This is a genomic window from Rhizobium sp. RU35A, from assembly GCF_900156005.1.
Classification (GTDB): domain Bacteria; phylum Pseudomonadota; class Alphaproteobacteria; order Rhizobiales; family Rhizobiaceae; genus Neorhizobium; species Neorhizobium straminoryzae.
Genome location: NZ_FTMR01000010.1, coordinates 56626 through 113092, shown reverse-complemented (window position 1 = coordinate 113092; position 56467 = coordinate 56626). Strand labels below are relative to the sequence as shown.

The window sequence follows — 56467 nt, the reverse complement described above, 5'->3', positions numbered from 1 at the left end:
TGGCGAAATTTGCCGCCGCCCTGCAGTTTCCGATCATCCCCTGCGATCTCTGCGGTTCGCAGGACGGGCTGCAGCGCAATGCCATGAAGCAGATGTTGACGACGATGGAAACGCAGATGCCGGGCCGCAAGGACCGCATGCTGCGGGCGCTTGCCCACGTGAATCCGTCGCATCTACTCGATCCCAAGCTTTTCGATTTCGCTTCCCTTTCTCCCTCCCCGAAAGACTGAGGTTTTCCATGAGCATTGATGTGATGGCACTGGCGGACGTTCTCAGACGTGCTGCCAAGGCCGAAATCCTGCCGCGTTTTCGCAGGCTCTCCGATGGCGACGTGCGCGCCAAGAGTGAGGCGACCGATCTCGTCACCGAGGCTGATGTGAATGCCGAGCGGATGATCCGCGCGGAACTGGAGCAGCTCGCGCCGCAGGCGTTGTTCATCGGCGAAGAGTCGGTCGCGGCCGACCCGGCCTTGCTGTCAAAGCTGAAGGAAGCGGAACTGGCGGTCATTGTCGACCCCGTTGACGGTACATTCAACTTTGCCTCGGGCATTCCGGCCTTCGGCGTGATGGCCTCGGTGGTCTACCGCAACGAAACGGTCGCCGGCCTGATCTATGATCCGATGGGCGATGACTGGGTGATGGCGGAAAAGGGAAGTGGCGCCTATCTGCGCCGGCCGGATGGCGAGGCGATCCGCCTGTCGGTGGCGGCACCGAAGCCGCTGGGATCGATGATCGGCATGGCATCGGCTGGCTATTTCTTTGGCGAGCAGCGGGAGAAGATTCTTGGCAATCTCGCCAAGGTGCGCATGTTCGCCTGCTATCGCTGTGCGGCGCAGGAATATCGCACGCTTGCCGGTGGCCATGTGGATTTTGCCATGTACAACAAGCTGATGCCCTGGGATCATCTGGCGGGAACGCTGATCTCCCAGGAGGCCGGTGGCCATGCGGCGCGTTTTGACGGCAGTCCCTATCGCCCGACCGATCTGGAAGGCGGCCTGCTCGTTGCCACCAACCCGGACAGCTGGCGCGTGCTGCGCGACGAAATCATCGGCTGAGAGAGCCTTTGGCCCGCATTTGAAAGGCCCCGGCAACGAAAGTGATGCCGGGGCTTTTCTGTATTTTAAAACCGGAGCGCCGTCAGACGCGCGGATTGTGCGGCTGGAAGAGCTTGCCCTTTTCGGCAATCAGCACGAAGACGAGCCCGACGAGCGAGACGGAGAAGAAGCCCGCGACCATGGGCAGCGCCGTGCCGTTGAAGGCCTGCCCGATAAGGGCGCCGATTGCCGCCCCGCCAACCGTGCTCATGAAGCCGAGGACGGAGGAGGCCGTGCCTGCCACATGGCCGAGCGGTTCCATGGCCAGCGAATTGAAGTTGGCGCCGATCCAGCCGAACATGAACATCGCAAGCCCGAAGAAGCTGAGGAACAGCAGGAAGGGCATCGGCTGTGGGCCGACGAGCTGGACGAACAGCCAGAGCGCCGTGATGGCAATGAACGCCAGCAGGGAGCCATGCGACAGCCTGCGCATGCCGAAGCGCCCGACCAGGCGCGAGTTCAGGAAGGAAGAAAAGGACATGAAGGCGGCGACGGCAGCAAAGGCCACGGGGAACCAGTGCCCGAGACCGTAGATGCCGACATAGACCTGCTGCGCGGAGTTGATGAAACCGAAGAGCGCCCCGAAGATGAAGGTCGCGGAAATCGTGTAGCACAGCGCCATGCGGTTGGTCAGAACGATGCGAAAGCCGTCGATGATGGAGGACAGCGTCAGCGGACGGACATCCTCCGGCGCAAGGGTTTCCGGCAGCCGGAGCATCATCCAGACAAGGATGGCGATCGCCATGATGCCGATGAAGAGAAAAATCATGTGCCAGTTGCCGCCCAGCATGATCACCTGGCCAGTGCCCGGCGCAATGATCGGCACGATCATGAACACCATCATGATCAGCGACATGACCTCAGCCATCGCGCGGCCGCCGAACACGTCGCGCACGATCGACACGGTGACGACGCGCGTGGAAGCGGCGCCCGCTCCCTGGATGAAACGCAGGATCAGCAGGCCGGAGAAGGAGGGAACCGCGACAATGGCAAACGAACAGACGATATAGAGCGCCAGGCCGAAGATCATCGGCTTGCGGCGGCCGAAGCGGTCCGAAATCGGGCCGTAGAGCAGTTGTGCGAAACCGAAGCCGAACAGGTAGGAGGACACGATGAACTGGCGTTCGTTGACGTTCTCGACCCGGAGTGCCTCGCCAATCTGTTGCAGAGCCGGCAACATGATGTCGATGGCGAGCGCATTGAGCGCCATCAGCATGGCCATCATGCCAATGAATTCAGCCTTGCCCATGCCTTTCAGCCGGGCGGCCGCCACGTTGGTTACGGATGTCACGATCAATAATCCTGAAAATGCAAAGGCGCCGCGGGATGGCGGCGCCTCGATCTGAAATCGATGATGCCGGATCAGCCGGCAAGAGGCCCCTTAGGCAGCGCCGCGAACGGCGATACCCTGTTCCTGGAGGTGCGACTGCAATTCGCCGGACTGGAACATTTCGCGGACGATGTCGCAGCCGCCGACGAATTCGCCCTTGATGTAGAGCTGCGGAATCGTCGGCCAGTTCGAATAGTCCTTGATGCCCTGGCGGATTTCCTGGTCGGCGAGCACGTTGATGCCCTTGTAGTCGAGGCCGAGGTAATCGAGGATCTGCACCACCTGGCCGGAGAACCCGCACTGCGGGAACTGGGGGGTGCCCTTCATGAAGAGAACGACATCGTTGCCCTTCACTTCGCTGTCAATCAAGTCGTGAATTCCGCTCATGGTCCGTTCCTTTCCTGCCCGGGGTCAAGGTCCGGGCGCTGTCGGGCCTTTAAATAACACGGGATTACACAAATTCCAGCCATTGCGCGTGCTGGAACCCATCAAATCGCGTGATGCCAGCCAGCGTGATGAACGGGCCGCGTCACTCAGGCGCGGAGGTCTGCAGTGCCAGCGCATGCAGAACGCCGCCCATGTTGCCCTTCAGCGCCTCATAGACCATCTGGTGCTGCTGAACGCGGGTCTTGCCGCGGAAGGCTTCGGCCACGACTTCGGCCGCATAATGATCGCCGTCGCCGGCGAGGTCGCGAATCTTGACCTTGGCACCCGGGATCCCCGCCTTGATCATGTCTTCGATGTCACCGGGGCGCATGGGCATGGGTCATTCCTTTCAAGTCAGTCGCAACGCGCTTTTCAGCAAGAGTGCCAAAAAGCGCGCCATTGTCAAAGCGCTTCCTGATGCGCTTACGCCATAAAGCTGGGGAACCAGCTTTCATGGGCTTCCACGAGATCGGCAACCGCGACGTCGACGATCTCGTCGATGACGAGACGCTCGCCTCCCAGCGTTCCAAGCGTGCGGAAGGGCACCCGAGCCGATTCGGCGCTGGCGCGCACGAAGTTGGCAAGATCTGCCGGCACTGCGATGACGTAGCGGGCCTGATCTTCACCGAACAGCTGGGCATGCGGCAGGCCGCGCCCCTCGGCGAGAGACAGCTTCGCCCCCTGGCGGGCACCCATGCACATTTCGGCCAGTGCCACGCCAAGCCCACCCGAGGAAATATCGTGGCAGGCGGTCACCTGACCGTTGCGGATGATGCCGCGCACGAAATCGCCGTGACGACGCTCGGCGCCGAGATCGACCACCGGCGCCGGGCCCTCGGTGGAGCCCAGAATGTCGCGCAGATAGACGGACGAACCGAGATGGCTGCCATCGCCGCCGATCATGATCAGCACGTCGCCCGCCTTTGCAGAGCCGATCCGCGCCATCTTCGACCAGTCGGGCAGCAGGCCGACGCCGGCAATGGTGGGGGTCGGCAGGATCGCGATGCCGTTGGTCTCGTTGTAGAGCGAGACATTGCCCGAGACGATCGGGAAATCGAGCGCGCGGCATGCTTCACCGATGCCCTGGATGGCGCCGACAAACTGGCCCATGATCTCCGGCTTTTCGGGGTTGCCGAAATTCAGGTTATCGGTGGCGGCGAGCGGCTCTGCGCCGGTTGCGGTAATGTTGCGCCAGCATTCGGCAACCGCCTGCTTGCCGCCTTCGACCGGATCGGCCTCGACATAGCGCGGCGTGACATCGGAGGAGAAGGCGAGCGCCTTGGTCGGATGGCCTTCGACACGCACGACGCCGGCATCGCCGCCCGGAAGCTGCAGGGAATTGCCCTGGATCAGCGTGTCATATTGTTCGTAGACCCAGCGGCGGCTGGACTGGTTGGCGGAGCCGACCAGTTTCAGCAGGGCCTCATTGTAATCGGCGGGTGCTGCAACCTTTTCGACCGGCAGCGGCGCGCGGGCAGCGGAAGGCTGCCAGGGACGGTCGTATTCCGGGGCTTCGTCGCCGAGCTCCTTGATCGGCAGGTTGGCGACCTCCTCGCCCTGGTGGATGACGCGGAAACGCAGGTCGTCGGTGGTGTAGCCGACGATCGCGAAGTCCAGGCCCCACTTGACGAAGATCGCCTTGGCGACCTCTTCCTTGGAGGGTTCCAGCACCATGAGCATGCGCTCCTGGCTTTCCGACAGCATCATTTCGTAGGCCGTCATGCGCTCCTCGCGCACCGGCACCTTGTCGAGGTGCAGCTCGATGCCGAGGTCGCCCTTGGCGCCCATTTCGACCGCCGAGCAGGTGAGACCGGCCGCCCCCATATCCTGGATGGCGATCACGGCGCCGGTCTTCATCAGCTCAAGGCAGGCTTCCAGCAGGCACTTTTCGGTGAAGGGGTCGCCGACCTGAACGGTCGGGCGTTTCTCCTCGATCGACTCGTCGAATTCGGCCGAGGCCATGGTTGCGCCGCCGACGCCATCGCGGCCGGTCTTGGCACCGAGATAGACGACCGGCAGGCCAACGCCCTTGGCCTGCGACAGGAAGATGCCGTCGGACTTGGCAAGGCCGGCGGCAAACGCATTGACGAGAATGTTGCCGTTGTAGCGGGGGTCGAATTCGACTTCGCCGCCGACGGTCGGCACACCGAAGGAATTGCCGTAGCCTCCGACACCGGCAACGACGCCGGCCACAAGGTGCCTGGTCTTCGGATGATCGGGCGCGCCGAAGCGTAGCGCGTTCATCGCCGCGACCGGCCGGGCGCCCATGGTGAAGACATCGCGCAGAATGCCGCCAACGCCGGTTGCCGCACCCTGATAGGGCTCGATGTAGGAGGGGTGGTTGTGGCTCTCCATCTTGAACACCACGACATCGCCGTCATCGATATCGACCACACCGGCGTTTTCGCCCGGTCCCTGGATGACGCGCGGACCCTTGGTCGGCAGCGTTTTCAGCCACTTCTTGGATGACTTGTAGGAGCAGTGCTCGTTCCACATCGCCGAGAAGATGCCGAGTTCCGTAAAGGTCGGCTCGCGGCCGATCAGATCGAGAATCCGCTGGTATTCATCAGGCTTCAGGCCGTGGGCGGCAATGAGGTCGGGCGTGATCGCGATCGTGTTGGAAATGGTCATCGTCATCTCTAGTGGGCGGTCCAGACTGGCGTCTCTTTAGCCTAGATGACAGAAGGGCGCGACAGGAAATTTCCCGTCGCGCCCAGATGATTTGCGTCTGTCGCCGGTGAGGCGATGATCAGAACTTGTAGCCGACCATCAGGCCGGCACGCGTCAGGCCGCTGTTGTCGCTGCCGCAGAGGCCGGCATGCGAGGAATGCTCGGCCGTGCCGACGAGGCGCCAGTTCTTGTCGAGATTGATGCCGGCGGCGAGGTATTCGTGGAAGAGGGTATGGCAGCCGAGCGCCGGGCTGTTGCTGCCATCCGGATGCAGGTTGCCGTCGTTGACGCTGCCGCCGAAGCCTGCTTCGAGGAAGAAAGTGTCGTTCAGATGCGCCGTCCAGGAGAAGCCGGCATAAATCTGGTTGGTCTCCCCGGCCGTGCTGACATCACCGCCGATATGGATGCGGGGGCGGGTGAACTTGCTCCACCCGGTGGCATTGTCATGGTCCCAGGGATCGAAGAAAAGCATGCCGGTGATCAGCACGCCGCGTTCCGGATTGGCCTGGTCAACGCCCAGCACCGAACCGAAGCGCGCTTCATCGAAGATATTGTCCTGTGCAAGGCTGGGGCCGGCGGCAATCAGGAGACATGCGGATGCAAACAGGGATGCTGCCAGCTTGGAACATGCACGTTGGGACATCGTTCAGGTGAACTCCGATGGACGGGATCTGCTTCGACACCCGAAGCAGCGTGCCGGAGGTTGTCCCTGAATTGAGCAAGATACAAGGTGGTATCTCGGCAGTGCCAAATCATGACACGCAAAGACGCGGCATTGTTGCAGAAAAAGTACGCTCAGCGCGCCGGAGACTGCTGAAAATCCAGTCACGGGGAGGCATGGGGAGCCAGCCGGCGGCCATGAGATCCGCGAATCAGGAAGCCTGAAGGACGAGAGTCGCGTAAGCCGGCTAACCGGTTGAAACCACTAAGATCCCCGGCTCGGTCCGCGTGTTCAGCAGCCCTTGTCGCCGGCGGCCCAGCGCGTCACGTCCTTGCGGATGCGGGCCGCCTGACTGCCGTTCATCATCGGTCCGAAGGCGTCAAGCCGCGCCGGATTTCCCTCTGCCTGCACGACAAGCAAAGGACGCGATTCCGGGCTGTGGCGCGGGACCGCCAGGATGCGCGGACGCCCGGAGAAGGAATTGAGTTCCGGCGCCAGCCGGTAGGCGGCAAAGGCTGCATCGCCGGACTTGAACCAGCAGCTGTTTGCCGCGACCGCGATCCGCTCCATCATCGGCAGCGCCGCGCGATCCGGCGCCACGGCTGCGGGGCGCTCGCTCTTGCAGCCCTGCAGGCTGACGAGCGTGACGGCAAGGCAGGCGAGGGCGATCTTGTAGGTCATGGGCTCTGATCCGGACAAACGGCGGGAGGAAAAGAGGCTCCGCGTTGCCACGGAGCCTCGAGACATGGAGGGCTGACGGATGATTGCGGCAGGCGTATGGCTCAGGCCGCAATGACATCCAGGGCAGAGGCGAAGATGCCGCGCCCATCGGTGCCGCCATGGGCCGCCTCGATGAGGTTTTCCGGATGAGGCATCATGCCGAGCACATTGCCGGCCTCGTTGACGACGCCTGCGATGTCGAGCATCGAACCGTTCGGATTGGTGCCTTCCGCATAACGGAAGACCACCTGGCCCCTGTCCTGCATCGCCTTCAGGGTCTCGTCCTCGACAAAATAGTTGCCGTCGTGGTGGGCAACCGGGCAGCGGATGATCTGGCCCTCGGCATAGGCGCGGGTGAAATCCGTATCGGCGTTGACCACCTCGAGCTTCACTTCCTTGCAGACGAACTTCAGCGAGGCATTGCGCATCAGGGCGCCGGGCAGCATGCCGGCCTCGACCAGGATCTGGAAGCCGTTGCAGACGCCGAGAACCTTGACACCCTTGGCCGCCTTTTCGCGCACGGCCTGCATCACCGGCATGCGCGCGGCAATCGCGCCACAGCGCAGATAGTCACCATAGGAAAAGCCGCCGGGGATGACGATCAGGTCGACATCCGGGATTTCCGTTTCCGTCTGCCAGACGGTGACCGGGGCCTGCCCGGAAATGCGCGTAAGGGCGGCAATCATGTCCCGGTCGCGGTTGAGGCCGGGAAGCTGGAGGACGGCGGACTTCATGGATGGGGCTCAAACCTTGCTTGTGCTTCTGACAGTTCTCGGAGTTCGAGACGATTTTCGATGCGGTCAAGACGCAGCTCATGCCGCGCTAAAACGGAGTGAAGATTGTGAATGTCCTGATGAAGTGACACCATGGCACCCCGCATCGCATTCATCTCCGCCTTCAGTTCGCGCTGGCCCTGTTTCACATCGGCGACTTCCGCGTGAACCCGCTTCATAAGTTCATACAGAAGTTCACTGGTGACATCGGCCATGACACGTTCCGCAACCGTCAGATCAGAGCGATAGAATAGTTCTCGATCACGGTGTTGGCCAGCAGCTTTTCGCACATGGCTTTCAGTTCGTCCTCAGCCTTGGTGCGGTCTGAGGTGTCGAGTTCGAGATCGAAGACCTTGCCCTGGCGCACCTGATGGACGCCCTCGAAGCCGAGGCTTCCGAGCGCGCCTTCGATGGCCTTGCCCTGCGGGTCCAGAACGCCGTTCTTCAACGTGACGGTGACGCGTGCCTTGATCACTGAGTGCTCCTCGAAGCTTACTGGACCAGAACCGGGCCGGTGCCGCGGATCGGTTCGTTTTCGTTGATGATGCCGAGACGACGGGCAACTTCGGAATAGGCCTCCAGCAGGCCGCCGAGGTCGCGGCGGAAGCGGTCCTTATCCATCTTTTCCTTCGTCTCGATGTCCCACAGTCGGCAGCTGTCGGGCGAGATCTCGTCGGCGAGGATGATGCGCATCATGTCGCCTTCGAACAGGCGGCCGCATTCGATCTTGAAATCGATGAGCTGGATGCCGACGCCGAGGAAGAGGCCGGAAAGGAAGTCGTTGACGCGGATGGCGAGCGCCATGATGTCGTCAAGCTCGGCCGGATTGGCCCAGCCGAAGGCGGTGATGTGCTCTTCCGAGACCATCGGGTCGCCGAGCTGGTCGGACTTGTAGTAGAATTCGATGATCGAGCGCGGCAGAACCACGCCTTCCTCGATGCCAAGGCGCGTCGAGAGCGAACCGGCGGCGACATTGCGCACGACGATTTCCAGCGGGATCATTTCCACTTCCTTGATCAGCTGCTCGCGCATGTTCAGCCGGCGGATGAAATGCGTGGGGATGCCGATCTTGTTGAGGTGTGTGAAGATGTATTCGCTGATGCGGTTGTTGAGCACGCCCTTGCCGTCGATGACGTCATGCTTCTTCTTGTTGAAGGCAGTGGCATCATCCTTGAAGAACTGGATCAGCGTGCCAGGCTCAGGGCCTTCGTAAAGGATCTTGGCCTTGCCTTCGTAGATACGGCGGCGACGGTTCATGAGTTTCTGTCTCTTGTTGTTGGGCGCCGGTCGTGGCGCCGTGAAGGGTCTTTGAGCGGTCCCATAACGGAAAACCGTGCAATTCACAATGCGCGTTGGCAGAGCATGTGGTGGAGGACGGCACAGGCAAGAAGGATTCGTTCACCGTTGAGCTACACGGTTTGGCAAATCTTCTCCGGCAGTTTCCTTTGCATCGGTTCGTCGCGCCTGCGGGCGCATGGCATCGGGGACAGCCAATGATCACTCTGCATGACCGGGCGCTTGCGCTCGAAAACAGGTTTGCCTACGAGGAAGGCGAGCAGTTTCGCGCCACCGCGCGCCGCAACAAGCTGATCGGCCTTTGGGCCGGACAGCTGCTCGGCAAGTCCAATCCCATCGCCTATGCGGAGGAGTTTGCCGCCTGGGCGGTCGAGCACCATGACGACAAGGCGATGACCGCGAGGCTGCGTAGCGAATTTGCGGCCGCAGCCCTCGTTCTCGACGAGCAGGATCTGGCCACCCGCATGCGCGAGATGCTGCTGGAAACGCTGGCCGAGATGCGGGCGCCCTGATCCGCCGCCTCTCGCGATCGTAAGCGCCGGGCAAGGGTTCCCTAATCCGTCGTGCCTTTGCGCATGCCGAAAACAGGTTCACCCTGGATGGGAAGTATGCGTTTGGCGTGCGGGTGCGACGCGCGTCGCCGCCAAGCGTGGGGTGACTGGAACATTTCCGGTGAAAACCGGATCACCTGAAATGCTCTATCACTTTGTTTTCAGGCAGTCCGGACGCAAGACCGCTGACGCATTTTGGGCTCGGACATGCTCTAGCAGCATGTCTCGCGCCAGGCGCCCGAGAGCATGAAGGGCACCAGTTCGCCGAAGGCTAGCGGCTTTGCAAGCGCAAAGCCCTGCAGCACGTCGCATCCGAGATCGCGCAGGATGCGTGCGTGCTCCATGCTTTCGACCCCTTCGGCGGCGACACGCACATTCAGCGACTTGCCGATCTCGATGATCGACCCCACCAGCCTACGCTGTTCCGCCGATTGCGGCAGGAGACGGATCAGTTGTCGGTCGATCTTCAGCGTGTTGGGCGACAGACGCAGCAGGCTGACGATCGAGGCGTGGCCGCTGCCGAAATCATCGATCTCGATATCGATGCCGAGTCGCTTCAGCTGTGCCAGATTGCGCATGACCTCGTCGCCGCAATTGTCGAGAAAGGTCGATTCCAGAAGCTCGAAGGAGAGCATGCCAGGCGGCAGTGAAAGTTTCCGCACCTTGCGGATCAGGCCGGGATCGAGCAGGCGGCGATAGGAGACATTCGCCGAAAGCTTGGGCAAGGCCAGACCCATGTCGAGCAGCCGCGCCTGATCGGCGAGCGCCCTTTCCAGGATCAGGTCGTCGATGACCGACAGCGCGCCGATTTCCTCGGCAATCGACAGGAAGGTATCGGGTGCCAGCAATCCCTGGGTCGGATGCTGCCAGCGTGCCAGCGTTTCGGCGCCGCTGATTTCGAGGCTTCTGGCGTCGAACTGCAACTGGTAGACGGGAAAGAACTGGCCTGTTTCGATGCCGTGCAGGATGTCGTCTGCGGTCTGCTTGGCAATCAGGATCTGCTCGTGCGTTTCGGCCGAATAGAATTCGTGACGGTTCCGCCCGGCTTTCTTGGCCCGATAGAGCGCCATATCGGCATTCAGGAGCAGCTGGTGGGCATCGATGTCGCCGCCCTTCATCCAGGCGATGCCGATGCTGGCGCCGACGCGGCATTCGCGGCCTTCGTGCAGCACGGGTTCGCTGAGCAAGCGCACCAGCCGATCCGCCAGTGAGGCAAGCTTGCGGGCGGAGCCGTCAAAGGGTGCAAGCAGCACGAATTCATCGCCGCCGATGCGGGCAACGAACTGGCCCGGACGGGCGGATTTGCGCAGAACACCTGCCGCATGGCGCAGTATGGCGTCGCCGGCGCCATGCCCCAGCGTATCATTGATCTGCTTGAAGCGGTCGAGATCGATATGCAGAACGCCGAGAGCGGTCCCGTCGCGCCTTGCCTGCATCGCCTGTTCCGCCATGACCGTATCGAGATAGCGGCGGTTGGGCAGGTCGGTCAGGTAGTCATGCATCGCATTGTATTCGATGCTGCTGCGCGCTGCCTCGAGCTCGGCGTTGCGCGCCTCCGCAGTCCGCCGTGCACGGTCCAGTTCGCGCTGCAGCATGACGTCATCGGTGATGTCCCAATTGGCGCCGACCGTCTTCCTGTGGCCGTCCTGATCGACATAGCTCATGGTGCAGCTGCGGATTACCCGCTCGCTGCCGTCCCGCAGAACGATGCGATATTCTTCGGCAAAGGGGCGTCCTTCATCATGCTCGGCCGCAGCCGCAGCCAGGATGCGGGGGCGATCCTCGGGATGCAGGAAACTTTCCCAGGTCTCGCCCACCCGGATCTCCTCGCTTGGCAAGATGCCGTACATTTCATAGATGCGCTCGTCCCAGTGGACACGGCCAGTGACGAGATCGGCCTCGAAAACACCGACGCCGGACAGCGACAGCGCCATCTCCAGCCGGCGCGTCATCTGGGTCAGGCCATGTTCGGCCTCGATGCGGTCGGTGACGTCGGTGTCGGTGCCGATCACCCGCAGTGGTCGCCCGTCCGGCGCACGCTCGACGCAGTTGCCGCGGCATTCGATCCAGACCCAGCGACCGTCGGCATGCCGCTCCCGGTAAAGGAACACCTGATAGTCGGGATCGCCCGCCTCCTGCCGCTCCATGGCGTGCAGCGTAAAGTCCACATCATCCGGATGCAGGCGCTTCAGCCATTCCTCCTTGGTGGCGGGAAGCGGATCGCCTTCCTTGAGACCGCGCAACTGTCGCCAGGTGGGCGAGTAATATTTGACGCCGATCGCATAATGGTGGTCCCAGACGCCGGAGACCGAACTGATCAGGGCGCTGTTCCAGCGCAATTCGCGGGTCGCGATCTCGGCCTCGCGTTTTTTCTGTGCGGTGATGTCGGCAAACTGCAGGAGAAGACGCGGTGTCCCGTCCGCAAGGTCGTTCGGCCAGGGCGCACAATCGACAAGCGCCCATTTCTGGGCGCCTGATGCGAGCGGGACCCGGACGATGAGAGGCTCATCCGTCTCCGAAATGCGGTTGCCGGCGAGGAGCGCTTCCAGCGGGCCCCGATCTTCCGGATGAACAAGCGAGCCAAGCTCGAAGATGTGCGAGAATTTGGCGGGACGGCGCCAATCCTGTTCGAAGCGTTCCGTGGTTTCGACGATCCGCCCGTTGGGGGCTTCGACCAGAACGGTCGGGAAGGGCACGAAGGCAAGCGCTGCAGCCTCGGCGGCTGCCACACCGTAAACGGGCGTATTCGGAATTTGGCAATCCGGCAACACCAGCGACGCACTCCCCCAAGCTTGACATCACCTGATGCGCGACATTAGCCCGCTTCTTTTAACCAAAGTTAAATAATTCACCTAAGAAGGAAGGATTTCGCGCGGCAGGTCAAGGCTTCAATCCCGAGAGGAAGCGGGCGAACACCATGGTGCCTTCCGGCCAGGGGCCGTGACCCGAATCGGCATTGATATGGCCCGCCTCGCCGGCATCGATCAGCTGTGAGCCCCAGGCATTGGTGATGTCGTCGGCGTGTTCGTAGGTGCCGAAGGGGTCGTTGCGGCTGGCAATCGTCATCGACGGGAAGGGAAGCGGGTCGCGCGGATAGGGGCCAAACGTCATCAGATGCTTCGGCCGGATGTCCGGGTTGGCCACATCCGGCGGCGCGACGAAGAAGGCGCCGGCCACCTTGTTGCGGAAATGCGGAATGGCGTGGATGACGGTCGGAACGCCCAGCGAATGGGCGACCAGCACGACGGGCCGCGTGGAGGCGTTCACCTCTTCGGCGACACGCGCCACCCAGTCCTCGCGCACGGGCTTCGACCATTCGGCCTGTTCCACCCGCCGCGCGGTCTGCAACTTGGACTGCCAGCGCGTCTGCCAGTGGGCCGGTCCGGAATTGGTGTAGCCGGGAACGATGAGAATATCTGCGTCTGATGCCTTCATGGCCCTTATCTGCTGAGCCGGCCGCGTCGCGTCAAGAGAGAGCCATCACGGCTTTGTCAAAAAATAATATGCAACACATACTATATCGCCCGATGTCCCGATGCTAATCTCGCCTCCGGGTTGCCCAAGGGGAGTTGCCGGCAGCCCGATGGATTGGGAGGAATTCATGAGAAAAGCCCTTTTTCTGGGCGGGACGGCGCTGGTCGTCACGCTTGTGCCGCAGCTTGCGCTCGCGGCAGCTGATTGCGCCGGCCTGCTGCGCGATGGCCAGCATCCGGCCGGCCTTCAGGTCACGGAGGCGGTGGAAACGCCGGCAACCGACGACATTCCGGTTGCCCATTGCCTGGTGCGCGGCAAGACGCCGGACAGGGCCGGGGTCGACGGCAAGACCTATGCGATCCGCTTCGAACTGAGGCTGCCAAAGGACTGGAACGGCCGCTTCGTGCACCAGTTCAACGGCGGCAATGATGGCGTGGTGGTGCCGGCCCTCGGGCCGTTGCTCGGTGGTAACAAGAAGGATACGGCCCTTGGCCGCGGCTACGCCGTGGTCTCCAGCGATGCGGGCCATGATGGCAAGGCTGCGCCGGAAAAGGGCATTGCCGGCAGCGCTGCCTTCGGCCTCGATCCGCAGGCCAGGCGGGATTACGGTTATACCGCCGTTGCGACGCTGAACCCGCTCGCAAAGCAGCTGGTCGAGACCTATTACGGGAAAAAGATCGCCTTCACCTACGGCATCGGCAGCTCCAACGGCGGTCGCCATGCGCTGATGGCGGCAAGCCGCCTTGCCGGCGAATTCGACGGGCTTCTTGCTGGCTATCCCGGCCTCAACCTGCCGAAGGCCGCCATCCAGCATGCGCTCGATGTGCAGGCCTGGACGAAGGTCAATCCGGATATCGCCAAGGCCTTCAGCCGCGATGACATGGCCGTGCTGGCCAAGGGCATCCTGAAGGCTTGCGACAGTCTCGATGGTCTTGCCGACGGGGTGGTGGGCGATCCCGACGCCTGCCAGACGGCGTTCAAGCCGGAAACGCTGGAATGCACCAAGGCGGGCGATACCGGCTGCCTCTCCGCCGCGCAGATCACCGCGCTGAAGACCAGTCATGCCGGCCCCCGCAACAGCAAGGGCGAGCAGCTTTACAGCGAATGGGACTGGGATCCCGGCATGGCCTCTGCCAACTGGCGCGGCTGGAAGCTCGAAAGCGCCGTGGATGCCTGGGGCAGGAAGCCGATCATCGGCGTGATGGGCGCGGCTTCGCTGGCGCAGGTCTTCACAACGCCGCCGACGCCCGTGGGTGGCACGCCCGATGCATTGCAGGCCTATCTTCTCGGCTTCGATTTTGACCGGGATGCGCCCAAGGTGTTTGCGAAGGATGCGACCTTCACCGAATCCGCCGTGGATTTCATGATCCCGCCCAGAAGCGACAATCCGGACCTGAAGGCGTTCCGCGATGCCGGGCACAAGATGATCGTGTTCCACGGCAATGCCGACCCGGTGTTTTCGGTGCTCGACACCGTCAACTGGTACCGCAAGCTCGATGCCAACAATGGCGGCAAGGCCGGCGATTTCGTCAAACTCTACCGCATTCCGGGAATGCCGCATGGCGCGGGCGGACCGTCCTATGACGATTTCGACTTCCTCTCGCCGCTGGTCGCCTGGGTGGAACAGGGCAAGGCGCCCGGCGCCGTGGCGGCCGGCATCACGCCCGCCAACAAGGAGGCCGAGGGCCTCAACGGCAAGCGCACTCTCTATTGCCCCTATCCGCAGGTGGCCCGCTTCACCGGCGCTGCGGCGGATGACGAGAGCCGTTTTGCCTGCCGGTAAGTGGCGGCGATCCATTCGGGATGCCTGAAATGCAAATCAGCCGGGGCGGTTGGCCGCCCCGGCTGATTTTTTGATTCAGGATGAAGAGGTTAGCCGAACACGCGGCTGAAGATCGTGTCGACATGCTTGGTGTGGTAGCCAAGGTCGAATTTCTCGCGGATCTGCTCTTCCGAAAGGGCCGCGCGAACGTCCGAATCGGCCAGCAGTTCCTCGAGGAAATCCTTGCCGTCTTCCCAGACCTTCATGGCGTTGCGTTGCACGAGACGATAGGCATCCTCGCGCGAAACGCCGGCCTGGGTCAGCGCGAGAAGTACGCGCTGGGAATGAACAAGCCCGCGGAACTTGTTGAGATTCTTCATCATGTTGTCCGGGTAGATCACCAGCTTCTCGATGACGCCGGCAAGCCGGTTCAGCGCGAAGTCAAGCGTGATCGTCGTGTCCGGGCCGATGCCGCGCTCGACGGAGGAATGCGAGATATCGCGTTCGTGCCAGAGCGCCACATTTTCGAGCGCCGGCACCACCGCCATGCGCACCAGACGCGCAAGACCGGTCAGGTTCTCGGTGAGAACAGGATTGCGCTTGTGCGGCATGGCCGACGAGCCCTTCTGACCGGGCGAGAAGAATTCCTCTGCTTCCAGCACTTCGGTGCGCTGCATGTGGCGGATCTCGATCGCCACATTCTCGATCGAGGAGGCGATTACGCCAAGCGTCGCGAAGAACATCGCGTGGCGGTCGCGCGGGATGACCTGTGTCGAGACCGGCTCCGGCACCAGACCGAGCTTGGCGCAGACATGTTCCTCGACGCGCGGATCGATGTTGGCGAAGGTGCCGACGGCGCCGGAAATCGCACCCGTGGCGATTTCGGCGCGCGCATGGACCAGGCGGGCGCGGTTGCGCGCCATCTCGGCATAGAAGCGTGCGAAGGTGAGGCCCATCGTGGTCGGCTCGGCATGGATGCCGTGGCTGCGGCCGATGCGGATCGTGTCCTTGTGCTCGAAGGCGCGGGTTTTCAGCGCCGCCAGCACGCGGTCCATGTCGGCGATCAGGATGTCGGCGGCGCGTACCAGCTGGATGTTGAGCGTCGTGTCGAGCACGTCCGACGATGTCATGCCCTGATGCACGAAGCGGGAATCGGGGCCGACGAATTCGGCCAGATGGGTGAGGAAGGCGATGACGTCATGCTTGGTGACGGCCTCGATCTCGTCGATGCGGGCCACGTCGAACTCTGCCGCACCGCCCTTTTCCCAGATGGTCCGCGCGGCATCCTGCGGGATCACGCCGATGTCGGCCAGAGCGTCGCAGGCATGGGCCTCGATCTCGAACCAGATGCGGAACTTGGTCTCGGGCGACCAGATGGCGACCATTTCGGGCCGGGAATAGCGGGGGATCATCGGTGGGTCCTTGGCGGTTTCGGAAATTGGCCCCGCTTTAGCAAGAAGCGCCGCCAAGCTCAACGTGGGCGGCGCGACAGGATGGCGGGGCGGAAGGATCGTCGGTGCCGCGCCTGTCAGCCGCGGGCGGACTCGGCGGCGGTGCGCAGGGCAGCGACATTGGCGCGATAGGCCTCGATGCTGCCACCCTTGTAGACGGCGGAGCCCGCCACGAACACGTTGGCGCCGGCGGCCGTTGCAGCGCCGATGGTATCGGCCGTGATGCCGCCATCCACCTGCAACTCGATGGGGCGGGCGCCGATCATCGCCTTGGCGGCGCGGATCTTCTCCACCATCGCGGGGATGAATTTCTGGCCACCGAAGCCCGGATTGACGCTCATGATCAGGATCAGGTCGATATCATCAAGCACGTTTTCCAGCACGGAAAGCGGGGTTGCCGGGTTCAGCGTCACGCCGACCTTCTTGCCGAGCGCACGGATGGTCTGCAGCGAGCGGTGCAGGTGCGGGCCTGCCTCGGCATGCACGGTGATGCTGTCGCAGCCGGCCTTGGCGAAGGCCTCCAGATAGGGATCGGCCGGTGCGATCATCAGGTGGCAGTCGAAGAAGGCGGTGGTGTGCGGGCGCAGCGCCTTGATGACGTCCGGCCCGAAGGAGATGTTCGGCACGAAATGCCCGTCCATCACGTCAAGATGCACCCAGTCGGCGCCGGCCTCCACGACATCACGCACCTCCTGGCCGAGCTTTGAAAAATCGGCGGCGAGAATGGACGGGGCGATGCGGATGGGCAGGGTCATGACGGGTTCCTCCGGCGGCTGTTGGATCGCGAGGTCCGCTTAACATCGCTGGCACGGCGGCACAATCCGCGAGGCCCATGCTATTGCGTCGGGGGACCCAGCACCTCGAAGCCGCTGCCGGTCCACTGTTGCAGCAGGAAGGGATTGCGGGTCAGTTCATGGTCTGCGCGGAACTGCACCTCGCCGATCACCGTCTGCACAGAAAGCCCGGGCAGAACAGCGGCCACCGAGCCCTTGCCGTCCGCAGCCTTCACCGCAGCGCTGGCCACCTGCAGGGCGGCATAGGCGGGCAGCGTATAGCCGTCCGGCTCGAAACCGGTGGCACGCAGAGCGGCGGCTGCGGCCTCGGCCTGCGGCAGGTTCGCATAATCCGGCAGCGCGACGGCGAGCACACCCTCGCGCAGCGGGATCGGCCGGTCGGCGGCGCGCATCACGTCGCCGCCGATGAAGAACAGGCCCGCGCCATCGTTTGCCGCATCGCGGGCCAGGATGGCGACGTCGCCACGGTCGCCGCCGACCACCACATGCGTGGCACCGGCTTTCACCAGCCGGCGCACCAGCGCCAGCTGCTGCTCCTGCCCGGGACGGAAGACATCGGTGAAGACCGGCTTGATACCGCCGGCCTCCAGCTTCTGGCGCACGGCGCTCGTCAGCTCGCGGCCATAGATGGTGCCGTCGTCGACGAGCGCGATCGGCCGGTTCTGATAGCGGGTGAGGATGGTTTCGGCGAGCGTGTTGGCCTCGTCGCCATCGACGGGACCGAGCCGGAAAAGGGGCCAGCCATAGCGCGCCGCATCCTCCATCAGGATGCGCGAGCGCACAGAAACGGTGATCGCTGCGATGCCGGCATCCTTGAGCTTAGGCAACGCAGCGGACAGGGTCTCCACGCAGAGAAAGCCGATGGCAACCGTGACCTTCGCCTGGCGCAGCTTGTCCGCCACCGCCTGGCCGCTGCCCTGTTCGCAGCTTTCGGCGACGGGCACCAGCGTATCGCCGGCCGACACGGCGGCGCGGGCGCCGCGCAGGATCTGCTGGCCGAGCAGCGCATAGGGGCCATCCTGCGGCGCGACCACGCCGATGCTGGCCGCCGCCGCCGGCTGGGCGACCGCCAGGAGGACAGCGAGCAGGGCAGTCGCCCCGGTCTTTCGCAGAAGAGATGTGTCAACGTCGCGCATGCTTCACCTCTAGCCGGACGGCGTGCCGCTGCAAAGCGGAATTCGTGGCCTCCTCGGCATGCCCCGCGCAAATCCGGCGCGGGCGTGGACAAGGGCCGGAAACCTTCCCATATGATAGCGTGTGGTCGCGGCGGGGAGGATGCCAAGCGTGACGATTTCCGAAAAGGCCGAACCGAGGCTGATCGAACCTGCGGTCTACCGCAACGGCATGGCGCGCTATGCCGGCCATGTGCAGGCGGTGACGACCGAGTGGCAGGGCCTGCGGCGCGGCGTGACGGTGACGGCCGCCTGTTCTGTATCCGACGATCCCGCAACCGTTCTCGCCTGCCTCAATGCCGGCAATGAAAGCAATGCCATTTTCGAGGCCAGCGGCCGCTTTGCACTGAACACGCTCGCCGCCCATCACCAGGCGCTTGCCCGGGCGCTGGCCGGTTTCGACCGCCTGCCGGTCGAGGAGCGTTTTGCGCTCGCCGAATGGACGATGTTGTCGACCGGCGCGCCGATCCTTTCCGATGCGCTGGTCGCCTTCGACTGCCGGCTGATCGACATCCGCCGCATGTCCACCCATATCGTGCTGTTCGGGCAGGTGGTGGATCTGCATTTCGGGCCGGTCAATCCGGCGCTGGTCTATCTGGACCGCACCTTTCACGCGCTGTAGGCTTGCTGGCTGACGGGAGAAACGATCATGTCCTCAGACATCCAGCACCTGCTGCCGGCCTCCATCGATGAGACGCTTGCCCTGCTGGAGGGGCAGGATTACCTGGCCGGCCGAGGCCTTGCGACGGTGATCTTTCTCGCGCTGCGGATGAAGCGACCGCTGTTTCTGGAAGGCGAGGCCGGTGTCGGCAAGACCGAGATCGCCAAGGCCCTGTCGCGCGGGCTAAACCGTCCGCTGATCCGCCTGCAGTGCTACGAGGGGCTGGATGTCGCCTCGGCCGTCTACGAATGGAATTTCCCGGCGCAGATGCTGGATATCCGGCTTGCGGAAGCCGCAGGCCTTGCCGACCGCGACCGCCTGGAAACCAGCCTTTATTCGGAGCGTCACCTGATCCGCCGCCCGGTGCTGCAGGCGCTTGCCGCCGCCGGAGAGGCAGCCCCCGTCTTCCTGATCGACGAACTCGACCGCACCGACGAGGCGTTCGAAGCTTTCCTGCTGGAAGTGCTTTCGGATTTTCAGGTGACGATCCCCGAACTCGGCACGATCCGCGCGGCCGAGCCGCCGATCGTCATCATCACCACCAACCGCACGCGCGAGATCCACGATGCGCTGAAGCGCCGCTGCCTGTACCACTGGGTGGATTATCCGGATGCCGCGCAGGAACTGGCGATCCTGAAACGCAAGGTGCCGGGTGCGGCGACTGCGCTCTCGCAGCAGGTGGTGGCCTATGTGCAGCGGCTGCGCACCATTGATCTTTTCAAGAATCCGGGCGTCGCCGAAACCATCGACTGGGCAACCGCGCTCACCGAACTCGACCGGCTGGCGCTCGATCCCGAAACGATTTCGGACACGCTCGGCACGCTGCTGAAATACCAGGAAGACATTGCCCGCATCCGCGGCGGCGAGGGCGAGGCCATCCTGTCGGACATCCGCGCCGAACTTCTGGCGGCGGGCTGAGCCATGGTGCACTCCTCCACGGGCGATGGTGCCATTCTGCCGCCGGTTCAGGTGGGCGAGGGAAAGCTTGCGGACAACATCCTGCATTTCTCCCGGGTGCTGCGCCGCGCCGGTCTAAAAACCTCGCCGCAGGCGACGCTGGACGCCATGGCGGCGGTCGAGGCCGTGGGCATCGGCGCGCGCGAGGAGTTTCATGCGGCACTCGCCGCCGTCTTCGTCAAGCGGCGCGAGGACATGGCGGTGTTCGACGAGGCCTTTCGCCTGTTCTGGCGCAAGCGCGACCTCGTGGAAAAGATGATCCAGATGATGTCGCCAAAAGTGGCCGATGGCCGCGACAGGGAAAAGCCGAAGCCGGCCGCCGCCCGCGTCAGCGATTCGCTGCTGGGACACCAGCAGAGGGCGCCCAAGCGGGAAGCGCCACCCCAGGTGGAGACGGATGCCCGCTTCACGGCCTCCGGCTCCGACGTGCTGCGGCAGACCGATTTCGCGCAGATGACGGCCGCAGAGCTTGGCGAAGCGCGCCGGGCGATTGCGCGTCTGGTGCTGCCGCTTGCGGAGGTGGCGACGCGCCGCTACCAGCCATCGACCCGCCCGGCCAGGATCGATCCGCGTGGCACGTTGCGCCAGGCGATGCGCAGCGGCGGCGCGATGATGCTGCCGAAGTTTCGCAGCGTGCGCCGCCGTCCGCCGCCTCTCGTGGTGCTCGCCGATATTTCCGGCTCGATGAGCCAGTACAGCCGCATTTTCCTGCATTTCGCGCATGCGCTGATGGAAAAGCGCCGTCGCACGCATGTCTTCCTGTTCGGCACACGGCTGACCAACGTGACCCGCCAGTTGCGCCAGCGCGATCCGGATGCGGCGCTGGATGCCTGCACGGCCTCTGTCCGCGACTGGTCGGGTGGAACCCGGATCGGCGAGACGCTGAAGGACTTCAACCGGCTGTGGGGGCGTCGCGTGCTGGGTGGCGGCGCGGTGGTTCTTTTGATCACCGACGGGCTGGAGCGCGACGGGGTGGACGTGCTGGAAACCGAGATCGACCGGCTGCACCGCAGCTGCCGCCGGCTGATCTGGCTCAATCCGCTGCTGCGGTTCGAGGGCTTTGCCGCGCGCGCCCGGGGCGTGCGGGCCATGCTGCCGCATGTGGACGAATTCCGACCCGTCCACAATCTGGATTCTCTTGGCGCACTGGCTGCCGCACTGAGCGGCGAGACAGGCCGCGCTGCCGATCCGCGCCGATTTCTGCAAAGGAGTGCCGCATGAGCAATGGTCTTGACCCGCTTCTGACGGCGGAGGGCTGGGCGGCCGAGGGGCGTGCCGTTGCCATCGCCACCGTGATGGAAACCTGGGGATCGGCGCCGCGTCCGGTGGGCAGCCATCTGGTGATCGATGGCGAGGGCAATTTCGAGGGCTCCGTCTCCGGCGGCTGCGTCGAGGGTGCGGTGATCACCGAGGCGCTCGAGGTGCTGCAAGGCGGTCAACCGAAGATGCTGGATTTCGGGGTTGCCGACGAGACCGCCTGGCGCGTCGGCCTCTCCTGCGGCGGCCGCATCCGGGTGTATGTGGAAAGGCTCGGCTGATGGATCTTGCCTCTCTTCGCCGGCTGAATGCCGCGCGTTCCGCCCGCCGCGCCGCCGTGCTGGTGACCGACATCGCAGGCGGCCGGAGCGAGGTGCTGGAGGAGGGCGGTACCCTGCCGCCACATCTGGCGGATGCGGTGAGGGCAGCATTCCTCTCCGGCAAGTCCGGTCTCGTCGAGACGGAAAAAGGCAGCCTGTTTCTCAACGTGCACCTGCCCCCGCCGCGCATCGTGGCAATCGGGGCCGTCCATATTACCCAGGTGCTGGCGCGGCTGGCCGGCGTGGTCGGCTTCGATCTGACCATCATCGATCCGCGCACCGCCTTTGCAACGGCCGAGCGCTTCGAGGGTGTCGATCTGGTGGCCGACTGGCCGGAGGACGTGCTTTCGACGCGGCCGCTCGATTCCTACACCGCGCTGGCCGCCGTGACACATGATCCGAAGATCGACGATTTCGCGCTCGCGGAAGCGCTGCGGCGCGGCTGCTTCTATGTCGGTGCGCTCGGCAGCCGAAAGACCAATGCGAAGCGGGTGGAACGTCTTGCTGCAGTGGGTCTCTCGACCGACGAGATCGCGCGCATCCGCGCGCCGATCGGGCTCGATATCGGGGCGTCAAGCCCGCAGGAAATCGCGCTTGCCATCCTGGCTGAGATCGTTGAGGCCTTCCGTCGTCGCAGCCTGTCCGGGGCGGCCGCATGATCTTTTCGACAGTGCCGCTGGACAGGGCAGAGGGCGCGATTTTGGCACATGGCGTCAGCGTCGAGGGAGGGCGTATCGCCAAGGGTACCATTCTCTCGGCGGGCGATGTGGAACGGCTGGCGGCTGCAGGCGTGACGGAAGTCGCCGTCGCCGTTCTCGATCCTGACGATCTGACCGAGGATGCGGCGGCCGAGCGGCTGGCATCGGCGCTCGCGGGACCCGGCCTTCGGCTGTCCCCGGCATCGACGGGCCGCGTCAATATTCACGCCACCGAAAACGGCCTCTTCCGTGCCGATCGCACGCTGGTCGATCGCTTCAACCGCGTCGATCCGGCCATCACGCTTGCCTGTCTCAACGACCGCGCCGATGTGCCGGCCGGGGCCATGGTGGCGACCGTCAAGATTATTCCGCTCGCCGTACCGGGGGCCGCGGTGGAGCGGGCGGGCGCCGTGCTGGCCGAAGGTGAGGCGATTGCGCTGAAGGCCTATCGTTCCTTTGCCGTGACGCTGATCCAGACCGAGTTGCCGGTGCTGAAATCCTCCGTGCTGGACAAGACGGCGGATCTTCTGCGCCGCCGGCTCCGTCCATCCGGCAGCCGGCTGGTTTCGGAGCACCGGGTGCCCCACCGCGCCGATGCGGTGGCCGGCGCGATTGAAGCGGCACTGCGCGCGCCGGAGACCGGCCTGCCTCGCCTCGTCATCCTCTTCGGAGCATCGGCCGTGGTCGATGCCGGCGATGTGCTGCCGGAGGCCATGCGGCTTTCCGGCGGATGGGTGGAGCAGGTGGGCCTGCCGGTCGATCCCGGCAATCTTCTGGTGCTCGGCTATCACGGTGCCGTGCCGATGATCGGCGCGCCGGGCTGTGCGCGCTCGCCAAAGGAAAACGGTTTTGACTGGGTGCTGCACCGTCTGCTGGCCGGTGAACGCCCGGTGGCCGACGATCTTTCCGCACTGGGCGTGGGGGGCCTTCTCATGGAAATTCCGACACGTCCACAGCCGCGCGAGCGTCTCTCCCGACCGAACGCACCGCTCGTCATCGGAGGCCTGCTGCTGGCGGCGGGCCGCGCAAGCCGCATGGGCGAGGCCGGCCACAAGCTTCTGGCCGAGTTCGACGGCATGCCGCTGGTGCGCCGCGTGGCCTCTCGCGCCCTCTCGGTGCTCGACGGTCCGCTGGTGGCGGTCACCGGCCATCGCAGCGGGGAGATCCGTACAGCGCTTGACGGTCTCGATCTTGTCCTTGCCGACAATCCGGATCATGCAAGCGGCATGGCGAGCTCCATCCGCACCGGGCTTCGCCAGCCGGCACTTGCCGAAGTGGCGTGCGTGATGGTGCTGCTGGCGGACATGCCGGGCCTCACGGAAGAGGATCTCTCACGCCTTTGCGCGGCCTTTCGCGCAGCCGACGGCAATGCCATCGTGCGGGCGGTCAGTGGCGGCAAGCGCGGCAATCCGGTGATCCTGCCACGCGCCACCTTCGATGCGCTGATGCGGCTGGAAGGCGATGTCGGCGCCCGCCACGTCATCGAGACCTGCGGCCTGCCGATCGTCGATGTGGAACTGGGAGACGCCGCACAACTCGATGTGGACACGCCGGATGCGGTGACCGCCGCCGGCGGCCTGTTGCGGGGATAAGAGGCATGGACAACGAGGCGATCGAGGAACTGTTCGAGCCGCTGGGGCGGGTTACCATCAAACGCATGTTCGGCGGCAAGGGCATCTATCATCACGGCGTGATCTTTGCCCTCGAACTCCGTGACGAGCTGATGCTGAAGGCCGATGCGCAAACGGCGCTGCTGTTTGCAGAAGCCGGCGCCCGTCAATGGTCCTACGAAGGCAAGACCGGCAAGCCCGTGCTGATGCCCTACTGGAGCGTGCCCGACGAGGCGCTCGATGATCCGGACGTGATGGGGAAATGGGCGCGGCTGGCCTATGAGGCTGGCGTGCGCACGGCCACGAAATAAGGCGCGTCAGACCTTGCCGAGATGCGCAACGGCGTCGCGGGTGAAGCGGGAGAGCGGTTCTGGCAGCGTATCCGGCGAGAACCAGCCGAGTTCCGAAAGTTTGTCGGGTTCGGTAAGGCGCGGCGTGCCTGTAAAGTCGCGGGTCCGGTAGATCACCGAAACCCAGTGCTGGCCATCCGCTTCGATGATCTGTTCCGACAGACACAGGAATTCAACGGAACCGATGGAAAGACCGGTTTCCTCTTCCGCCTCGCGGCATGCAGCCGCGGCGGAATGCTCCATAGGATCCACCTTGCCACCGACAATGTTCCAGTGGCCCGCTTCCGGCGCCTTCACGCGCCGGTACAGCAGGATGTGACCGTCGGCGCGCTCGATGACGAGGCCGCAACCGACGCCCGGAAAATCAATCCCTGGCCTGGCGGACATGGGCTGCAATCAGCCCTTGGCGTTGGCAACGATCAGCATGAAGGCCGGAATATCGTCGCCGAAACCGACCGGCGTCGGGCCGTCATCGTCGTCACGGCGGCGGCGGCGCTCGCGGTGATCGTCATTGGCCGGATTGGGGCGACCATGGTTGCGGCCACCGTGCTGCTGCCTGCGATGATCCGCCTTCTGGTGTTCTGCTGCCACGCTTTCCGTCCTCGTTTCGATGATCTTCTCTTCGACATCCGCAACCGGTTCTGCGGCACGGGTATCAGGCTTGCGGCCGCGCTTGTCACGGCCCCGGTCGCGATCGCGCTCGCGGCCCTTGCCACCCCGGCCACGACCGCTGTCGTGGCTTTCCATGGGTTCCGGCAGGGCGGAGAGATCGCCGTTCAGCCATTCGATCTTCTGGGTGATCAGCTTTTCGATGGCATCGAGGAATTTGGTATCGCTGCGTGTCACCAGTGTGAAGGCAGCGCCGGAACGTCCCGCCCGGCCGGTGCGGCCGATGCGGTGGACATAGTCTTCCGCATGGATCGGAACGTCGAAATTGAAGACGTGGCTGACATCGGGAATGTCGAGGCCGCGGGCCGCGACGTCCGAGGCCACCAGCAGCGTGATGTTGTTGCTCTTGAAGTTGGCGAGCATCGTCGTGCGCGAGCGCTGGTCCATGTCTCCGTGCAGCGCGCCGACGGAGAAGCCGTGGCGGTCGAGCGAACGGAACAGGTCGGCGACATCCTTCTTGCGGTTGCAGAAGATGATCGCGTTCTTGAGATCGTCCTGGGCGCGGATGAGATCGCGGAGTGCTGCGCGCTTCTCGTAATCCTTGTTGTGGCAGGCGACCAGCCGCTGCGTCACGGTCTTGGCGGTGGAGGAGGGCGGCGCCACCTCGATGCGTTCCGGGTTCTGCAGGAAGGCATCGGCCAGTTTCTGGATTTCCGGCGGCATGGTGGCCGAGAAGAACAGGGTCTGGCGGGTGAACGGGATCATCTTGGCGATGCGCTCGATGTCCGGAATGAAGCCCATGTCGAGCATGCGGTCGGCTTCATCGATGACGAGGATTTCGACGCCCGTCATCAAAAGCTTGCCGCGCTCGCAGTGGTCGAGCAGGCGGCCGGGCGTGCAGATCAGAACGTCGGCGCCGCGTTCCAGCTTGCGGTCCTGCTCGTCGAAGGACACGCCGCCGATCAGAAGCGCGACGTTGAGCTTGTGGTTCTTGCCGTACTTTTCGAAATTTTCCGCAACCTGGGCCGCCAGTTCGCGGGTGGGTTCCAGAATGAGCGTGCGCGGCATGCGCGCCCGGGCCCGGCCCTTTTCGAGAAGCGTCAGCATCGGCAGCACGAAGGAAGCGGTCTTGCCGGTGCCCGTCTGGGCGATGCCGCAAATATCGCGGCGCTGGAGGGCGGGCGGAATCGCACCGGCCTGGATCGGCGTGGGCGTCGTGTAGCCCGCGTCGGTCACTGCGGAAAGGACTTTCTGGCTCAGGCCAAGATCAGCAAATGTCGTCAAAGAGAAAACTATTTCCGTTCCGGTTCTTGAAGAACGCTGTGAGTCGGAACCGCTTACGCGTCCGACGATGGCCGCGACATAAGGGCTGCGCTCTGCAAAGTCAAGAAAACTGCACGTTTGCGGTCGCGAATGGCGAATCCGTCGCAGTAAAACGGCTGTTTGGGTCAATACGACGTTACTGAAGGTAGGCTTTCAGCTTCAGACCGGCATTGAGGAAGGTGGCCGGATCGATCGGCTCACCGTCCTGGTGCACCTCGTAATGCAGATGCGGGGCGGTGGAGCGGCCGGTCGAGCCGGCAAGGCCGATCACGTCGCCGGCAGCCACGGCATCGCCCTCGCGCACGAGAATGCGGGAGAGGTGACCATAGCGCGTGACGAGGCCCTGACCGTGGTCGATATCCACCATGTTGCCATAGCCGCCGCTTTCGCCGGCGGCTACGATGCGTCCGGCACCGGTGCTGCGCACGCGCTGGCCGGTCTCGGCCTGGAAATCCACGCCCGCATGCAGGGCAAGGCGGCCGAGGAAGGGATCGATGCGGTTGCCGAAACCGCTGGTGATCTCGCGACCGGGGGCCGGATTGCCGTAGGGCAGGGTGGTTGCCGCGCGACGCACCGCTTCAAGCCGTGTCAGCGCAACGTCGAGCGCGCTCGCAGCAGCGTCGAAGCTGTCATCCATCATCCCGTCCTTCAGGGGAGGTACGAACGGGCCGCCAACGCCCTTGTCCCTCTGGCTGCGTCCGTCCGCCGCAAGGCCGACTGAAACGCCGGTCCGCCGCATGATGGTGGCGATGGCATCCGCCGTGCGGTCGGCCTGTCGGGTCAGGCTGAAGACGCGCGCCTGCTGCTGCTGGTCGAGTGCATCGAGCGAAAGAGACACGCGCGACAGCGTGGCGCTTGCTGCATCCTTTGCCGGTTGCGCGGAGGATCCGGTAGCGGATGGGGCGTGATCGCCAAGGCGCAGGTCCGGTTTGAGAAGCCTGTCGATCGCCCGGATCCCCTCGCTTGCGGCACGCCCGGTCCGATCCGCCGCACCGGCAGGGGCAAAGGCAGACGCGCTCAAGGGCTGCGCCCGCTCATCGGCCGTCTCCGGGACCGAGAGGCCCGAGGCTTCGGCGCGTTGCACCAGGCCTTCCAGCTTGTCGTGACGCAAGACAAGCGCAGTCTGCTGCCGGAGCAACTGGTCCATGCGGGCCTGCACGGTGCGCTGCTCGATCATCTGCCGCGAGGTGATCCGTTCGATTTCGGCGCGAAGCGTCGTGATGCGATCCTCATAGTCCTGCTGCAGGCGCGCCTGGCGCTCGGAGGCGGCCCCCAGCAGATCGTCACGCCACGCAAGGTAGGCGGCGGAACCGATAGAGCCGACGGTCAGGAGCGTGAAGAGGCCGGCCGCCGCGATCGTCATCACGGGCCGGATGGTCATGTGGCGGATACGCTCGCCGGATGCGAGAATCAGCACTGGCCTGGACGGACCTGCGTCGAAGATGTGATTTTTTTTCGGCTTGGCCACGCTCATCTCCCGGAAAGGCTTGCTGATGCCTCATCCGCCCCGGGGAGTAGAAACCGTTAAGGTTAATGTCGCGTTAAATCAGGTAGTGCTTATGGACCTCCCATCCCGGTGCGCTCAGGCATTGCTGGTCGACGTCAGCGAGCGGTAGAAGGATGGCGTCAGCCCCGCTTCGGCGCGGGCGAGATCGTTGAACGGCGGCTTCAGTGCGCCGCGAAAATTGGCCCGTACCAGATCCTTGAAGGTGGCGGCGGGATCCTTGCGCTCGCGGGCGCAGAGGAAGCGAAACCATTTCGCGCCGATCGCCACATGCCCCTTCTCGTCGTTGTAGATCACGTCCAGCACGGCCGCTGTTTCGTGATCGCCGGTTTCGCGCATCTTGGCCTGCAGCGAGGGCGTCACGTCGAGGCCGCGCGCCTCCAGAATGAGCGGTACGACGGCCAGCCGGGCCGTCAGGTCGTTGCGGGTGGCATGCGCTGCCTGCCACAGGCCGTCATGGGCGGGCATGTCGCCATAATCGGCGCCAAGATCGTTAAGACGGGTCCTGACCATTCGAAAATGCTTGGCCTCCTCGAAGGCCACCTGCATCCAGCCGTCGAAGAAGGAATGGGGCACCGGTTCGGTGGCGTAACGGGCAACGATGTCGAGCGCGAGATCGACCGCATTGAGTTCGATATGGGCGATCGCATGCAGGATGGCGATGCGGCCCTTGACGGTATGCAGGGAACGCTTCTCCACCAATTTCGGCGGCACGAGTTCCGGTTTGTCGGGCCGCCCTGGCCGATCCGGCAGTGGCGGATCGAGAGGCGAGCGCAGAGACAGGCGCCGCGCGAACCACCGCATGGCGGTCTCCTGGGCGAGCGCCGTCTTCAGTGTCAGATCCTGAGAAGAAATGGCATCGATCGCGCCGCCGCGCAGCGACGCGATGTGAGGAAGCGCCACGGGGGCAGTCGCGGTGGAAGGGGCCTCGGTCATGGCCCCGTCCTTTGTCACAGGGCCTGTGCTGCCGCAAGCACTTCCTCGGCATGGCCTTCGACCTTCACCTTGGGCCAGACGCGCGCGATGCTGCCATCGGCGGCGATCAGGAAGGTGGAGCGTTCGATGCCCATGTACTTCTTGCCGTACATGCTCTTTTCCTTCCAGACGCCATAAGCGTTGGCAGCCACCTGTTCCTCGTCGGCAGCAAGCGCGACCGTCAGGTTGTGCTTCTTGATGAACTTGTCATGCTTGGCCGCAGAATCGGGCGAAATGCCGATGACGGTGGTACCGGCCTTTTCGAATTCACCGGAAAGTGCGGTGAACTGCAAAGCCTCGGTGGTGCAGCCGCTGGTGTCGTCCTTCGGGTAGAAATAGACCACCACCGGCTTGCCGCGGAGGTCGGAGAGCGTGATGGTGCCGCCACCGTCGCGCGGGAGGGTAAAATCCGGGGCGGGCATGCCGCTTACGAGCTCGGACATGGTTTTCCTTTCTTTCGCCTGCATGTTGGGAAATTGTCGCCGCAATGCGTATATACTGGCGCGGAATTGGTCCAGATCACCCGAATCGGGTGTGATGCCGAGAATGGGAGAGCATGGCGGAAATAAGAGGGGAAAAGGTCACGTTCCGCCAGAAGGATCTGGTGGCGCTGCACGAATTGCCGTCCGCCCAGGCGCATGATCCGCTGATCGTGCACTGCCCGGCGCCGTCGACGCGCGCCGGAACAATCATGCGTTTCTTCCTCATCTTCCTCGCCATCTGCGGCCTTGCGGCCGGCGCGGGCTTCTTCGCCATCGAAACGGGCACCATCGACAGCACGTTGAACGCACGGGCCCAGTCGGCCCTCAACGACGCGATCGGGCCCCGCTACCGGGCAACGGTCGGCTCCACCGTACTTCGGTTTTCCAGTGATTTTCGCCTGGCGCTCGAAGCACGCGACGTCAACGTGGTGGAAGTGGCAAGCGGCGCGCATCTGACGCGCACGGGTGCGGTGCGCCTGGCGATCGATCCGCTGGCGCTTGCCAGTGGTCGCGTGTCGATCCGGCGCATTTCCGCCCATGACATTTCGCTGGATACCGCGCTCTTGCCGGCCAGCGACCCGATGGATCTGTCCAAGACCCGGATCGACAGTCTGCCCTTTGCCCTGGAACAGGCATTCCAGCGCCTGGACGAGGCGCGCGGCCTGATCGAACGCACCGGCACGGGGCTTGTGCGCCTCTCCGGCATCGAGATCCGCTTTCCACCGGACCATACCGGCCATGTGGCGCGGCTGATGATTGATGACCTCAGGCTCTCCCTCACCGACAAGGGGCAGGTGGCGCTTGACGGGGTGATGGAACTGGAGGGTCATCGCGCGGCGCTCAGTGTCCAGTCGAACGCCATCAACGGCGTCACTCGTGCGCTGGCTGCCCGTCTCTCCGGCCTCGACCTGACCCCGTTCCTGCTGCAAAAGGACGACAATGGCGAGCCGCGCGAGGGGCTGCAGGGCGCCATCGACATGGATCTCAACGCGACCCGCGACACCACGGAGGCGGATCCCGCCATCAAGGCGACGATCCATCACACGCCGGGCACCGTCTATTTCGATGGCGTCGGGCAGGAATTGTCAGGCGCCGAAGTGAGCGCCACCTATGATTTTGCCAAGAATTCCATCGAGATCCTGCCCTCTCGCCTGCGTTTTGGGCCGACGGTGGTGCCGGTCTCCGGTGCCATCATCGATCTCGACCGGCTGAACCCGGCGGAGAAGCGCCCCGGCTATGGCCTCGACCTCCTGGTCAGCGGCGGTCATGCGCAGGCGGCCAGCGGCGGCGAACAGCCGACCCTGTTCGACCTGCAGGCCAGCGGGCGCTATCTGACCGCAGCGCGCGAACTGCAGTTCGATTCCATGCAGGTGTCCAGCCCGTCCGGACAGATGGCGGGTTCTCTGAAGATACGGTTTCCCGGCAAGGTTTCGCCGGAGATTTCGTTCGGTGCGCAACTGCCACGCATGGAGGTGGCGGCGGTCAAGCAACTGTGGCCGTTCTGGATGGCCCGCAAGGCGCGCGACTGGGCTGTCTCCAGCCTGTTTGGCGGCGAGGTGACGGATGGATCGATCGCGGTCTTCATTCCGGCCGGGCGCATGCACGGACCGGGCATCCCGATGGAACTCGATGCCAACGAGCTGCGCATCGCCTTCGATATTGCCGATACCCGCCTTAACCTGCCGGGCGACATGCCGCCGGTCCGCAATCTGGCGGGCCACTTTGATCTGCATGGCGCACAACTGACCGTCGCCATCAAGGATGCCAACTCCTATTTCCCGTCCGGTCGCAGTGTGACGGCCACCGGCGGCACCTTCTCCATAGCCTCCACCTATGCCAAGCCTCTGATGGCCGATCTGGCGCTGGATGTGACGGGGGCTGCCGATGCGCTGGCAGAGCTTTCCACCTTCAAGCCGATTGACGCGCTGAAGGACACGGATTTCGTCGCCAAGGATTTCCGTGGCGAAGCGGAAGCCTCGGTGAAGGCGCGCTTTGGCCTGATCAAGGCGCACAATCCGCCGCCGCCGCAGTTTTCCGCCAGTATCGACCTCAACGGCGTCAGCATCGGCAAGCCGCTGGCCGGTCGTACGGTGGCTGATCTGAAGGGCACCCTCGATGTCGACGGGACAGCCGCACGCCTGCAGGCAAACGGCACGATCGATACGGTTCCGGCGGACATCATGCTGGTGGAGCCCTTCAACAAGGCGAAGACTGCCGACCGGCAGCTTGTGGTGAAGGCGACGCTGTCGAACGAGCAGCGCAACAAGCTGGCGCCCGGGCTCTCCGATGTGGTGGATGGACCGGTTGCCGCGGAAGTGACGCGCCTGGATGGTGACCGGCAGGGTATCAAGCTCGATCTCACCAAGGCAAGCCTGTCGCTGCCCGTCGTCGGCTGGAGCAAGGGCGCCGGCATTCCGGCAACAGCCACCTTCGAGCTGACCGAGAAGGACAAGGGCGCCGATGTGCACAAGCTGCAGCTGACCGGCGACGGATTCGGCCTGCGCGGCGATCTGCGCATGGACGATGCGGGGCTTGCAACGGCGGATTTCTCGCAGATGCAACTGTCGCCCGGGGATGACTTCGCGCTGTCGCTCAAGCGTGGCAAGGGGCGCATCTACGACGTCACGCTCTCCGGCGCCTCGGCTGACCTGCGTCCGGTTCTGGCCAAGCTTCGCGCGGAGGGCGATGGGCCGGTCGGCGACGGCAAGTCCGGCGCGGACGGCGGTGCGCGGGTGCGCGGCAAGATTGACCGGCTGGTCGGCTTCAACGACGAAAAGCTTGCCAGCGCCAATGTCTCGCTCTTCGTCAACAACGGGCACCTGCGGGAGCTGGACCTGACCGGCGTGACCGGCAGCGGCCAGGCGGTGGTCGGCAAGACGAGCAAGGCGGATCGCGGTGAGACGATCACGCTGACGAGCGGTGATGCCGGCGCTGTCGCCCGCTTCACCAATCTCTATGACCATATGCGCGGGGGCCTGCTGAACATCCGCATCGACAACGGCCCGGATGGCAACTGGAGCGGCTTCGTGGATCTGCGCAGCTTCTCGCTTGTCAATGAAAGCCGGCTGCAATCGATGGTCTCGACGCCGGTGGGCGAGGATGGGCGCAGCCTGAACTCGGCCGTGAAACGCGATATCGACGTCAGCACGCAGAAATTCCAGCGCGGCTTTGCCCGCGTCGTCTATCGCGACCGGTCGCTCTCGGTGGAAAACGGCGTGGTGCGGGGCGAGGAAATCGGCGCGACCTTCCAGGGCATGCTGCGTGATGCGCGGGGCAACATGGACATGACCGGCACGTTCATGCCGGCCTATGGTCTCAATCGCCTGTTTGCCGAATTGCCCATCGTCGGCGCCATCCTTGGCAACGGCCGCGACCGCGGCCTGCTCGGCATCACCTTCAAGCTGACCGGGCCTTTCGCGCAGCCGAAGCTGGCAATCAATCCGCTATCGATCATCGCGCCCGGCGTCTTCCGTCAGATCTTCGAGTTCCAATGAAAAACCCGGCGCAACGGCCGGGTTTTATCACTCGCTCGGGAAAGACGCTCGTCAGACCGGACGCACCAGAATGTGCTTCTTCTTGCCGAGTGACAGCTTGACGATACCATCGGCGGTGATCTGGGCGCGGCCGATCGCCATGCGCTCGTCCGACACTGCCTCGTCGTTGATGCGCACGGCGCCACCCTGCACGTGACGGCGGGCTTCGCCGTTCGATGCAGCAAGGCCAGCCCGCACCATCAGCGCAAGAAGGCCGATACCGGTCGACAGTTCGTCACCCGGCACCTCGACGGAGGGCAGATTTTCCGACAGCGCGCCTTCCTCGAAGGTCTTGCGGGCGGTTTCGGCGGCTTCGTCGGCGGCCCGGCGTCCATGCAGGATGGCCGTCACTTCTGTCGCCAGAATCTTCTTTGCCTCGTTGATCTCGGAGCCGTCCAGGGCCGCAAGACGGGCGATCTCGTCCATCGGCAGCGTGGTGAACAGCTTCAGGAAGCGCTCGACATCGGCGTCTTCCGTGTTGCGCCAGTACTGCCAGAAGTCATAGACGGGCATCAGCTCGGCGTTCAGCCAGACGGCACCCGAGGCGGACTTGCCCATCTTGGCGCCGGATGCGGTGGTCAGCAGCGGCGAGGTCAGCGCGTAAAGCTGTTCGGTGCCCATGCGGTGGCCAAGATCGATGCCATTGACGATATTGCCCCACTGGTCCGAACCGCCCATCTGCAGCCGGCAGCCATAGCGGCGCGACAGCTCCACGAAGTCGTAGGCCTGAAGGATCATGTAGTTGAATTCCAGGAACGACAGGGACTGCTCGCGGTCGAGGCGGGTCTTGACGCTGTCGAAGGACAGCATGCGGTTGACCGAGAAATGCCGGCCGACATCGCGCAGGAATTCGAGATAGTTCAGCGGGCGCAGCCATTCGGCATTGTTGATCATCAGCGCGGCGGCGCCGGCGCGGTCGTAATCGAGGTAGTTGGCGAAGACACGCTTGATCGAGGCGATGTTCTCCTCGATCATCTCGACTGTCATCAGTTTGCGCGCTTCCTCCTTGAAGGACGGATCGCCCACCATCCCGGTGCCGCCGCCCATCAGCGAGATTGGCCGGTGGCCGGTCGCCTGGAACCAGTGCAGCATCATGATCTGCGTCAGGTGTCCGACATGCAGGCTGGAAGCGGTCGGATCATAGCCGATGTAAGCCGTCACGGTTTCCTTGGTCAGCAGTTCATCCAGCCCGGTTTCATCGGAGACCTGGTGAATGAAGCCGCGTTCGTCGAGCGTGCGGAGGAAATCGGACTTGAACCTGGACATGATCTATCTCTGGCAAGAGGTTGCTTTTGATGTGCAGCGCGCCTCTAACACTGTTTTCCGGCGGAATCACTCCAAAAGTGCGCCATCGCTGTCTTGTGGCCGCCATGGCCTGCGTTTATGTTGCATTTCGTATTGTGATTTAAGATGAAATTAATGTTTAAATCTTTTCTTGTCCGTGATGGCCGCAAAGCGCCGAACGGAGGGCGGGAACTGCAGTCCCGTGATGCTCTATGAATGGAGCAAATTTTTTTCTGATCATGAACCTGCTGATCGGCCTGTCGTTCTGCGTCGTTTTCCTGATCGTCTCCACACGCAGCCGCTCGGCAGCCGCCGCGCGCTGGATTGCTTCTGCCTATGCGATCGCCTCGCTCTCCACCATTGCCGAACTGCTGGTGGCCTACACAGACTGGCCTAAGCTGTTTGCCCTGATGGCCTTCTCCTCGGTGCTGGGCGGCATGGTCCTGATCCGCATCGGTATTGGCAAACTTTATGGCGTACCGGCCAGTCCGGTCTTCCTTGGCGTCTTCTTCGCTGCCTCGATCCTTCTTGACCTCGTGATCTACCCGCTGCCGCGCGGCACCTTCATGCATTCGATCAGCTATCAGGTGCCGTTTGCGCTGATCATGGCACACAGCGCGATTGCCATCCTGCACTCGACACGGCGGATGATGATCGACCGCGTGATGCTGGTGCTGCTGGTGCTCGCCAGCCTGCAGTTCATCGGCAAGGGCGTGCTGGCCGTGCTGGTGGGGGCAGGGCAGACGGCACAGGATTACGTGCATTCCTACTATGCGCTGGTCTCGCAAAGCACGACCGGCGTCTTTGTCGTGATCATCGGCCTGATGCTGCTGTCGGTCTTCGTGCTGGAGATCATGGCCGACGAGCGCACCAATTCCGAGGTCGATTCGCTGTCCGGCGTCTATAACCGTCGCGGCTTCGACGTGCATTGCGACCTTGCGCTGCGGCGGCGTGCCATGGGGCCGCATGCGCTGATCCTTTGCGACCTCGATCACTTCAAGCGGGTCAACGACACCTATGGCCATTTCAGCGGCGATTCGGTGATCCGCCATTTTGGTGCCCTGCTGCTCGCCAGCATTCCCGATGATGCCGTGGTGGGCCGTATCGGCGGGGAAGAATTCTGCATCCTGCTGCCCGGGGTGCCGCTGGATGCGGCCGTCATGTTCGCTCAGGCGCTGCGCGGTTCCGTGGCGATGCAGACCGTGCCGGGCCTGCCGGCGGGCTTCCACATCACCGCCAGCTTCGGGGTTGCAGTCTTCCAGCATGCCCATGAACTCGGCATGGTGATGCGTCACGCCGACAAGGCGCTCTACGACGCCAAGGCTGCCGGCCGCAACTGCGTGCGCCAGTATCGCGCAGCTCCGGCCTTTTCCGTGGTGTCCAGCGGCGCCTGATCGACACTGCGGAAGTGTTTCCAACGAAAAACGGCCCCGAAGGGCCGTTTGGGTGTTCATGCGGAATGGACGGCGCGTTCAGCGGATGCGCTTCGCCGCCGGTTCCGGCACCAGCTCGCCGTTCAGGCGGCGGTCAAGGTAATCCTCACAGTCAGCCATCAGCGCTTCCACGCGACCGTTGAAGAAGTGGTTGGCGCCTTCGACGGTGCGGTGGGTGATCAGGATACCCTTCTGCGTCTTGAGCTTTTCCACCAGCGCATTCACATCCTTTTCCGGCGCAACCTTGTCGGAATCGCCATTGATGATCAGCCCGGACGAGGGGCAGGGCGCGAGGAAGGAGAAGTCGTAGATATTCGGCTGCGGTGCGATCGACAGGAAGCCTTCGATCTCCGGGCGGCGCATCAGGAGCTGCATGCCGATCCAGGCGCCGAAGGAATAGCCGGCGACCCAGCAGCTCTTCGAATCGGGGTGCAGCGCCTGCACCCAGTCAAGCGCGGCCGCCGCATCGGAAAGCTCGCCAGCGCCATGGTCGAATTCGCCCTGGCTGCGGCCGATGCCCCGGAAGTTGAAGCGCAGCGTCGTGAAGCCCCGCTTCTGGAACATGTAGAACAGCTGGTAGACGATCTGGTTGTTCATCGTGCCGCCGAACTGCGGGTGCGGGTGCAGGATGATCGCGATCGGGGCGTTTTTCTCCTTCGAGGGCTGATAGCGTCCTTCGAGGCGGCCGGCAGGGCCGTTGAAAATCACTTCGGGCATCGTTACTCCGGTCAGCTTTTTTGATGTTTCCAACCGTTTCACAACCGCTTTGACTTGACGAATGCGGTCATCTTTTCTAGAAACAGTTTAGAACCATTCGAAATTTGGGTCGGCGATGCCGCCCAGGTGGTCGTCTCTTACGGCATGCGTGGCGAAAATTTCAAGGGAAATGCGTCGTCATGCCGGATCTGGACCGGGAACCGCAGGCTGCAATGTCCAAGACACGCGCATATCTGGACTGGAACGCGACGGCGCCGCTTGGCGAAGCGGCACGGCGCGCCATGCTGGATGCCTATGATCTGCCGGGCAACGCCTCCTCGGTGCATGGCGAGGGACGCGCTGCACGCGCCGGCATAGACCGCGCACGCCGGCAGGTGGCGGCGCTTGTCGGAGCCGATCCACAGCATGTCACATTCACCAGCGGTGCAACCGAAGCTGCGAACCTCGTGCTGACACCCGCCTTCCGCATGGGGCGTGCGCCGCTTGTCATCGGCCATCTCTATGTCTCTGCCATCGAGCATCCGGCGCTGCGCGAAGGCGGACGTTTTGGTGCCGGGCAGGTGAGTGAGATCGCGGTGACGCCGCAGGGCGTGCTGGATCTGGCGGCACTTGCCGCCAAGCTCGATGCGCATGACGCCGCATCAGGCCTGCCGATGGTCGCCGTCATGCTGGTCAACAACGAGACGGGCATCATCCAGCCGGTGGCCGAAGCGGCTGCACTGGTGCATGGCAAGGGCGGCGTGCTGGTGGTGGATGCGGTGCAGGCGGTCGGGCGCATCCCGGTCGACATTGCCGCGCTGGACGCGGATTTTCTGATTGTCTCCTCCCACAAGATCGCCGGACCGAAGGGTGTCGGGGCGCTGATATCGCGCGGCGAGGTGATGATGCCACAGCCGCTGATCCGCGGCGGCGGGCAGGAGAAGGGCCATCGCTCCGGTACGGAGAACTTTCCGGGCATCCTCGGCTTCGGTGCCGCCGCGGAGGCAGCCCTTGCTGACATGGAGACACGCAATATCGCGATCGGCGCATTGCGCCAGCGGCTGGAAGAGGGCATGCGCGCCGCCGCCGCCGATGTGATCATTCATGGCGCCGGCGAGCAACGGGTGTCCAACACCACCTTCTTCACCCTGCCTGGGCTGAAGTCGGAGACCGGGCAGATCGCCTTCGATCTGGAAGGAATTGCGCTCTCGGCAGGATCCGCCTGCTCGTCGGGCAAGGTGGGGCAGAGCCACGTGCTGGCAGCCATGGGTTGCGATGCGGACATGGGGGCGCTGCGGATGTCGCTCGGCCCGCTGACGACAGAGGCGGAGATCGAGAAGGCGCTTGCCGCCTTCGCGAGAATTTCCGGGCGCCGGAAGGCTGCCGGACAGGCCGCGTGAGCCTGTTCTAAATTGCGGAAACGCAAAAATCTGCTTGCCAAAAGGTGGGAAAACCGCCTTCTGGCGCCTACATGAGGGCGGACTTCCGCCAAGAAATGACAAGCTGCCGGACCCTTGATTCCGGCAAGATTGGAGTATGACCATGGCTGCCGTGCAGGAGACCATCGATCAGGTCCGCCAGATCGACGTGGACCAGTACAAATATGGCTTCGAGACGGAAATCGAAGTCGAGAAGGCCCCGAAGGGCCTGTCCGAAGAGATCATCCGCTTCATTTCCGCCAAGAAGCAGGAGCCGGACTGGATGCTGGAATGGCGCCTCGACGCCTATCGCCGCTGGCTGACGATGGAAGAGCCGACCTGGGCCCGCGTCGACTATCCCAGGATCGACTTCAACGACATCTACTACTATGCCGCGCCGAAGACGACGTCCGGCCCGAAGTCGCTCGACGAGGTCGATCCGGAACTCCTCAAGGTCTATGAAAAGCTTGGTATTCCGCTCAAGGAACAGGAAATCCTCGCCGGCGTGGACAAGCCGCGCGTCGCGGTCGATGCCGTATTCGACAGCGTTTCGGTCGTCACCACCTTCAAGAAGGAACTGGCCAAGGCCGGCGTGATCTTCATGTCGATCTCCGAAGCCGTGCGCGAGCATCCGGAGCTGGTGAAGAAATATCTCGGTTCCGTCGTCCCGACCACCGACAACTACTATGCCACGCTGAATTCGGCGGTCTTCACCGACGGCTCCTTCGTCTATGTGCCGAAGGGCGTGCGGTGCCCGATGGAGCTTTCCACCTATTTCCGCATCAACGAGAAGAACACCGGCCAGTTCGAGCGCACGCTGATCATTGCCGACGAGGGGGCCTACGTCTCCTATCTCGAAGGCTGCACCGCGCCGCAGCGCGACGAGAACCAGCTGCATGCCGCCGTCGTCGAACTGGTGGCGCTCGATGATGCCGAGATCAAGTATTCGACGGTGCAGAACTGGTATCCCGGCGACAAGCAGGGCAAGGGTGGCATCTACAATTTCGTGACCAAGCGTGGCGATTGCCGCGGCGACCGCTCGAAGATCTCGTGGACGCAGGTGGAAACCGGCTCGGCCATCACCTGGAAATATCCGAGCTGCATCCTGCGTGGCGATGACAGCCGCGGCGAGTTCTACTCGATCGCGGTTTCCAACGGCCATCAGCAGATCGATTCGGGCACCAAGATGATCCATCTCGGCAAGAACACCTCGAGCCGCATCATCTCCAAGGGCATTGCCGCCGGTGTCTCGCAAAACACCTATCGCGGCCAGGTCTCGGCGCATCGCAAGGCGACCAATGCCCGCAACTTCACGCAGTGCGATTCGCTCCTCATCGGTGACCGCTGCGGCGCGCATACGGTGCCGTATATCGAGGCGAAGAATTCCTCCGCCCAGTTCGAACATGAGGCGACCACCTCGAAGATCTCCGAGGACCAGCTGTTCTATTGCCTGCAGCGCGGCATTCCGGAAGAGGCGGCGATCGCGCTGATCGTCAACGGCTTCGTCAAGGAGGTCATCCAGGAACTGCCGATGGAATTTGCGGTCGAAGCGCAGAAGCTGATCGGAATTTCGCTGGAAGGCAGCGTCGGGTGATGGGAGCGGCTGGCGTCCGCCAGTCCTTATCCTCGGGCCTGCCCCGAGGATATGCGGCGCGAAGTGACGCACAGAACGCGACTTGATGGATCCTCGGGCAAACCCGAGGATGACGGAACAAGGCGCCGGGACGGCGCAGACAAAGACAGGCGGCCCTTGAACCGCCCTATGAACAGGAACGTGAACATGCTTGAAATCAAGAACCTGCACGCCCGCATCGCCGAAGACGGCACCGAAATCATCCGCGGCCTGAACCTGACAGTGAAGGCTGGCGAAGTGGCGGCCATCATGGGCCCGAACGGCTCCGGCAAGTCGACGCTGTCCTACATCCTGTCGGGCCGCGAGGACTATGAGGTGACCGAAGGCGAGATCCTGTATAACGGCGAGAACATTCTCGAACTTGATCCGGCCGAGCGCGCCGCCAAGGGCATTTTCCTCGCCTTCCAGTATCCGGTCGAAATTCCGGGCGTGGCCACCATGCAGTTCCTGAAGGTCGCGATGAACGAGCAGCGCAAGGCGCGCGGCGAAGCGGAACTGACGACGCCGGACTTCATGCGCCGCGTCAAGGAAGCCGCCGCCGAGCTGAAGATCAACCCGGACATGCTGAAGCGGCCGCTGAACGTCGGCTTCTCCGGTGGCGAGAAGAAGCGCGCCGAAATCCTGCAGATGGCGCTGCTGGAGCCGAAGTTGTGCGTGCTCGATGAAACCGATTCCGGTCTCGACATCGATGCGCTGAAGATCGTTGCCGATGGCGTGAATGCGCTGAAATCTCCGGATCGCGCCACGATCGTCATCACCCACTACCAGCGCCTGCTGGACTACATCGTGCCGGACACGGTGCATGTTCTCTACAAGGGCCAGATCATCCGCACCGGCGACAAGTCGCTGGCACTCGAACTGGAAGCCAACGGCTATGCCGACATCATCGGTGAAGCCGCCTGAGGGCGACGGCGAAAGGAGTGTGGCATGAACATGCAGACAACAAGCCGGCAGACCGCTGCAGAAGCGGCCCTGATCGACGCCTTCAACCAGCATGTCGGCGACCTGCCGGGCAATGGCGCGGTGATCAGCGCGCGCGACCGGCTGGTGGACGATCTGAAGACCAATGGTCTTCCAACACGCCGGGTGGAGGCCTGGCACTATACTGACCTGAAGACGCTGCTGCGCGCACTTCCCGCGATGCAGCCGGCAGGCCTGGTTGCCGCGCCGGCCCCGCTGGTGGAAACCGCTTCCGTCATCGTGATGCAGGACGGGCATGCCGACGGCAAAGCCTCCGTCGAGGGCGTGGTCGTCGGCACCTTCGATGCGATGCTGCGCGAAGGCACCGCGGCTCCCGGCCTTTCGGTGATCGATGGTGACGATACCATCGGCAAGATCAATGGCAGCTTCGTGCGCGACGGCTATGTGCTGGAGTTTCCCGAAGGCGTCGAGATCGAGCAGCCGATCGAGATCCAGGCGCTGCACGGCGCCGGCCAGATCCACACCCGCTTTCCGGTGAGCTTCGGTGCGGCCTCGAAGGCGACCGTCATCGAGCGGCATGTGGCGACGACCGACGGTCAGGCCTTCGTCTCTTCCGTCAGCGACATCTCGCTGGAAGACGGCGCAGACGTGACCTGGATCGTGCTGCAGGAACAGGGTTCCTCCGACACGCATCTCGGCCAGGTGCGCATCCGCGTCGGTGCAGACGCCAAGCTGCGGCTTTTCGTGATCAATGCCGGCGGCAAGCTGGTGCGCCAGGAACTGCGCGTCGATGTGGCGGGCGAGGGGGCAGACCTGCAGCTGCGCGGCGTCAACCTGCTCGGCGGCGACACCCATACCGACGTGACGCTGGTTCTCGGCCACAATGTGCCAAACACCACCTCCACGGAAATTTTTCGCAATGTGGTGTTCGACCGCGCGCGGGGCGTGTTCCAGGGCATGATCAAGGTTGCGCTCGATGCGCAGAAGACCGATGCCCGCATGGCCTGCAACACGCTGTTGATGTCCGACGATGCCGAGTTCGCGGCCAAGCCGGAACTCGAAATCTTCGCCGACGACGTGCAGTGCGGCCATGGCGCCACGGTTGCCGATATCGACGACAACCATCTCTACTACCTGATGGCCCGCGGCATTCCGCGCAGCAAGGCCCGCGCCATGCTGGTCAATGCCTTCGTGGCGGAGATCGTCGAGGAGCTGGATGACGAGGCGCTGGTCGAGGCACTGGAGACGGTGATTTCCGGCTGGCTGGAACGGCATGCCTGATCCCCGCGTCAGCCTCGATCATTCGGTGATCCACGTCTCGGACTGGGAAACGGCCCGGGACTTCTACACACGGGTAATCGGGGCCGAGGCGATCCGCACGGCAAAGGGAGGCTATGTGTTTCGCCTCGGCGAACAGCAGCTCAACGTGCATGGACCGGGTGCCGTGGGCACGCCCGTTGCGCGCCACCCGGTGATGCCCGGAAACAGCGACCTTTGCTTCCGCTGGCACGGACCGATCGCGGAAGCGATGGGCCATCTTTCTGCAGAAGGCGTCGCCTTAGAGATTGGACCTGTTGAACGCTTCGGTGCGCAAGGCAAGGGACTGAGCGTCTATTTCCGCGATCCGGACGGGTCGCTCATGGAGTTCATCAGCTATGACGGCTAATTTCGCATCCGCCGGTGGCGCCTATGATGTCGAGGCAATCCGCCGGGATTTCCCGATCCTCTCCACCATGGTGCACGGCAAGCCGCTGGTCTATCTGGACAACGGCGCCTCCGCGCAAAAGCCGCAAAGCGTGATCGATGGCATCGCGCATGCCTATTCCGCCGAATATGCCAATGTGCATCGCGGTCTGCATTACCTTTCCAATGCCGCGACGGAGGCCTATGAGGCCGCACGCGAAAAGGTGCGCCGCTTCCTGAATGCACCCTCGGTGGACGACATCGTCTTCACCAAGAATTCGACCGAGGCGATCAACACGGTCGCCTATGGCTGGGCGATGCCGCACCTGAAGGAGGGCGACGAGATCGTGCTCACCATCATGGAGCACCATTCCAACATCGTGCCCTGGCATTTTCTGCGCGAACGGCAGGGCGTGAAGCTGGTCTGGGTACCGGTGGATGACGAGGGCGCCTTCCATCTGGACGATTTCGAAAAATGCCTGACCGACCGGACACGGCTGGTGGCGATCACCCACATGTCGAACGCACTCGGCACCGTGGTGCCGATCAAGGATGTCTGCCGTATCGCCCATGAGCGGGATATCCCGGTGCTGGTCGATGGCAGCCAGGGTGCCGTGCACATGCCGGTCGACGTGCGCGATCTCGACTGCGACTGGTATGTGATGACCGGCCACAAGCTCTACGGCCCCTCCGGCATCGGCGTGCTCTACGGCAAGAAGGAACGGCTGCTGTCCATGCGTCCCTTCCAGGGCGGCGGCGAAATGATCATCGATGTCGATCAGGATTTCGTCACCTACAACGACCCGCCACACCGTTTTGAGGCCGGTACGCCGCCGATCGTGCAGGCGATCGGCCTTGGCCATGCGCTGGACTATATGGAGAAGATCGGTCGCGCCGCGATTGCCGCGCATGAGGCGGACCTGACGGCTTATGCCACCGAACGCCTGACCGCGATCAATGCGCTGCGCATCATCGGCAATGCGCCGGGCAAGGGCGCGATCTTCTCCTTCGAACTTGCCGGCATCCATGCCCATGACGTCTCGATGGTGATCGACCGCAAGGGCGTGGCGGTGCGCGCCGGCACCCATTGCGCCATGCCCCTCTTGAAACGTTTCGGCGTGACCTCCACCTGCCGGGCATCCTTTGCGATGTACAACACGCGCGCCGAGGTGGATGCACTGGCCGATGCGCTGGACTATGCGCGAAACTTCTTTGCCTGAGGACGAAATCATGTCGACCGAAGAAACCATTCCGAAGTGGGATGCCCGCGAAGGCATCATCAGCTCGCCGATCCCGGCGGACGAACTCGCCCGCCTGTCCGACGACATCGTCGCGGCACTGAAGACAGTCTATGACCCGGAAATTCCGGCGGACATCTTTGAACTCGGCCTCGTCTACAAGATCGACATCGAGGACGACCGCATGGTGAAGATCGTCATGACGCTGACGGCACCCGGCTGCCCGGTGGCCGGCGAAATGCCGGGCTGGGTTGAAAATGCCGTCGGCGCCGTGGAGGGCGTGTCCGGTGTGGACGTGGAAATGACCTTCGATCCGCCGTGGACGCCGGAGCGCATGTCGGAAGAGGCGCAGGTGGCGGTCGGCTGGTATTGAACCGGCCGATGCGCCGGGCTCACACCCCATTCGCATCGAAGTCAGCGAGAACATGACGGACATCGTCGAGAGCACGCTCGAAAGCGGCGAATCGCCGTGCGCCGACGCGAGGGTGTCTGCCGCGCGCAATGCCTTCCGGGGGCAGCGACCGAACGGGATGCCGTAATCCAGGAAGGGATCGCCAGTGGCGAGCCGATCGATGGGGAAGAGGCATTCCGACAGATGGCGTTGACATCCGCCGCGTCCTGCATGCCTCCCGCGTCTTGATCCGGCGCGCGGCCGGTCCTACATTGCAGATGAAAACCGCCGGGCCTTGACCCCGGATGCGTGAAGGAGAATGAGCCGATGGGCTTTGCCGTGATGACCATGACCGATGCCGCCGCGGACCGCGTAAAGGCGATCATCGACAAATCCGGGCCGGATGCGAAGGGGCTTCGCATCGGCATCAAGAAGGGCGGTTGCGCCGGCATGGAATATACCGTCGATCTGGTGACGGAACCGAGCGCCAAAGACGACCTGATCGAGCATGCAGGTGCGAAGGTCTGGATCGAACCCTCCGCCGTGCTCTATCTGCTCGGCACGCGGATGGATTTCGAAGTAACGAAAATGCGCTCCGGCTTTACCTTCATCAATCCCAACCAGACCTCGGCCTGCGGCTGCGGCGAATCGGTCGAGCTGAAGCCGGCGGATCTGGCAGCCCTCGCCCGCGAAAGGGCGGGCGAAGCAAGCCCCGCCTGAGACCTATCTCTCAAGATCCGGCAAGGCATCGAGAAGTCGCCCGGTTGCGGCTGCCGCTTCAACACAATCCCCCGTCTGAATGGCGCGGATGACGGCCAGATGCAGGCCGACGGCCCGGTCCATGAGTTCGGTCGTCGCTGTGGCGCACCACAGGCGGCGCGCATGCGCCCTGAGCGGTGCAAGCGCGGCCGAGAGAAAACGATTGGGGCAGGCATGCTCCATGATGTCATCGAATCGCTTGTCGGCGGCGAGAAAGCCCACGGTATCTGCCATCACGGCTGCGGTACTCATGTCCCTTGCGCATTCCACCAGCCGCCTGCGCTGTCCGTCATCGGCGTGGCGCGCCACAAGCGCCGCCGCCTCCGGCTCGAGCCGCCGTCGCACCGCCATCACGTTTTGCCAGTCGGACGGTGCAATGTCGGCGATCCGAAGCCCGCTGCGCGGCTTCACCACGATCAACCTCTGCCATTCCAGCTTCAGGATCGCCTCGCGCACCGGCGTACGCCCCTGGCCAGCCAGATCGATCAACTGCTTCTCGGTGACAAGCGAACCCGGCGCCAGCGCCAGCGTCACGATCGCCTGCTCCAGGACCCGATAGGCCTGATGGGCGAGAGAATCACTATGGGTTTCCGGCGAAAGATCATCCATGGAAATCTGATATATCAATAAGGATCGACGCGCCAGCCAAATGGCGACTTATGATATATCAGTTCGACAGCAAGAGCCCAGCGCACGCCAACGAGGCTGGCCTTGGTCAGGCAAATCGAATCCTGACGAGCAGTCTGAAAATCATTATCTGTGGAAATTACAGGCCTCGGCGGCCAAAATTTCGGCGACTGCGGGTTGACCGAAGAGGGCGCCACGAATATGGTCCGCGCACTTTCGAGGGGCGACCACTGCCCCACCTTGAGAGCGTAGCTCAGCCGGTAGAGCAACTGACTTTTAATCAGTAGGTCCTGGGTTCGAATCCCAGCGTTCTCACCATCACCCTAGAACAAAATCCCTGAATTTGCCCCTGGCTCATCCGATCGGCTTTCCGTGTAGCTTTTACTTCCGGCGACCACTAAGATAAAATGACGCTTGGACATTTCGCAGTTCAGCTGCTTAAACAATATGTCATTGGGGTAACGTTGTGATTGATCGGGATAAATCCGGCACCATAGAATTGTCGCGTACGGGAAGCCAGATTGTAGGCATAGATTTGCTGCGGTTCTTTGCCTCCGCTTTTGTTGTTTTGTTTCACTTGCAGTTCTGGCGCAATGGATTGGGTCCCGCCTCCGGCTTTGCCGGACTGTCCAACATTGCGTGGGCGGGATGGATCGGAGTTCAGATATTCTTCGTCATATCAGGCTTCGTGATCACCTTTAGCGCAGAAGGCTCAAGCGCTTCCAAATTTTTGATTGGAAGGTTTTCGCGGCTTTTTCCAAGCATATTTCTTTGTACCGCCCTGACTTCCGTTGTCTTGATTCAATCAGAATCCCTTGGGTCCGTACTTAATAAGATATTTAAAACATTAATATTGTGGCCTTACGGACCCAGCGTTGATGTTGTCTATTGGACACTGTCCATAGAAATTATTTTTTACGGATTTGTATTTGTTTTTATTTTATGGGATCGAGGGAGGAATATTTATAACGCAATTCGAATTCTAGGCCTTGTGAGCGTAATGTTCTGGATCCTGAGGCTCACGTTCTCTTTATTTTATGTTCATGGTCTCTCCGAAATCTTGTTAAAGCTGGAGTTTAGCAAGGCCTTTCAGGTAACGTTGCTGTATCATGGTTTATATTTTGCCCTGGGTGCTGCCTTCTTCAAGCGAGACTGGCACTGGGCGCCCATTTTTCTGATTGGTGCATTCATCGAGCTGCACTTCAGAGCGCAGCAATTTTCACAGTATAGCCCTGCTACACCAATGGTCGTCTGGGTCTCCAGCATTGCCTTCATACTTTTTTCTATAAATATCAATAATTTAATTCATAACAAGACTCCTTGGCTTGCGATCATTGCGCGCAGACTGGGTATGCTGACTTATCCTCTGTATCTCATTCATAATGAGATCGGTGTCTTCGTGGAAAAAAAGGGATCGTCTTTCGGTCTCGACGACAGAACAGCTTTTGCAGTGTCTTTTGTTGGCGTCATCCTTCTGGGAAGCGCGATCGCCTTTGCCTATGAACAGAAAATGCAGATTGTCTTCAAAAAAGCTCTGGGCGCTCTGCTAAAGCGAGTACAAGACGTGCGCAATGCACGTGCGAGGGCGGCATGAACCCTCTCACCATTTTCAATTCGGCGCTTTGGCGGATAAGTTGTCGGCAGGATTTACACTTAACTAAGTGATAGGTTTGATATGAAGTGAATAGGTGCGACTGCATATCGGCGCGCAATCAATGCGGGGGGCGCTGTCTGAAAATGTCGCTGCACAAACGCCGCTTTGATTAAACTGGAATGTAAATTTACGAAAGTCTCCATTCCACTGTCGCAGTATTCTTGCACGCCGGGGCGAAGTGACGAATTTCAGACGGATCGCAATTCGCTGATGCGCGTTCCACCTGCAAGGAAATATGTTGATGCTTTTGCCAGCCGCGCAGCCCGTAACTGATGATTTGGATTTAGGTGGCGCGCAACCTCCATCTTTCGGCGTCCTGGCTGTCTTCATCGCCTTATCGGTCTTTGTATTCATAACACTGGTGCCGCTCCCCGCTGGTGTACGCGAGTTTCTGCTGTCTTTCGGTTCGGCGGGTCTTGCGCTGGCGTGCTTTCTGCTGGTTATCCAGCATGCAGCCAAGCGTTCCGTGGTACTGGTTCTGGCGATCGTGCTGACGATTTCGTATTGGGCGTTCGCATTTCCCCCGGCCATCAACAATGTGGATGATACCGGCGCGTACTATGCTGGTGATGCTCGCCGTCCTGCTCCTGGGCGCGCGGGTAGCAGGGCAGGGCGTGGTCGAGAGCCGGATGCAGAGAATAGAGTTGTCTGTTGCGGAACGGACCGCCATTCAGGCGCTGAGCGATCTCCTTGATGAACGGCTGAGATCTTACCAATCTGTTCTTCTCGTCGATCTAGGCGATGCAAGCTTCATTGCCGATACACTACAACACGGCATTCTGTTGATGGATCAGTCCGGCATGGTTTCCCCGTGGAACCTGGCAGCGAAATCGGGTGACAAACTGAGCTATACGGAAGGGCTGACACGTTATCTTGCCGAGAAGGGTGTCGCGGCAATCGTTTCGCAACCTTTGTCCTGCGGGAAGCAGGCAAGGGCCATACCATCAGGCTGGGCTGAACTCATCTTGTACGCGCAGCAGCGGAACACGCAAGCGCTGTGTGAGATCGCAAAGGCCGCGGAGCGCGTTGATATAGGGCATTACACCGTGCTGTTTCTTCGCAAACAGTGAATCCTTTTCCTTCGTCATCAGCCTTCCCTGCCCCCCGCAAAAAGGTGATTGGCATGCCGTCCCGCAGCTGCGTATGGAAGGGCTGAAGTGGACGGAGTGTGCCTGTGTCGATTGCCGAAATTTCGCTGGTCAGTGCGCTGCTTGCCGGCGCCCTGTCGTTCTTGTCGCCGTGCGTGCTGCCGCTGGTGCCGCCTTACCTGTGCTACATGGCCGGCATCTCGGTGGAGCAGTTCCGTGGCGGCGAGGGGCGTGAGGCAACCGTTGCGCGGCGGGCGGTGCTTCTGTCCTCGCTGTTCTTCACGCTCGGCTTTGCCACGGTCTTCGTGGCGCTCGGGGCGGGCGCGACGACGATCGGCGTGCTGCTGCGCCAGCACATGGATATGCTGGCGAAGATCGGTGGTCTCATCATCATCGTCATGGGCCTGAACTTTCTCGGCGCCTTCCGCATCGGTATTCTGGCGCGGGAAGCGCGGTTCCAGGCGGGGGGTAAGCCGGCGACGCTCTCGGGGGCCTATGTCATGGGCCTTGCGTTCGCCTTCGGCTGGACGCCCTGCATCGGTCCGGTGCTGGGTGCGATCCTGGCGGTCGCCGCCTCGCGCGCAACGGTGGGCGACGGGGCTTTGCTGCTTGCCATCTATTCGCTCGGCCTTGCCGTGCCCTTCTGGATCGCGGCCGGTTTTTCCGGTGCCTTCATGCGCTTCCTGTCCCGCTTCCGGCGACATCTGGGGCTGGTTGAAAAGGCAATGGGCGGGTTGCTTGTGCTGACCGGCTTCGCCTTCATCTTCGGCTTCGTCAGCGACATGGCGATCTGGTTCCAGCAAACCTTTCCGATCCTGACCCGAATCGGTTGAGGGTTTTTTGCGGTTTTCCGTTTCGCGTGCCGGACCGGGATGCTAACCGGCACGTGAGGCGGACGGCGAGGGAGGATTAACGGTGGCTGCCATACTTGCTTTGCTGCTGCCGTTCTTCGGTCTGATCCTGATCGGCTTCGTGGCGGCCAAGGTAACCCGGCAGGGCGCTGACGCGCTCGGCTGGATGAACACCTTCATCATCTATGCGGCACTGCCGGCGCTGTTCTTCAAGCTCGTCTCGCGCACGCCGATTGCCGATCTGACCCGCCTCGATTTCATCGCGACTCAGCTTGCCGCCGTCTATGCGGTTTATGCGCTGCTGTTTGCAGCAGCCTTCCTGCTGCATCGCGCAAGCTTTGCCGAAAGCGTCATCCAGGCGTTTGGCGGCGCTTACGGCAATATCGGCTATATGGGGCCAGGTCTCGCGCTGCTGGCGCTCGGCGAACAGGCCGCCGTGCCGGTGGCGCTGATCGTCTGTTTCGAAAACGCCCTGCACTTCATCGTGGCCCCGGCCCTGATGGCGCTGGCGGGCGGCGAGCGCCAGCCGCCGCTGCAACTTGCCGGCCAGGTGGCGCGGCGTGTCGCGTTTCACCCCTTCATCCTGTCGGCGGCTGCAGGCTTCCTCGTCGCCGCATTGGACTGGCCCTTGCCGGTGGCCGCGCAGCGCCTTGTCGACTACCTCGCGCAAGCGGCCGCGCCATGCGCGCTGTTTGCCATGGGGGTGACGCTCTCGCTCCGGCCGCTGCGGCGCGTTCCCGCCGAGATCGGCATCATCGCCGTTGCCAAGCTGGTGATCCTGCCGGCCGCGATGTATGCCGCGCTGAGGCTGGTCGGCGGCATCGATCCGGCCTGGGTGCATGCGGCCGTCCTGCTCGCCGCGCTCCCGACCGCCACCAACGTCTTCGTCATCAGCCAGCATTACGGTGTATGGCAGGAGCGGGCCTCGGCAACGGTGCTGATCACAACACTGCTGTCGATCGCGACATTGCCCGTCGTGCTCTATCTGATTTCAGCCGGTCTTCTTCCGACCGAAGGCGGTCCTTAGGCTAGAGGCCATATCCCTCAGGCTGCGACCGGGTTCCACGCCCTCGCGCATCAGAATATTGCGCAGCGGCCCGACGGCGGTCAGCATGTGAAGGCCCGCGGCGCGGGCCACCTGCATCGGCAGGAAATCCGACAGCAGCGAGCGGTTCAGCAGGTCGACGCCCAGCGTGCGGGTCATGATGTCCGGGCGGCGGCGGCGGTTGAAGCGGTCGCCGGCATCGGCGTCAACCGGCAGGCCGCCCGTGGTCTTCAGGAGATCCACCAGTTCCATCACGTCGCGCAGCGACAGATTGAGGCCCTGCGCGCCGATCGGCGGGAAGGCATGCGCCGCCTCGCCGACCAAAGCCACCCGTCCCTTGCCGAACCGATCCGACATCAGGCTGGAGAGAGGCCAGGATTCGACGCCATCCTCGACCGAGACCTTGCCCAGCAGGGACTGCATGCGCAGTTCAACCTCGTGAGACAATGCCTCGAGCGGCAGGGACAGAAGGTGCTCGGCCGCATCCGGCTTCACCACCCACACAAGGCTGGAACGGTTGCCGGGCAGCGGCACCTGCGTGAAGGGGCCGGTCTCGGTGTGAAACTCGGTCGAGACATTGCCGTGCGGCTGCTCGTGGGAGAAGTTGAGCACCACGGCCGTCTGCGGATAGGCCCAGCGGCGGGTGGCGATGTCAGCCCCCTCGCGCACCTTCGAACCACGCCCATCGGCACCGATCACGAAGGCCGCCGTCATGGTCTCTCCGTCGGAAAGGGTGAGGTGCGCGGCATCGGCCTGCAGGTCCAGACGCTCGAGGCTCGCATCGATGCGGGCAATATTGGGCTCGGCCGTGACGGCATCGGACAGCACCTGCATCAGCACGGCGTTCGGAATGTTGTAGCCGAAGGCGGAAAGCCCCACATCGGCGGCGCGGAACTGCGCCGGCGGCGCACGGAACAGCCGTGTCGTGCCATCGAGGATCTGCATCACGGAGAGCGCCGCAGAGGCCGGCTCCAGCACTGACCACAGGCCGAGGCTGTCGACGAAGCGGATGGACTGGTCCATCAGCGCCGTCGTGCGGCGGTCCTGACGGTTCCGTTGCGGGGCAACCAGCGAGACCTTGCGTCCGGCACGCGCCAGTGCGAGCGCCGCCACCGAACCAGCCAGTCCTTCACCCACAACGGCGATCTCGATGTCATGCATTGGCAGTCTTCTTCTGTTATGTCGGTCCTGACCTATTTAGGCAAACTTGTGACACTTATCCATGGGCTTGGTCGCAAGGGGGCCGATAAGGTTGCAAAGCGCGCCGATTGGCCGCATATGACCGTCTTTCCACAGGCGTTGCGGAGCAGGGCGTGATCAGGCGAATCTTCAATTACCGGAAAGTGCCCTATGCGGAAATCCGCGCCTTTTCCGTGCATGTGCTGACAGCCTCCGGCTCCTTCCTCGCCTTTCTCGGCGTGGTGGCGGCAGCCGAACGGCGTTTCGTCGACATGTGGTGGTGGCTGGGCCTGGCGCTGCTGATCGACGGCATCGACGGGCCGATCGCGCGCAAGGTACGGGTCAAGGAAGTCCTGCCCAACTGGTCCGGCGACACGCTCGACAACATCATCGACTATGTGACCTATGTGCTGCTGCCGGCCTTCGCGCTTTACCAGAGCGGCATGATCGGCGAGACGTGGTCCTTCGTCGCCGCCGGAATGATCGTGGTATCGAGCGCCATCTATTACGCCGACACCGGCATGAAGACGGACGAATATTTCTTCTCCGGCTTCCCCGTGGTGTGGAACATGGTGATCCTCACCCTCTTCGTCATCCAGGCGAGCGAGGCCACCGCGATGATCGTGGTAGTGACCTCAGTCATCGTCACCTTCCTGCCGGTCCATTTCCTGCATCCGGTGCGCGTCAAACGGTTGCGGCCGCTCAACCTCGGCATCTTCCTGCTGTGGTGCGCGCTGTCCGGTTACTCGCTGCTCCTGCATTTCGACTCGCCCGCCTGGCTGGTCTGGGGCGTGGTGCTGACAGGTCTTTATCTCTACGTCATCGGCGGCGTGCTTCAACTTCTTCCAAACCTTGGAAAAGCCCGATAAACCGCCGGTAAGCCTCGACTTTTCTGTTGTGCACGGCAGCAAAAACGGTATCAATTCTTCGATGTACCGGAGTTGCCCGGGCAGATGATTTCGCTTTCGCAGCCGGTCAAGCCTCGCAGAAGGTGGGTGCGACAAGCATGAGGGGTGGCGTGTGAGTGAAGCGCGGGGTCCGGAAGCGGGTTCGCTTCTGAAGGTTCGAAGCCTGACGAAATATTTCGGCACGTTCGCCGCCTGCAACGGGATCGATCTTTCGATCGGCCCGGGCGAGATCCACGCGCTTCTCGGCGAAAACGGCGCCGGCAAATCCACCCTCGTGAAGATGCTGTTCGGCGTGCTGCAGCCGAGCGAGGGCCGTATCTTCTGGGACGGCCGCCCGGTTTCCATCGGTTCGCCCGGCGAGGCGCGCACGCTCGGCATCGGCATGGTGTTCCAGCACTTCTCGCTGTTCGAGGCGCTGACGGTTGCGGAAAACATCGCCCTGTCGCTCGATCCGAAGATCCCGCTCGCGAAGATCGCCGAGGAGGCGGAAAGCCTGTCCAAGGCCTACGGCCTGCCGCTCGATCCGCATGCGCATGTGGCCGATCTTTCGGTCGGCGAGCGCCAGCGCATCGAGATCGTCAGGGCGCTGCTGCAGAACCCCAAGCTGATCATTCTCGACGAGCCGACCTCTGTGCTGACACCGCAAGAGGCCGACAAGTTGTTCGAGACGCTGTTCAAGCTGAAGGCGGAAGGGCGCTCCGTGCTCTATATCAGCCACCGGCTGGAAGAGGTGCAGCGGATCTGCGACCGGGCCACCGTTCTGCGTCATGGCAAGGTGACGGGAGACTGCGATCCCCGGCAGGAAACGCCGGCCTCGCTCGCCCGGATGATGGTCGGCTCCGACGTTGCCGGCGTTCATCGCGACTCAACAACCGATCTCGGTTCGGCCTTGGTCCAGGTGCAGAACCTCTCGGTTCCGGCCCGGACGCCTTTTTCGGTCACGCTGAAGGATATCGCGCTGGAGGTGCGGGCAGGCGAGGTGCTCGCTATTGCCGGTGTGGCCGGCAACGGGCAAGGCGAACTGTTTGATGCGCTCTCAGGCGAATATCCTGTTGGCAATGACGAGGCGATCCGTCTCTGCGGCAAGGCGGTCGGTCGGACCGGAATCAATGGACGGCGGCTGCTCGGCGCAGGCTTCGTGCCGGAAGAGCGACACGGCCATGCGGCCGTCTCCGACATGGCGCTGTCGGACAACCTGCTGCTGTCACGCAGCCAGTCCGACCGCAGCCTGTTCCTGGCGGGGGGGCTGCTGTCGGTCATCCGCCATGACGCCATCCGTGCCACGGCGCGGCGCATCTGCGCGGCGATGGACGTGCGCAAGAGCGGTGACGATCCCGCCGCCGGTTCGCTGTCCGGCGGCAATCTGCAGAAATTCATCATCGGCCGCGAACTGGATCGCAAGCCCGCCGTGCTTGTCGTCAACCAGCCGACCTGGGGTGTGGATGCCGGTGCGGCAAGCCGTATCCGCCAGGCGCTGATCGATCTGGCGCGGGCCGGCTCCGCCGTCATCGTCATCAGTCAGGATCTCGACGAGATCTTCGAGGTGGCGACGAACATCGCGGTGATCTCCGAGGGGCGGCTGTCGAAACCCTATCCGGCAGGCGACCTGACGCTGGAAAAGATCGGCCTGCTGATGGGCGGCATCCACGATTCGACGGCCCATTCCGGTGCGACTGCGGGAGGCGTCCATGCGCATTGAACTGCAACGCCGCCCTGCCGCCTCCGGCCTTTTCTCGCTGGTGTCGCCGCTTCTGGCGCTTGTGCTGACACTGATCTTCGGCGCAATCATGTTCCGTCTGCTCGGCAAGGATCCCGGACACGCGCTCTACAGTTTCTTCGTGGAGCCCTTGCTTGAGGTCTGGTCGCTGCACGAACTGGCGATCAAGGCCGGGCCGCTGATCCTGATCGCCGTCGGCCTCTCGGTCTGCTACCGCTCGAACAACTGGAATATCGGCGCCGAGGGCCAGTTCACCATCGGCGCGATCACCGGCTCGATCCTGCCGATCCTGGTGCCGCAATGGCATTCGGTGCTGGTGCTGCCGCTGATGCTGGTGATGGGGGCTGCCGGCGGCGCACTGTTTGCCGCCATTCCGGCGCTGCTGAAGACCCGCTTCAACACCAACGAAATCCTGGTCAGCCTGATGCTGGTCTATATTGCGCAGCTGTTCCTCGACTGGCTCGTGCGCGGGCCCTGGCGCGATCCGAAGGGCTTCAACTTTCCGCAGTCGATCAGCTTTGCGCCGGAAGCCGTGCTGCCGCCGCTGCTCGATTCCGGCCGGGCGCATGCCTCCATCCTGTTTGCGCTGCTGGCAGCCGTGCTCGTGTGGTTCATGATGCGCTTCATGCTGAAGGGCTTCGAGGTGACCGTGCTTGGCCGCTCCGAACGGGCAGGGCGCTTCGCCGGCTTTTCCGCCCGCCGCATGGTGTGGTTCTCGATGATGCTGTCGGGCGCATTTGCGGGGCTTGCCGGCATTTCGGAAGTGTCCGGTTCGATCGGCCACCTGCAGCCGAGCATTTCGCCGGGCTATGGTTTTACGGCCATCATCGTTGCCTTCCTGGGGCGCCTCAACCCGCTCGGCGCGATCGCCTCCGGCTTCGTGCTGGCGCTGACCTATCTGGGCGGCGAGGCGGCGCAGCTGTCGATCGGCGTGTCCGACAAGGTGACGCGCGTCTTCCAGGGCCTGCTGCTGTTTTTCGTGCTGTCCTGCGACACGCTGATCCTCTACCGCGTGCGCATCATCTTCGGCTCCGGCCGCGCCCGGGAGGCGAAGTCCTGACCATGATCGAAGCGATCCTTCTCACGATCATCACCGCCGCGACGCCGCTCGTCATCGCCGCCATGGGCGAACTGGTGACGGAACGCGCCGGCGTGCTGAACCTCGGCGTCGAGGGCATGATGATCATGGGCGCCGTCTGTGCCTTCGCGGGAGCGCAACTCACCGGCCTGCCGCTCGTCGGCCTCGTGGCCGGCATTGTCGGCGGCGCGCTGTTTTCGCTGCTGTTCGGCTTTCTGACGCTGACGCTGGTGACCAATCAGGTGGCAACGGGCCTTGCGCTGACGCTGCTCGGCCTCGGCCTTTCGGGACAGCTCGGCGAGGCCTTTGTCGGCATTCCCGGCGTGAAGCTCGCGCCGATCGTCATTCCGGTTCTCTCGGACATCCCGGTTGTCGGGCCGCTGCTGTTCCGGCAGGACATCACCTTCTACCTGTCGATCGCGCTTGTCATCGGCGTGAACTGGTTCCTGTTCCGCAGCCGCACGGGGCTGAAACTGCGCGCCATCGGCGACAATCACGGCTCAGCCCACGCGCTCGGCATCAGCGTCATTCGCACCCGCTATCTGGCCGTGATGTTCGGCGGCGCCTGCGCAGGGCTTGCCGGCGCCCAGCTTTCGCTCGTCTACACGCCGCAATGGGTGGAAAACATGTCGGCAGGCCGTGGCTGGATCGCGCTGGCCCTCGTCGTGTTTGCGTCCTGGCGGCCATGGCGGGTTCTGGCCGGGGGTTATATCTTCGGGGCGGTCGGCATCCTGCAGTTGCACGCCCAGGCCTTCGGCATCGGCGTTCCCTCGCAGTTTCTCTCCATGCTGCCCTATGCCGTGACTATTGTCGTTCTCATCATCATTTCGCATAATCGCCGTACAACGCTCATCAATACGCCGGCATGCCTGGGGAAACCCTTCGTTCCGGACCGCTGAGGCGGCAGACAGAACAACCGAAGCTTCAAGCCAAACAGGGGTTGAATATGAAGAAGCTCATCATCGCACTTGCCGCAACGGCCGCTGCCCTGTGCAGCACCGTGCCCGGCGCCCAGGCAGCGGACAAGACCAAGGTCTGCTTCGTCTATGTCGGCACCAAGACCGACGGCGGCTGGACCCAGGCCCATGATCTCGGCCGCCAGGAACTGCAGAAGGCTCTCGGCGACAAGATCGAGACACCCTACCTGGAAAGCGTGCCGGAAGGTCCGGATGCCGAGCGTGCGATCGAGCGCATGGCCCGTTCCGGCTGCGCAGTGGTTTTTGCGACCTCCTTCGGCTTCATGGATGCGACCGTGAAGGTGGCCCAGAAGTTCCCGAACGTGAAGTTCGAACACGCGACCGGCTACAAGGCTGCACCGAACCTCGCAACCTACAATTCGCGCTTCTATGAAGGCCGCTACATCCTCGGCCAGATCGCGGCCAAGATGTCCAAGAAGGGCGTCGCAGGCTACATCGCCTCCTTCCCGATCCCGGAAGTCGTCATGGGCATCAATGCCTTCGAACTGGGTGCAAAGTCGGTCAACCCGAACTTCAAGCTGAAGGTCGTCTGGGCCAATACCTGGTTCGACCCGGGCAAGGAAGCCGATGCCGCCAAGGCGCTGATCGACCAGGGCGTTGACATCCTGACCCAGCACACCGACACGACGGCGCCGATGCAGGTGGCTGCCGAGCGCGGCATCTATGCTTTCGGCCAGGCCTCCGACATGATCGCCGCCGGTCCGAAGACCCAGCTGACTGCCATCGTCGATACCTGGGGCGCCTATTACATCAAGCGCACCAAGGCACTGCTCGACGGCACGTGGAAGTCGGAACAGATCTGGGACGGCCTGAAGGACGGCATCCTGACCATGGCGCCCTACACCAACATGCCAGACGACGTGAAGGCGATGGCCGAAGAGACCGAAGCCAAGATCAAGTCCGGCGAACTGCATCCCTTCACCGGTCCGATCAACAAGCAGGATGGCACGCCCTGGCTGAAGGCCGGCGAGAAGGCGGACGACGGCACGCTGCTCGGCATGAACTTCTACGTCGAAGGCGTCGACGACAAGCTGCCGAAGTAAGCCGCCACGCGGACAGCGTTACCGGAAGGCGTCCCTCGCGGGGCGCCTTTTGCATTTTGGCCGCCGTACCGGGCTTGGGCCGACCCCAGTGGCGAAGCAGCGTGACTGCTGGTAAGAAGCGCCGACCGATTTTGAGAGAGAGCGCCATGAACCGCACCTGCCTTGCCGTTATCCTCGCCGCCGGCGACAGCACCCGCATGAAGTCCTCGATGTCGAAGGTCCTGCATCCGATTGCAGGCCTGCCGATGATCGCGCATGTGATGACGGCGGTGCAGACGGCAGGCATGCAGGATGCGGTGCTGGTTGTGGGACGGGATGCAGAGAAGGTGACGCAGGCCGGTTCGCTGCCCGGCCTGCAGGTGTCCTCCGTGCTTCAGACCGAGCGCAGCGGC

General features: G+C 63.1%; 55 protein-coding genes and 1 tRNA gene (2 of these 56 running past the window's edge). 32 read left to right on the top strand and 24 right to left on the bottom strand.

Annotation, left to right across the window (positions count from 1 at the left end; translation table 11 throughout):
• Together ttcA and F3H95_RS20490 are read left to right on the top strand one after the other, a co-directional pair.
• A protein-coding gene (gene ttcA, locus F3H95_RS20495; protein ID WP_188134447.1) for a tRNA 2-thiocytidine(32) synthetase TtcA crosses the window boundary here: on the top strand, positions 1–230 show its final stretch. The gene continues 643 nt to the left of window position 1, outside the view; the window shows 230 of its 873 coding nt (coding positions 644–873); its start codon lies off the left edge, out of view; the stop codon is at positions 228–230.
• Positions 231–238: 8 nt separating this feature from the next.
• Positions 239–1054 (top strand): inositol monophosphatase, encoded by an 816-nt coding sequence (locus tag F3H95_RS20490; RefSeq protein WP_149747363.1) that lies wholly within the window; start codon positions 239–241, stop codon positions 1052–1054.
• A gap of 82 nt (positions 1055–1136) precedes the next feature.
• On the opposite strand, the gene F3H95_RS20485 is transcribed toward F3H95_RS20490, so the two are convergent.
• The 10 genes from F3H95_RS20485 to purC all read right to left on the bottom strand — a co-directional run bounded on the left by F3H95_RS20485 (position 1137) and on the right by purC (position 8930).
• Positions 1137–2342, bottom strand: a complete 1206-nt coding sequence (locus F3H95_RS20485) for a multidrug effflux MFS transporter (RefSeq protein WP_142880959.1) — start codon at positions 2340–2342, stop codon at positions 1137–1139.
• A 132-nt stretch (positions 2343–2474) separates the two neighbouring features.
• On the bottom strand, positions 2475–2810 hold the full coding sequence (gene grxD, locus F3H95_RS20480; RefSeq protein WP_142880822.1) for a Grx4 family monothiol glutaredoxin: 336 nt from the start codon (positions 2808–2810) through the stop codon (positions 2475–2477).
• Positions 2811–2952: 142 nt separating this feature from the next.
• A complete protein-coding gene (locus F3H95_RS20475; RefSeq protein ID WP_142880823.1) occupies positions 2953–3186 on the bottom strand; it encodes a BolA family transcriptional regulator in 234 nt (77 codons plus the stop codon).
• Between the two features lie 86 nt (positions 3187–3272).
• Complete coding sequence (gene purL, locus F3H95_RS20470) at positions 3273–5480, bottom strand: phosphoribosylformylglycinamidine synthase subunit PurL (RefSeq protein ID WP_149747362.1); 2208 nt, start codon at positions 5478–5480, stop codon at positions 3273–3275.
• 118 nt (positions 5481–5598) lie between these two features.
• Positions 5599–6162 (bottom strand): acyloxyacyl hydrolase, encoded by a 564-nt coding sequence (locus F3H95_RS20465; RefSeq protein WP_142880825.1) that lies wholly within the window; start codon positions 6160–6162, stop codon positions 5599–5601.
• 309 nt (positions 6163–6471) lie between these two features.
• The gene (locus F3H95_RS20460; protein WP_149747361.1) at positions 6472–6861 is read right to left on the bottom strand and encodes a hypothetical protein; all 390 of its coding nucleotides are present in this window, start codon (positions 6859–6861) and stop codon (positions 6472–6474) included.
• Positions 6862–6962: 101 nt separating this feature from the next.
• Complete coding sequence (gene purQ / locus F3H95_RS20455) at positions 6963–7634, bottom strand: phosphoribosylformylglycinamidine synthase subunit PurQ (RefSeq protein ID WP_142880827.1); 672 nt, start codon at positions 7632–7634, stop codon at positions 6963–6965.
• The gene (locus tag F3H95_RS20450; protein ID WP_149747360.1) at positions 7631–7888 is read right to left on the bottom strand and encodes a hypothetical protein; all 258 of its coding nucleotides are present in this window, start codon (positions 7886–7888) and stop codon (positions 7631–7633) included. The genes purQ and F3H95_RS20450 overlap by 4 nt, the downstream gene beginning before the upstream one ends.
• Positions 7889–7905: 17 nt before the next feature.
• On the bottom strand, positions 7906–8148 hold the full coding sequence (gene purS / locus F3H95_RS20445) for a phosphoribosylformylglycinamidine synthase subunit PurS (RefSeq protein WP_149747359.1): 243 nt from the start codon (positions 8146–8148) through the stop codon (positions 7906–7908).
• A 17-nt stretch (positions 8149–8165) separates the two neighbouring features.
• Positions 8166–8930, bottom strand: a complete 765-nt coding sequence (gene purC / locus F3H95_RS20440; RefSeq protein ID WP_142880830.1) for a phosphoribosylaminoimidazolesuccinocarboxamide synthase — start codon at positions 8928–8930, stop codon at positions 8166–8168.
• 236 nt (positions 8931–9166) lie between these two features.
• On the opposite strand from purC, the gene F3H95_RS20435 reads away from it, so the two are divergent.
• Entirely contained in the window at positions 9167–9481 is a 315-nt protein-coding gene (locus F3H95_RS20435) for an ATPase inhibitor subunit zeta (RefSeq protein WP_142880831.1), read from the top strand.
• Positions 9482–9732: 251 nt separating this feature from the next.
• Here F3H95_RS20435 and F3H95_RS20430 read toward each other — a convergent pair whose 3' ends face one another.
• Both F3H95_RS20430 and F3H95_RS20425 read right to left on the bottom strand, forming a co-directional pair.
• Positions 9733–12291, bottom strand: coding sequence for a bifunctional diguanylate cyclase/phosphodiesterase (locus F3H95_RS20430; protein WP_244618088.1), 2559 nt, complete (start codon positions 12289–12291; stop codon positions 9733–9735).
• A gap of 109 nt (positions 12292–12400) precedes the next feature.
• Positions 12401–12955 carry an alpha/beta hydrolase gene (locus F3H95_RS20425; protein WP_142880833.1) on the bottom strand — a complete coding sequence of 185 codons (555 nt, stop codon included), beginning with the start codon at positions 12953–12955 and terminating at the stop codon, positions 12401–12403.
• Positions 12956–13121: 166 nt separating this feature from the next.
• Here F3H95_RS20425 and F3H95_RS20420 point away from each other — a divergent pair, with 166 nt between their 5' ends.
• Positions 13122–14777: a tannase/feruloyl esterase family alpha/beta hydrolase gene (locus F3H95_RS20420; RefSeq protein WP_149747358.1), complete on the top strand. Its 1656-nt coding sequence runs from the start codon at positions 13122–13124 to the stop codon at positions 14775–14777.
• 89 nt (positions 14778–14866) lie between these two features.
• Here F3H95_RS20420 and purB read toward each other — a convergent pair whose 3' ends face one another.
• From purB to F3H95_RS20405, 3 genes are all read right to left on the bottom strand, one after another.
• The gene (gene purB, locus F3H95_RS20415) at positions 14867–16168 is read right to left on the bottom strand and encodes an adenylosuccinate lyase (protein ID WP_149747357.1); all 1302 of its coding nucleotides are present in this window, start codon (positions 16166–16168) and stop codon (positions 14867–14869) included.
• 116 nt (positions 16169–16284) lie between these two features.
• Entirely contained in the window at positions 16285–16962 is a 678-nt protein-coding gene (rpe, locus tag F3H95_RS20410; protein WP_142880836.1) for a ribulose-phosphate 3-epimerase, read from the bottom strand.
• A gap of 80 nt (positions 16963–17042) precedes the next feature.
• Positions 17043–18137 (bottom strand): branched-chain amino acid ABC transporter substrate-binding protein, encoded by a 1095-nt coding sequence (locus tag F3H95_RS20405; RefSeq protein WP_149747356.1) that lies wholly within the window; start codon positions 18135–18137, stop codon positions 17043–17045.
• Between the two features lie 208 nt (positions 18138–18345).
• On the opposite strand from F3H95_RS20405, the gene F3H95_RS20400 reads away from it, so the two are divergent.
• Genes F3H95_RS20400 through F3H95_RS20370 form a run of 7 tightly spaced genes read left to right on the top strand, consistent with a single transcriptional unit; the run spans position 18346 to position 23987 of the window.
• On the top strand, positions 18346–18795 hold the full coding sequence (locus F3H95_RS20400) for a flavin reductase (RefSeq protein ID WP_244618095.1): 450 nt from the start codon (positions 18346–18348) through the stop codon (positions 18793–18795).
• Positions 18796–18822: 27 nt separating this feature from the next.
• On the top strand, positions 18823–19752 hold the full coding sequence (locus F3H95_RS20395) for a MoxR family ATPase (protein WP_142880839.1): 930 nt from the start codon (positions 18823–18825) through the stop codon (positions 19750–19752).
• A 3-nt stretch (positions 19753–19755) separates the two neighbouring features.
• A complete protein-coding gene (locus F3H95_RS20390; RefSeq protein ID WP_149747354.1) occupies positions 19756–21012 on the top strand; it encodes a VWA domain-containing protein in 1257 nt (418 codons plus the stop codon).
• Positions 21009–21329, top strand: a complete 321-nt coding sequence (locus F3H95_RS20385) for an XdhC family protein (protein WP_149747353.1) — start codon at positions 21009–21011, stop codon at positions 21327–21329. Before F3H95_RS20390 ends, F3H95_RS20385 begins: the two co-directional genes overlap by 4 nt.
• Positions 21329–22027, top strand: a complete 699-nt coding sequence (locus F3H95_RS20380; protein WP_149747352.1) for an XdhC family protein — start codon at positions 21329–21331, stop codon at positions 22025–22027. Before F3H95_RS20385 ends, F3H95_RS20380 begins: the two co-directional genes overlap by 1 nt.
• A complete protein-coding gene (locus tag F3H95_RS20375) occupies positions 22024–23658 on the top strand; it encodes a molybdopterin-binding/glycosyltransferase family 2 protein (protein ID WP_149747351.1) in 1635 nt (544 codons plus the stop codon). Before F3H95_RS20380 ends, F3H95_RS20375 begins: the two co-directional genes overlap by 4 nt.
• A gap of 5 nt (positions 23659–23663) precedes the next feature.
• On the top strand, positions 23664–23987 hold the full coding sequence (locus tag F3H95_RS20370) for a TfoX/Sxy family protein (RefSeq protein WP_149747350.1): 324 nt from the start codon (positions 23664–23666) through the stop codon (positions 23985–23987).
• A gap of 6 nt (positions 23988–23993) precedes the next feature.
• On the opposite strand, the gene F3H95_RS20365 is transcribed toward F3H95_RS20370, so the two are convergent.
• The 5 genes from F3H95_RS20365 to bcp all read right to left on the bottom strand — a co-directional run bounded on the left by F3H95_RS20365 (position 23994) and on the right by bcp (position 28880).
• Positions 23994–24413 (bottom strand): NUDIX domain-containing protein, encoded by a 420-nt coding sequence (locus F3H95_RS20365; RefSeq protein ID WP_149747349.1) that lies wholly within the window; start codon positions 24411–24413, stop codon positions 23994–23996.
• Between the two features lie 9 nt (positions 24414–24422).
• Positions 24423–25919, bottom strand: coding sequence for a DEAD/DEAH box helicase (locus tag F3H95_RS20360; RefSeq protein ID WP_142880846.1), 1497 nt, complete (start codon positions 25917–25919; stop codon positions 24423–24425).
• Between the two features lie 175 nt (positions 25920–26094).
• The gene (locus tag F3H95_RS20355; RefSeq protein WP_244618087.1) at positions 26095–27426 is read right to left on the bottom strand and encodes a M23 family metallopeptidase; all 1332 of its coding nucleotides are present in this window, start codon (positions 27424–27426) and stop codon (positions 26095–26097) included.
• 114 nt (positions 27427–27540) lie between these two features.
• Entirely contained in the window at positions 27541–28398 is an 858-nt protein-coding gene (locus F3H95_RS20350) for a ferritin-like domain-containing protein (protein ID WP_149747347.1), read from the bottom strand.
• A 14-nt stretch (positions 28399–28412) separates the two neighbouring features.
• A complete protein-coding gene (bcp, locus tag F3H95_RS20345) occupies positions 28413–28880 on the bottom strand; it encodes a thioredoxin-dependent thiol peroxidase (protein WP_142880849.1) in 468 nt (155 codons plus the stop codon).
• Positions 28881–28993: 113 nt separating this feature from the next.
• On the opposite strand from bcp, the gene F3H95_RS20340 reads away from it, so the two are divergent.
• Positions 28994–32413, top strand: a complete 3420-nt coding sequence (locus F3H95_RS20340; protein WP_149747346.1) for a DUF3971 domain-containing protein — start codon at positions 28994–28996, stop codon at positions 32411–32413.
• A 51-nt stretch (positions 32414–32464) separates the two neighbouring features.
• Here the strand turns inward: F3H95_RS20340 and tyrS are convergent, their stop codons facing one another.
• Positions 32465–33718, bottom strand: a complete 1254-nt coding sequence (tyrS, locus tag F3H95_RS20335; protein ID WP_142880851.1) for a tyrosine--tRNA ligase — start codon at positions 33716–33718, stop codon at positions 32465–32467.
• 230 nt (positions 33719–33948) lie between these two features.
• Here tyrS and F3H95_RS20330 point away from each other — a divergent pair, with 230 nt between their 5' ends.
• A complete protein-coding gene (locus F3H95_RS20330; protein ID WP_142880852.1) occupies positions 33949–35130 on the top strand; it encodes a GGDEF domain-containing protein in 1182 nt (393 codons plus the stop codon).
• A gap of 78 nt (positions 35131–35208) precedes the next feature.
• Here F3H95_RS20330 and F3H95_RS20325 read toward each other — a convergent pair whose 3' ends face one another.
• Positions 35209–35886, bottom strand: a complete 678-nt coding sequence (locus tag F3H95_RS20325; RefSeq protein WP_142880853.1) for an alpha/beta hydrolase — start codon at positions 35884–35886, stop codon at positions 35209–35211.
• Positions 35887–36098: 212 nt separating this feature from the next.
• On the opposite strand from F3H95_RS20325, the gene F3H95_RS20320 reads away from it, so the two are divergent.
• From F3H95_RS20320 to sufA, 8 genes are all read left to right on the top strand, one after another.
• Complete coding sequence (locus F3H95_RS20320) at positions 36099–37265, top strand: cysteine desulfurase family protein (RefSeq protein ID WP_149747345.1); 1167 nt, start codon at positions 36099–36101, stop codon at positions 37263–37265.
• A gap of 142 nt (positions 37266–37407) precedes the next feature.
• A complete protein-coding gene (gene sufB, locus F3H95_RS20315; protein ID WP_149747344.1) occupies positions 37408–38877 on the top strand; it encodes a Fe-S cluster assembly protein SufB in 1470 nt (489 codons plus the stop codon).
• Between the two features lie 186 nt (positions 38878–39063).
• On the top strand, positions 39064–39819 hold the full coding sequence (gene sufC / locus F3H95_RS20310; protein WP_142880856.1) for a Fe-S cluster assembly ATPase SufC: 756 nt from the start codon (positions 39064–39066) through the stop codon (positions 39817–39819).
• Positions 39820–39843: 24 nt separating this feature from the next.
• Positions 39844–41118 (top strand): Fe-S cluster assembly protein SufD, encoded by a 1275-nt coding sequence (gene sufD / locus F3H95_RS20305; RefSeq protein WP_142880857.1) that lies wholly within the window; start codon positions 39844–39846, stop codon positions 41116–41118.
• Positions 41111–41503, top strand: coding sequence for a VOC family protein (locus F3H95_RS20300; protein WP_149747343.1), 393 nt, complete (start codon positions 41111–41113; stop codon positions 41501–41503). Before sufD ends, F3H95_RS20300 begins: the two co-directional genes overlap by 8 nt.
• Positions 41493–42740: a cysteine desulfurase gene (locus tag F3H95_RS20295; RefSeq protein ID WP_142880859.1), complete on the top strand. Its 1248-nt coding sequence runs from the start codon at positions 41493–41495 to the stop codon at positions 42738–42740. The genes F3H95_RS20300 and F3H95_RS20295 overlap by 11 nt, the downstream gene beginning before the upstream one ends.
• Before the next feature lie 10 nt (positions 42741–42750).
• Positions 42751–43131: an SUF system Fe-S cluster assembly protein gene (locus F3H95_RS20290; protein ID WP_142880860.1), complete on the top strand. Its 381-nt coding sequence runs from the start codon at positions 42751–42753 to the stop codon at positions 43129–43131.
• A 345-nt stretch (positions 43132–43476) separates the two neighbouring features.
• Positions 43477–43869: a Fe-S cluster assembly scaffold SufA gene (gene sufA, locus F3H95_RS20285; RefSeq protein WP_149747342.1), complete on the top strand. Its 393-nt coding sequence runs from the start codon at positions 43477–43479 to the stop codon at positions 43867–43869.
• A gap of 3 nt (positions 43870–43872) precedes the next feature.
• On the opposite strand, the gene F3H95_RS20280 is transcribed toward sufA, so the two are convergent.
• Positions 43873–44517 carry a GntR family transcriptional regulator gene (locus F3H95_RS20280; RefSeq protein ID WP_149747341.1) on the bottom strand — a complete coding sequence of 215 codons (645 nt, stop codon included), beginning with the start codon at positions 44515–44517 and terminating at the stop codon, positions 43873–43875.
• A gap of 260 nt (positions 44518–44777) precedes the next feature.
• Between F3H95_RS20280 and F3H95_RS20275 the strand changes: the two genes are divergently transcribed.
• The 5 genes from F3H95_RS20275 to F3H95_RS20255 all read left to right on the top strand — a co-directional run bounded on the left by F3H95_RS20275 (position 44778) and on the right by F3H95_RS20255 (position 49155).
• Positions 44778–44853 (top strand) — tRNA-Lys (locus F3H95_RS20275).
• Positions 44854–45001: 148 nt separating this feature from the next.
• Positions 45002–46129, top strand: coding sequence for an acyltransferase (locus F3H95_RS20270; RefSeq protein WP_188134444.1), 1128 nt, complete (start codon positions 45002–45004; stop codon positions 46127–46129).
• 620 nt (positions 46130–46749) lie between these two features.
• Entirely contained in the window at positions 46750–47259 is a 510-nt protein-coding gene (locus tag F3H95_RS20265) for a hypothetical protein (RefSeq protein ID WP_149747339.1), read from the top strand.
• Between the two features lie 104 nt (positions 47260–47363).
• Positions 47364–48110 carry a cytochrome c biogenesis CcdA family protein gene (locus tag F3H95_RS20260; protein ID WP_149747338.1) on the top strand — a complete coding sequence of 249 codons (747 nt, stop codon included), beginning with the start codon at positions 47364–47366 and terminating at the stop codon, positions 48108–48110.
• A gap of 82 nt (positions 48111–48192) precedes the next feature.
• Positions 48193–49155, top strand: coding sequence for an AEC family transporter (locus F3H95_RS20255; protein ID WP_149747337.1), 963 nt, complete (start codon positions 48193–48195; stop codon positions 49153–49155).
• Here the strand turns inward: F3H95_RS20255 and F3H95_RS20250 are convergent.
• A complete protein-coding gene (locus tag F3H95_RS20250) occupies positions 49120–50334 on the bottom strand; it encodes a UbiH/UbiF family hydroxylase (RefSeq protein ID WP_149747336.1) in 1215 nt (404 codons plus the stop codon). The genes F3H95_RS20255 and F3H95_RS20250 overlap by 36 nt on opposite strands.
• A gap of 152 nt (positions 50335–50486) precedes the next feature.
• Between F3H95_RS20250 and pcsA the strand changes: the two genes are divergently transcribed.
• The 6 genes from pcsA to glmU form a co-directional block, all read left to right on the top strand.
• Positions 50487–51221, top strand: a complete 735-nt coding sequence (gene pcsA / locus F3H95_RS20245) for a phosphatidylcholine synthase (protein WP_185969703.1) — start codon at positions 50487–50489, stop codon at positions 51219–51221.
• A 151-nt stretch (positions 51222–51372) separates the two neighbouring features.
• Positions 51373–52959 (top strand): ABC transporter ATP-binding protein, encoded by a 1587-nt coding sequence (locus tag F3H95_RS20240; protein ID WP_149747335.1) that lies wholly within the window; start codon positions 51373–51375, stop codon positions 52957–52959.
• The gene (locus F3H95_RS20235; RefSeq protein WP_149747334.1) at positions 52949–54037 is read left to right on the top strand and encodes an ABC transporter permease; all 1089 of its coding nucleotides are present in this window, start codon (positions 52949–52951) and stop codon (positions 54035–54037) included. The genes F3H95_RS20240 and F3H95_RS20235 overlap by 11 nt, the downstream gene beginning before the upstream one ends.
• The gene (locus F3H95_RS20230) at positions 54034–54954 is read left to right on the top strand and encodes an ABC transporter permease (RefSeq protein ID WP_142880961.1); all 921 of its coding nucleotides are present in this window, start codon (positions 54034–54036) and stop codon (positions 54952–54954) included. Before F3H95_RS20235 ends, F3H95_RS20230 begins: the two co-directional genes overlap by 4 nt.
• A 47-nt stretch (positions 54955–55001) precedes the next feature.
• Positions 55002–56075 carry a BMP family ABC transporter substrate-binding protein gene (locus tag F3H95_RS20225; protein ID WP_142880869.1) on the top strand — a complete coding sequence of 358 codons (1074 nt, stop codon included), beginning with the start codon at positions 55002–55004 and terminating at the stop codon, positions 56073–56075.
• A 146-nt stretch (positions 56076–56221) separates the two neighbouring features.
• A protein-coding gene (glmU, locus tag F3H95_RS20220) for a bifunctional UDP-N-acetylglucosamine diphosphorylase/glucosamine-1-phosphate N-acetyltransferase GlmU (protein ID WP_149747333.1) crosses the window boundary here: on the top strand, positions 56222–56467 show its 5' end (the start). 1122 nt of this gene lie beyond the right edge of the window; 246 of the gene's 1368 nt are visible here — the first part of the coding sequence; its start codon is at positions 56222–56224; its stop codon lies off the right edge, out of view.

Excerpts from the sequence above, each read along its gene's own strand:
- F3H95_RS20490 (WP_149747363.1), top strand. The coding sequence starts at position 239 with ATGAGCATTGATGTGATGGCACTGGCGGACGTTCTCAGACGTGCTGCC.
- F3H95_RS20485 (WP_142880959.1), bottom strand. The coding sequence starts at position 2,342 with ATGGGCAAGGCTGAATTCATTGGCATGATGGCCATGCTGATGGCGCTC.
- grxD (WP_142880822.1), bottom strand. The coding sequence starts at position 2,810 with ATGAGCGGAATTCACGACTTGATTGACAGCGAAGTGAAGGGCAACGAT.
- F3H95_RS20475 (WP_142880823.1), bottom strand. The coding sequence starts at position 3,186 with ATGCCCATGCGCCCCGGTGACATCGAAGACATGATCAAGGCGGGGATC.
- purL (WP_149747362.1), bottom strand. The coding sequence starts at position 5,480 with ATGACCATTTCCAACACGATCGCGATCACGCCCGACCTCATTGCCGCC.
- F3H95_RS20465 (WP_142880825.1), bottom strand. The coding sequence starts at position 6,162 with ATGTCCCAACGTGCATGTTCCAAGCTGGCAGCATCCCTGTTTGCATCC.
- F3H95_RS20460 (WP_149747361.1), bottom strand. The coding sequence starts at position 6,861 with ATGACCTACAAGATCGCCCTCGCCTGCCTTGCCGTCACGCTCGTCAGC.
- purQ (WP_142880827.1), bottom strand. The coding sequence starts at position 7,634 with ATGAAGTCCGCCGTCCTCCAGCTTCCCGGCCTCAACCGCGACCGGGAC.
- F3H95_RS20450 (WP_149747360.1), bottom strand. The coding sequence starts at position 7,888 with ATGGCCGATGTCACCAGTGAACTTCTGTATGAACTTATGAAGCGGGTT.
- purC (WP_142880830.1), bottom strand. The coding sequence starts at position 8,930 with ATGAACCGTCGCCGCCGTATCTACGAAGGCAAGGCCAAGATCCTTTAC.
- F3H95_RS20435 (WP_142880831.1), top strand. The coding sequence starts at position 9,167 with ATGATCACTCTGCATGACCGGGCGCTTGCGCTCGAAAACAGGTTTGCC.
- F3H95_RS20425 (WP_142880833.1), bottom strand. The coding sequence starts at position 12,955 with ATGAAGGCATCAGACGCAGATATTCTCATCGTTCCCGGCTACACCAAT.
- F3H95_RS20420 (WP_149747358.1), top strand. The coding sequence starts at position 13,122 with ATGAGAAAAGCCCTTTTTCTGGGCGGGACGGCGCTGGTCGTCACGCTT.
- purB (WP_149747357.1), bottom strand. The coding sequence starts at position 16,168 with ATGATCCCCCGCTATTCCCGGCCCGAAATGGTCGCCATCTGGTCGCCC.
- rpe (WP_142880836.1), bottom strand. The coding sequence starts at position 16,962 with ATGACCCTGCCCATCCGCATCGCCCCGTCCATTCTCGCCGCCGATTTT.
- F3H95_RS20405 (WP_149747356.1), bottom strand. The coding sequence starts at position 18,137 with ATGCGCGACGTTGACACATCTCTTCTGCGAAAGACCGGGGCGACTGCC.
- F3H95_RS20400 (WP_244618095.1), top strand. The coding sequence starts at position 18,346 with ATGGCGCGCTATGCCGGCCATGTGCAGGCGGTGACGACCGAGTGGCAG.
- F3H95_RS20395 (WP_142880839.1), top strand. The coding sequence starts at position 18,823 with ATGTCCTCAGACATCCAGCACCTGCTGCCGGCCTCCATCGATGAGACG.
- F3H95_RS20390 (WP_149747354.1), top strand. The coding sequence starts at position 19,756 with ATGGTGCACTCCTCCACGGGCGATGGTGCCATTCTGCCGCCGGTTCAG.
- F3H95_RS20385 (WP_149747353.1), top strand. The coding sequence starts at position 21,009 with ATGAGCAATGGTCTTGACCCGCTTCTGACGGCGGAGGGCTGGGCGGCC.
- F3H95_RS20380 (WP_149747352.1), top strand. The coding sequence starts at position 21,329 with ATGGATCTTGCCTCTCTTCGCCGGCTGAATGCCGCGCGTTCCGCCCGC.
- F3H95_RS20375 (WP_149747351.1), top strand. The coding sequence starts at position 22,024 with ATGATCTTTTCGACAGTGCCGCTGGACAGGGCAGAGGGCGCGATTTTG.
- F3H95_RS20370 (WP_149747350.1), top strand. The coding sequence starts at position 23,664 with ATGGACAACGAGGCGATCGAGGAACTGTTCGAGCCGCTGGGGCGGGTT.
- F3H95_RS20365 (WP_149747349.1), bottom strand. The coding sequence starts at position 24,413 with ATGTCCGCCAGGCCAGGGATTGATTTTCCGGGCGTCGGTTGCGGCCTC.
- F3H95_RS20350 (WP_149747347.1), bottom strand. The coding sequence starts at position 28,398 with ATGACCGAGGCCCCTTCCACCGCGACTGCCCCCGTGGCGCTTCCTCAC.
- bcp (WP_142880849.1), bottom strand. The coding sequence starts at position 28,880 with ATGTCCGAGCTCGTAAGCGGCATGCCCGCCCCGGATTTTACCCTCCCG.
- F3H95_RS20340 (WP_149747346.1), top strand. The coding sequence starts at position 28,994 with ATGGCGGAAATAAGAGGGGAAAAGGTCACGTTCCGCCAGAAGGATCTG.
- tyrS (WP_142880851.1), bottom strand. The coding sequence starts at position 33,718 with ATGTCCAGGTTCAAGTCCGATTTCCTCCGCACGCTCGACGAACGCGGC.
- F3H95_RS20330 (WP_142880852.1), top strand. The coding sequence starts at position 33,949 with ATGAATGGAGCAAATTTTTTTCTGATCATGAACCTGCTGATCGGCCTG.
- F3H95_RS20325 (WP_142880853.1), bottom strand. The coding sequence starts at position 35,886 with ATGCCCGAAGTGATTTTCAACGGCCCTGCCGGCCGCCTCGAAGGACGC.
- F3H95_RS20320 (WP_149747345.1), top strand. The coding sequence starts at position 36,099 with ATGTCCAAGACACGCGCATATCTGGACTGGAACGCGACGGCGCCGCTT.
- sufB (WP_149747344.1), top strand. The coding sequence starts at position 37,408 with ATGGCTGCCGTGCAGGAGACCATCGATCAGGTCCGCCAGATCGACGTG.
- sufC (WP_142880856.1), top strand. The coding sequence starts at position 39,064 with ATGCTTGAAATCAAGAACCTGCACGCCCGCATCGCCGAAGACGGCACC.
- sufD (WP_142880857.1), top strand. The coding sequence starts at position 39,844 with ATGAACATGCAGACAACAAGCCGGCAGACCGCTGCAGAAGCGGCCCTG.
- F3H95_RS20300 (WP_149747343.1), top strand. The coding sequence starts at position 41,111 with ATGCCTGATCCCCGCGTCAGCCTCGATCATTCGGTGATCCACGTCTCG.
- F3H95_RS20295 (WP_142880859.1), top strand. The coding sequence starts at position 41,493 with ATGACGGCTAATTTCGCATCCGCCGGTGGCGCCTATGATGTCGAGGCA.
- F3H95_RS20290 (WP_142880860.1), top strand. The coding sequence starts at position 42,751 with ATGTCGACCGAAGAAACCATTCCGAAGTGGGATGCCCGCGAAGGCATC.
- sufA (WP_149747342.1), top strand. The coding sequence starts at position 43,477 with ATGGGCTTTGCCGTGATGACCATGACCGATGCCGCCGCGGACCGCGTA.
- F3H95_RS20280 (WP_149747341.1), bottom strand. The coding sequence starts at position 44,517 with ATGGATGATCTTTCGCCGGAAACCCATAGTGATTCTCTCGCCCATCAG.
- F3H95_RS20265 (WP_149747339.1), top strand. The coding sequence starts at position 46,750 with ATGCTGGTGATGCTCGCCGTCCTGCTCCTGGGCGCGCGGGTAGCAGGG.
- F3H95_RS20250 (WP_149747336.1), bottom strand. The coding sequence starts at position 50,334 with ATGCATGACATCGAGATCGCCGTTGTGGGTGAAGGACTGGCTGGTTCG.
- F3H95_RS20235 (WP_149747334.1), top strand. The coding sequence starts at position 52,949 with ATGCGCATTGAACTGCAACGCCGCCCTGCCGCCTCCGGCCTTTTCTCG.
- F3H95_RS20225 (WP_142880869.1), top strand. The coding sequence starts at position 55,002 with ATGAAGAAGCTCATCATCGCACTTGCCGCAACGGCCGCTGCCCTGTGC.